Origin of the sequence: Methylobacterium sp. Leaf89 (assembly GCF_001422215.1) — a bacterium.
In the GTDB taxonomy this organism is placed as follows: domain Bacteria; phylum Pseudomonadota; class Alphaproteobacteria; order Rhizobiales; family Beijerinckiaceae; genus Methylobacterium.
In genome coordinates this window covers 62,997-116,331 of sequence record NZ_LMML01000031.1, presented here as the reverse complement: position 1 = coordinate 116,331, position 53,335 = coordinate 62,997, and the positions used below count along the sequence as shown (strand labels likewise).

General features: G+C 71.4%; 49 protein-coding genes. 22 read left to right on the top strand and 27 right to left on the bottom strand.

Going from position 1 to position 53,335, the window contains the following annotated elements:
* Positions 1 to 689: 689 nt before the first annotated feature.
* The 7 genes from ASF18_RS22265 to ASF18_RS22235 all read right to left on the bottom strand — a co-directional run bounded on the left by ASF18_RS22265 (position 690) and on the right by ASF18_RS22235 (position 9,427).
* Positions 690 to 2,243, bottom strand: a complete 1,554-nt coding sequence (locus tag ASF18_RS22265) for an FAD-dependent oxidoreductase (protein WP_056355462.1) — start codon at positions 2,241 to 2,243, stop codon at positions 690 to 692.
* A 286-nt stretch (positions 2,244 to 2,529) separates the two neighbouring features.
* Positions 2,530 to 3,213, bottom strand: coding sequence for a class I SAM-dependent methyltransferase (locus ASF18_RS22260; RefSeq protein ID WP_056277067.1), 684 nt, complete (start codon positions 3,211 to 3,213; stop codon positions 2,530 to 2,532).
* Between the two features lie 57 nt (positions 3,214 to 3,270).
* Positions 3,271 to 4,335, bottom strand: coding sequence for a glycosyltransferase (locus ASF18_RS22255; RefSeq protein WP_056277065.1), 1,065 nt, complete (start codon positions 4,333 to 4,335; stop codon positions 3,271 to 3,273).
* Positions 4,332 to 5,252, bottom strand: a complete 921-nt coding sequence (locus ASF18_RS22250; RefSeq protein WP_056355459.1) for a galactosyltransferase-related protein — start codon at positions 5,250 to 5,252, stop codon at positions 4,332 to 4,334. The genes ASF18_RS22255 and ASF18_RS22250 overlap by 4 nt, the downstream gene beginning before the upstream one ends.
* 46 nt (positions 5,253 to 5,298) lie before the next feature.
* Positions 5,299 to 6,450 (bottom strand): glycosyltransferase, encoded by a 1,152-nt coding sequence (locus ASF18_RS22245; RefSeq protein WP_056277059.1) that lies wholly within the window; start codon positions 6,448 to 6,450, stop codon positions 5,299 to 5,301.
* Positions 6,451 to 6,471: 21 nt separating this feature from the next.
* Positions 6,472 to 7,383 carry a galactosyltransferase-related protein gene (locus ASF18_RS22240; RefSeq protein ID WP_056355457.1) on the bottom strand — a complete coding sequence of 304 codons (912 nt, stop codon included), beginning with the start codon at positions 7,381 to 7,383 and terminating at the stop codon, positions 6,472 to 6,474.
* Positions 7,373 to 9,427 carry an HAD-IIB family hydrolase gene (locus ASF18_RS22235; protein WP_056355454.1) on the bottom strand — a complete coding sequence of 685 codons (2,055 nt, stop codon included), beginning with the start codon at positions 9,425 to 9,427 and terminating at the stop codon, positions 7,373 to 7,375. The genes ASF18_RS22240 and ASF18_RS22235 overlap by 11 nt, the downstream gene beginning before the upstream one ends.
* A gap of 75 nt (positions 9,428 to 9,502) precedes the next feature.
* On the opposite strand from ASF18_RS22235, the gene ASF18_RS22230 reads away from it, so the two are divergent.
* Positions 9,503 to 10,543, top strand: coding sequence for a glycosyltransferase family 4 protein (locus tag ASF18_RS22230; protein ID WP_056277051.1), 1,041 nt, complete (start codon positions 9,503 to 9,505; stop codon positions 10,541 to 10,543).
* Complete coding sequence (locus tag ASF18_RS22225; RefSeq protein ID WP_056355451.1) at positions 10,543 to 11,760, top strand: glycosyltransferase family 4 protein; 1,218 nt, start codon at positions 10,543 to 10,545, stop codon at positions 11,758 to 11,760. The genes ASF18_RS22230 and ASF18_RS22225 overlap by 1 nt, the downstream gene beginning before the upstream one ends.
* Here ASF18_RS22225 and ASF18_RS22220 read toward each other — a convergent pair.
* Positions 11,748 to 12,755 (bottom strand): hypothetical protein, encoded by a 1,008-nt coding sequence (locus ASF18_RS22220; protein ID WP_056355488.1) that lies wholly within the window; start codon positions 12,753 to 12,755, stop codon positions 11,748 to 11,750. The genes ASF18_RS22225 and ASF18_RS22220 overlap by 13 nt on opposite strands.
* 150 nt (positions 12,756 to 12,905) lie before the next feature.
* On the opposite strand from ASF18_RS22220, the gene ASF18_RS22215 reads away from it, so the two are divergent.
* Positions 12,906 to 13,556 (top strand): hypothetical protein, encoded by a 651-nt coding sequence (locus ASF18_RS22215; protein ID WP_156650095.1) that lies wholly within the window; start codon positions 12,906 to 12,908, stop codon positions 13,554 to 13,556.
* Between the two features lie 28 nt (positions 13,557 to 13,584).
* The gene (locus ASF18_RS22210) at positions 13,585 to 14,256 is read left to right on the top strand and encodes a hypothetical protein (RefSeq protein ID WP_056355448.1); all 672 of its coding nucleotides are present in this window, start codon (positions 13,585 to 13,587) and stop codon (positions 14,254 to 14,256) included.
* Between the two features lie 120 nt (positions 14,257 to 14,376).
* Here ASF18_RS22210 and ASF18_RS22205 read toward each other — a convergent pair whose 3' ends face one another.
* The 3 genes from ASF18_RS22205 to ASF18_RS22195 are packed head-to-tail and all read right to left on the bottom strand — an operon-like array spanning position 14,377 to position 17,070.
* Positions 14,377 to 15,270 carry an NAD(+)/NADH kinase gene (locus ASF18_RS22205; protein ID WP_056277043.1) on the bottom strand — a complete coding sequence of 298 codons (894 nt, stop codon included), beginning with the start codon at positions 15,268 to 15,270 and terminating at the stop codon, positions 14,377 to 14,379.
* 9 nt (positions 15,271 to 15,279) lie between these two features.
* The gene (locus ASF18_RS22200; protein ID WP_056277039.1) at positions 15,280 to 16,275 is read right to left on the bottom strand and encodes an SPFH domain-containing protein; all 996 of its coding nucleotides are present in this window, start codon (positions 16,273 to 16,275) and stop codon (positions 15,280 to 15,282) included.
* Between the two features lie 30 nt (positions 16,276 to 16,305).
* A complete protein-coding gene (locus tag ASF18_RS22195; protein ID WP_056355445.1) occupies positions 16,306 to 17,070 on the bottom strand; it encodes an NUDIX domain-containing protein in 765 nt (254 codons plus the stop codon).
* A 426-nt stretch (positions 17,071 to 17,496) separates the two neighbouring features.
* Here ASF18_RS22195 and ASF18_RS22190 point away from each other — a divergent pair, with 426 nt between their 5' ends.
* Positions 17,497 to 18,513 (top strand): NAD(P)H-binding protein, encoded by a 1,017-nt coding sequence (locus tag ASF18_RS22190; protein ID WP_056355443.1) that lies wholly within the window; start codon positions 17,497 to 17,499, stop codon positions 18,511 to 18,513.
* Between the two features lie 368 nt (positions 18,514 to 18,881).
* Complete coding sequence (locus ASF18_RS24360; RefSeq protein ID WP_200917676.1) at positions 18,882 to 19,049, top strand: hypothetical protein; 168 nt, start codon at positions 18,882 to 18,884, stop codon at positions 19,047 to 19,049.
* A 100-nt stretch (positions 19,050 to 19,149) separates the two neighbouring features.
* On the opposite strand, the gene ASF18_RS22185 is transcribed toward ASF18_RS24360, so the two are convergent.
* The 4 genes from ASF18_RS22185 to ASF18_RS22170 all read right to left on the bottom strand — a co-directional run bounded on the left by ASF18_RS22185 (position 19,150) and on the right by ASF18_RS22170 (position 23,240).
* On the bottom strand, positions 19,150 to 19,902 hold the full coding sequence (locus ASF18_RS22185) for a TerC family protein (protein WP_056216287.1): 753 nt from the start codon (positions 19,900 to 19,902) through the stop codon (positions 19,150 to 19,152).
* Positions 19,903 to 20,016: 114 nt separating this feature from the next.
* Positions 20,017 to 20,988 carry a tripartite tricarboxylate transporter substrate-binding protein gene (locus ASF18_RS22180; protein ID WP_082487884.1) on the bottom strand — a complete coding sequence of 324 codons (972 nt, stop codon included), beginning with the start codon at positions 20,986 to 20,988 and terminating at the stop codon, positions 20,017 to 20,019.
* 66 nt (positions 20,989 to 21,054) lie between these two features.
* Positions 21,055 to 22,560 (bottom strand): tripartite tricarboxylate transporter permease, encoded by a 1,506-nt coding sequence (locus tag ASF18_RS22175; RefSeq protein ID WP_056277031.1) that lies wholly within the window; start codon positions 22,558 to 22,560, stop codon positions 21,055 to 21,057.
* Positions 22,561 to 22,574: 14 nt separating this feature from the next.
* A complete protein-coding gene (locus ASF18_RS22170; protein WP_056355437.1) occupies positions 22,575 to 23,240 on the bottom strand; it encodes a tripartite tricarboxylate transporter TctB family protein in 666 nt (221 codons plus the stop codon).
* 655 nt (positions 23,241 to 23,895) lie between these two features.
* Between ASF18_RS22170 and ASF18_RS22165 the strand changes: the two genes are divergently transcribed.
* Positions 23,896 to 24,690: an ABC transporter ATP-binding protein gene (locus ASF18_RS22165; RefSeq protein ID WP_056216294.1), complete on the top strand. Its 795-nt coding sequence runs from the start codon at positions 23,896 to 23,898 to the stop codon at positions 24,688 to 24,690.
* Positions 24,683 to 25,582, top strand: coding sequence for an ABC transporter permease (locus ASF18_RS22160; protein WP_056216296.1), 900 nt, complete (start codon positions 24,683 to 24,685; stop codon positions 25,580 to 25,582). The genes ASF18_RS22165 and ASF18_RS22160 overlap by 8 nt, the downstream gene beginning before the upstream one ends.
* A gap of 30 nt (positions 25,583 to 25,612) precedes the next feature.
* On the opposite strand, the gene ASF18_RS24045 is transcribed toward ASF18_RS22160, so the two are convergent.
* The gene (locus tag ASF18_RS24045; RefSeq protein WP_056277025.1) at positions 25,613 to 26,461 is read right to left on the bottom strand and encodes a GntR family transcriptional regulator; all 849 of its coding nucleotides are present in this window, start codon (positions 26,459 to 26,461) and stop codon (positions 25,613 to 25,615) included.
* Positions 26,462 to 26,567: 106 nt separating this feature from the next.
* Here ASF18_RS24045 and ASF18_RS22150 point away from each other — a divergent pair, with 106 nt between their 5' ends.
* Genes ASF18_RS22150 through ASF18_RS22110 form a run of 9 tightly spaced genes read left to right on the top strand, consistent with a single transcriptional unit; the run spans position 26,568 to position 35,122 of the window.
* A complete protein-coding gene (locus ASF18_RS22150; RefSeq protein WP_082487893.1) occupies positions 26,568 to 27,605 on the top strand; it encodes an ABC transporter substrate-binding protein in 1,038 nt (345 codons plus the stop codon).
* A 3-nt stretch (positions 27,606 to 27,608) separates the two neighbouring features.
* Complete coding sequence (locus ASF18_RS22145; protein WP_156650089.1) at positions 27,609 to 28,394, top strand: succinate dehydrogenase/fumarate reductase iron-sulfur subunit; 786 nt, start codon at positions 27,609 to 27,611, stop codon at positions 28,392 to 28,394.
* On the top strand, positions 28,391 to 28,720 hold the full coding sequence (locus ASF18_RS22140) for a succinate dehydrogenase (protein WP_056216303.1): 330 nt from the start codon (positions 28,391 to 28,393) through the stop codon (positions 28,718 to 28,720). Before ASF18_RS22145 ends, ASF18_RS22140 begins: the two co-directional genes overlap by 4 nt.
* Positions 28,717 to 29,097: a succinate dehydrogenase, cytochrome b556 subunit gene (sdhC, locus tag ASF18_RS22135; RefSeq protein WP_056216305.1), complete on the top strand. Its 381-nt coding sequence runs from the start codon at positions 28,717 to 28,719 to the stop codon at positions 29,095 to 29,097. The genes ASF18_RS22140 and sdhC overlap by 4 nt, the downstream gene beginning before the upstream one ends.
* Before the next feature lie 24 nt (positions 29,098 to 29,121).
* Positions 29,122 to 29,994, top strand: a complete 873-nt coding sequence (locus tag ASF18_RS22130; RefSeq protein WP_056355434.1) for a fumarate hydratase — start codon at positions 29,122 to 29,124, stop codon at positions 29,992 to 29,994.
* A 28-nt stretch (positions 29,995 to 30,022) separates the two neighbouring features.
* Complete coding sequence (locus tag ASF18_RS22125; protein ID WP_056355431.1) at positions 30,023 to 30,628, top strand: fumarate hydratase C-terminal domain-containing protein; 606 nt, start codon at positions 30,023 to 30,025, stop codon at positions 30,626 to 30,628.
* Positions 30,628 to 32,358, top strand: a complete 1,731-nt coding sequence (locus ASF18_RS22120) for an FAD-binding protein (RefSeq protein WP_056355428.1) — start codon at positions 30,628 to 30,630, stop codon at positions 32,356 to 32,358. Before ASF18_RS22125 ends, ASF18_RS22120 begins: the two co-directional genes overlap by 1 nt.
* Positions 32,359 to 32,397: 39 nt before the next feature.
* Positions 32,398 to 34,056 carry a thiamine pyrophosphate-binding protein gene (locus ASF18_RS22115; RefSeq protein WP_056355426.1) on the top strand — a complete coding sequence of 553 codons (1,659 nt, stop codon included), beginning with the start codon at positions 32,398 to 32,400 and terminating at the stop codon, positions 34,054 to 34,056.
* Positions 34,057 to 34,105: 49 nt separating this feature from the next.
* Complete coding sequence (locus ASF18_RS22110; RefSeq protein ID WP_056355423.1) at positions 34,106 to 35,122, top strand: ABC transporter substrate-binding protein; 1,017 nt, start codon at positions 34,106 to 34,108, stop codon at positions 35,120 to 35,122.
* A 116-nt stretch (positions 35,123 to 35,238) separates the two neighbouring features.
* Here ASF18_RS22110 and ASF18_RS23370 read toward each other — a convergent pair whose 3' ends face one another.
* The 4 genes from ASF18_RS23370 to soxC all read right to left on the bottom strand — a co-directional run bounded on the left by ASF18_RS23370 (position 35,239) and on the right by soxC (position 38,937).
* On the bottom strand, positions 35,239 to 35,472 hold the full coding sequence (locus tag ASF18_RS23370; protein WP_082487882.1) for a helix-turn-helix transcriptional regulator: 234 nt from the start codon (positions 35,470 to 35,472) through the stop codon (positions 35,239 to 35,241).
* Positions 35,473 to 35,739: 267 nt separating this feature from the next.
* Entirely contained in the window at positions 35,740 to 36,303 is a 564-nt protein-coding gene (gene dcd, locus ASF18_RS23365; RefSeq protein ID WP_082487881.1) for a dCTP deaminase, read from the bottom strand.
* Between the two features lie 725 nt (positions 36,304 to 37,028).
* On the bottom strand, positions 37,029 to 37,652 hold the full coding sequence (locus ASF18_RS22105) for a cytochrome c (protein WP_244472811.1): 624 nt from the start codon (positions 37,650 to 37,652) through the stop codon (positions 37,029 to 37,031).
* Complete coding sequence (gene soxC, locus ASF18_RS22100) at positions 37,633 to 38,937, bottom strand: sulfite dehydrogenase (protein WP_056355420.1); 1,305 nt, start codon at positions 38,935 to 38,937, stop codon at positions 37,633 to 37,635. Before soxC ends, ASF18_RS22105 begins: the two co-directional genes overlap by 20 nt.
* A 380-nt stretch (positions 38,938 to 39,317) precedes the next feature.
* On the opposite strand from soxC, the gene ASF18_RS25125 reads away from it, so the two are divergent.
* Positions 39,318 to 39,440, top strand: a complete 123-nt coding sequence (locus ASF18_RS25125; RefSeq protein ID WP_280138951.1) for a hypothetical protein — start codon at positions 39,318 to 39,320, stop codon at positions 39,438 to 39,440.
* Positions 39,441 to 39,482: 42 nt separating this feature from the next.
* Here ASF18_RS25125 and ASF18_RS22090 read toward each other — a convergent pair whose 3' ends face one another.
* Entirely contained in the window at positions 39,483 to 40,859 is a 1,377-nt protein-coding gene (locus tag ASF18_RS22090) for a PAS domain-containing protein (RefSeq protein ID WP_244472810.1), read from the bottom strand.
* Between the two features lie 213 nt (positions 40,860 to 41,072).
* Between ASF18_RS22090 and ASF18_RS22085 the strand changes: the two genes are divergently transcribed.
* The 4 genes from ASF18_RS22085 to ASF18_RS22070 all read left to right on the top strand — a co-directional run bounded on the left by ASF18_RS22085 (position 41,073) and on the right by ASF18_RS22070 (position 46,883).
* Positions 41,073 to 41,597, top strand: coding sequence for a methyl-accepting chemotaxis protein (locus ASF18_RS22085; RefSeq protein ID WP_056355411.1), 525 nt, complete (start codon positions 41,073 to 41,075; stop codon positions 41,595 to 41,597).
* Positions 41,597 to 44,104 carry an EAL domain-containing protein gene (locus ASF18_RS22080; protein ID WP_082487878.1) on the top strand — a complete coding sequence of 836 codons (2,508 nt, stop codon included), beginning with the start codon at positions 41,597 to 41,599 and terminating at the stop codon, positions 44,102 to 44,104. The genes ASF18_RS22085 and ASF18_RS22080 overlap by 1 nt, the downstream gene beginning before the upstream one ends.
* A gap of 591 nt (positions 44,105 to 44,695) precedes the next feature.
* Positions 44,696 to 46,570, top strand: coding sequence for a PAS domain-containing methyl-accepting chemotaxis protein (locus ASF18_RS22075; protein ID WP_244472809.1), 1,875 nt, complete (start codon positions 44,696 to 44,698; stop codon positions 46,568 to 46,570).
* Positions 46,571 to 46,577: 7 nt separating this feature from the next.
* On the top strand, positions 46,578 to 46,883 hold the full coding sequence (locus tag ASF18_RS22070) for a hypothetical protein (RefSeq protein WP_056355408.1): 306 nt from the start codon (positions 46,578 to 46,580) through the stop codon (positions 46,881 to 46,883).
* A gap of 196 nt (positions 46,884 to 47,079) precedes the next feature.
* Here ASF18_RS22070 and mnhG read toward each other — a convergent pair whose 3' ends face one another.
* The 6 genes from mnhG to ASF18_RS22040 form a co-directional block, all read right to left on the bottom strand.
* Positions 47,080 to 47,421, bottom strand: a complete 342-nt coding sequence (mnhG, locus tag ASF18_RS22065) for a monovalent cation/H(+) antiporter subunit G (protein ID WP_056355404.1) — start codon at positions 47,419 to 47,421, stop codon at positions 47,080 to 47,082.
* Entirely contained in the window at positions 47,418 to 47,702 is a 285-nt protein-coding gene (locus ASF18_RS22060) for a K+/H+ antiporter subunit F (protein ID WP_056216335.1), read from the bottom strand. The genes mnhG and ASF18_RS22060 overlap by 4 nt, the downstream gene beginning before the upstream one ends.
* Complete coding sequence (locus ASF18_RS22055) at positions 47,699 to 48,187, bottom strand: Na+/H+ antiporter subunit E (RefSeq protein ID WP_056216337.1); 489 nt, start codon at positions 48,185 to 48,187, stop codon at positions 47,699 to 47,701. Before ASF18_RS22055 ends, ASF18_RS22060 begins: the two co-directional genes overlap by 4 nt.
* Positions 48,184 to 49,791, bottom strand: coding sequence for a monovalent cation/H+ antiporter subunit D (locus ASF18_RS22050; protein WP_056355402.1), 1,608 nt, complete (start codon positions 49,789 to 49,791; stop codon positions 48,184 to 48,186). Before ASF18_RS22050 ends, ASF18_RS22055 begins: the two co-directional genes overlap by 4 nt.
* A gap of 82 nt (positions 49,792 to 49,873) precedes the next feature.
* Complete coding sequence (locus ASF18_RS22045) at positions 49,874 to 50,242, bottom strand: Na+/H+ antiporter subunit C (protein ID WP_056276994.1); 369 nt, start codon at positions 50,240 to 50,242, stop codon at positions 49,874 to 49,876.
* Positions 50,242 to 53,175, bottom strand: coding sequence for a monovalent cation/H+ antiporter subunit A (locus ASF18_RS22040; protein ID WP_056355399.1), 2,934 nt, complete (start codon positions 53,173 to 53,175; stop codon positions 50,242 to 50,244). Before ASF18_RS22040 ends, ASF18_RS22045 begins: the two co-directional genes overlap by 1 nt.
* Between the last annotated feature and the right edge of the window lie 160 nt (positions 53,176 to 53,335).

Sequence of the window (53,335 nt, the reverse complement as noted above, 5' to 3'; positions counted from 1 at the left end):
CGATCATCTGGCCGCTTTCGTCGTCACGCGCCTCGAGGAGAGATCCTCGGGGCGCTTTCGTTTGGCTGCATCGCGAGCCTTGGCACGTGGACGAAGTGCCGGACGTGTCGACTCCCTGCCGACGGATCACCGTGACCGCGGCGCGGCCCAGCGCGTCGTCCAGAAGCTGAGCGCCGAGCCGCCGCTGCTCGCCCCTGACCGGAGCGGCCCGGATGGCACGAGCCCCCATCCGCCCGCCACCGTCGCCACCAAGCGCGGCGGCCTCTTGGCCGATGCCCCACCGCCTGTGGGATCGCACACCTGCAGCCGGGGATCGAAAACGAACAGGTCCGGGTCGCGACGACCAAGCTGCGCGTCGGCGGCTTTCCGCTCTTCCGCACGGCCAGGCGGACCATCGCGGGCTTCGAGCCCAGATGCGGCTGCGCAAGAGTTCCGGGTGTGCGAGAGTTCCGGGTGTGCGAGAGTTCCGGGTGTGCGAGAGTTCCGGGTGTGCGAGAGTTCCGGCTGTGCAAGAGCTTCGGCTGAGCAAGAGCTTCGGTCTCGCCGGCGCCCCGTCGCGCGTCGGACCCGCCGTTCGCCGTCTGCGATCTCCCGCATGAAGTGCGACACGCCCCTTCGCGGTCCTGACGCCCCTTCACGGTCCTGGAGAACGGCGCAGACCCGCCATTCTCGCGGACGGAGCCCCGCGCCTAGGGGCTCGATGTCGCGAGGGCGGGCAGGTCCGCCCCGGCCTCGATCTCGGCCGCCGAGGGCAGGCGCCCGAGGCCGAGCAGATGCAGGAAGGCGGTGAAGGCCTTGTTGCGGCCGATGCTGCAGGCGGCGGTCACCCGATCGCCCTTGACGTAGTAGGCAATGAAATCGAGGGCGGCGGGGTCGCCCTGCAGGACGATCCGGTCGAAACCCTTGGCATAGCCGCCGTAATCGAGCCGCTTGTCGCCCTGGTTGCTCCAGAAGAACGGCACGCCCGTGAACGCGCCACCCCGGCCGAGGATGGCATGGGCCACATGCGTGCCGTGTTGCTGCGCGAGGCGCCAATGCTCGATCCGCGCGGTCTCGCCGCTCGCCGTCTCCGGGAATGCGGCGATGTCGCCCGCGATCCAGACGCCCTCCGCGAGCTTGAGGTCGCCGCCGACCGCGAGGCCGCCATCCTCGTCGGGGGTGACGCCCCCGATCAGGCCGGTCTCCGGCCTGGCGCCCGCGCCGACGAGGACGATGTCGGCCGGAAGGCGTCGTCCGTCCTCCGTCTCGACCGCTTCGACGCGGTCGGTGCCGGCGATCCTGGCGACGGAGCCGGTCTCGAAGGTGACGCCGTTGCCGGCATGGTACCGCTTCAGCGCCGCGCCCACCGCCTCGCCGAAGCGCTTGGCGAAGGGGATGTCCTCGCGCGCCAGCACGGTGACGGACAGCCCGCGCTTGGTGAGAAACGCGGCGGCCTCCAGGCCGATGAACCCGGCGCCCACGACGACGACGGATTTGGCCTCGCCTGCCGCCTCGCTCACCCGGACCGCGTCGTCGAGGCTGCGCAGGGTGAAGACCCCGCCGAGGTCCTTGCCGGGGAAGTCCGGCATCACCGCCCGGCTCCCGGTGGCGACCAGGATCGCGTCGGCCTCCAAGGTCCGGCCGTCCGCCAGGGTGACGGCGCGCCGGGCGGGATCGACCCGGGTGACGTCCCCGGTGACACGCTCGACCCTGTTGGCCTGCGCGAAGTCGGGCTCGATCAGCACCTTCTCCGGCGGGGTCGGCTTGGCCAGGAACTGCTTCGAGAGCTTGGTCCGGTCGTAGGGCGGGTGGGCCTCGCGGCCGACCAGGGTGATGTGGCCGTCATAGCCTTCGCGGCGCAGGGTCTTCACGCAGGCGACGGCCGCCGCGCCCGCGCCCACGATGAGCACGCGCGCCACGGGCGTGTGCGCCGTCTGCATCGGCGCCGGCTCCGGCGTCAGGGTCGCGACGGCGTCGGACCCCTCGATGCGGACGGGGTAGCGCGTCAGGGACTCGAGGGCCGGCGGCTCCTCCAGGCTCCCGTCGGCCAGCGCGAAGGCGGCCTTGTGCCAGGGGCAGTAGAGGCGTCCGCCGCAGATCTCGCCCTTGGCGAGCGGCGCCCCGAGATGCGGGCACTTGGCCTGGAACGCCCGCACGCCGGAGGCGTCGCGCACGAACAGCACCTTCTCGTCCCCGGCCGCGCCCTCCGTCATGCCTCCCATCGGGATCGCGTCGAGGGCGAGGCGGATCTCGGTTCCGGGCATGGCTGGCGTCTCTCCTGGCAGGCGTCGTCGCGCCCGGCCGGACAAGTCGCCGAACCCGTTCCGGTTGCAGCGTGCGACATCGCGGGCTTGGGCTGCGTCGGCCGGCGCGCCGCCCGTCACGCCGCGCGGGGCCGGACCGGGCGTGGACCCCGCGAAGAGATCGCGGCCAGGGAATCGCGGCCAGGGGATCGCGGCCATCGGGGCGAACGCGATCCGGCTGATCTGTCCGGGTCTCCGACCGGCGCGTCCCGCCGAGCGGCGCTTCCGGACGCCGCTCGGCGGCGCCTCAGATCGGCTTGAGAAACTTGCACTTCCCCCCTTGGGCCCAGGGACCCTGCACCCGTGCCTCGGCGCAGAACGCGTCGACCGCGCGGGTCACACCGGGGAAGCGGCCTCCCAGGCTGTCGTAATCGTCGGCGATGAGGAGGCCGCCCGGGCGCAGGACCGGCCACCAGGCCCGGAGATCCGCCGCCACGGAGGCCTCCTCGTGACCCGCGTCGAGATGGATGACATCCGCGGTCACGCCGCGCAGGCGCAACAGTTCGGCGGCGTTCACCGAGTCCAGCGGAAGGGGCAGGACCCGGTCCGCGAGCCCCTCGCGCAGCACGTTGGCCAGGAAGGTGCGGTACAGGCTCGGGTAGCCGTGCTCGGTGGCGAGTTCGGCGAACAGGTCCGCGTCGGCCCAATGGTCGACGGCACCGAGCCAGGTATCGACCGCGATGACGGTCCCGTCGACGCCGTGCGCCGCCAGGGATCGGGCCAGGTGCAGGGTGCTGGCGCCCTTCCAGGCGCCGATCTCCACGACCACCTCGGGGCGGAACGCCCTGACGGCGTCGTCGAGATAGGGGTGGACGCTGCGCCAGCCCTGGAGGTCCAGGGGACGCAGGGTGGCCGGCGGGTTCGCGAAGGGATCGCGGCCGTGCCAGAGGGCCTCGAGGAGGGCGCGGCGGGTCGTCGGGGGACGGCTCATGGTGTCGGCTCGCGCTGCGGGTCGCGCCCGCCCGGGGATCGGATGCGTCTGGGGACGTCAGTCATGGGCGGCGCGGTGCGCATGCGCGTAGAGCTCCTCGCAGCGCGTCAGCCAGCGATCGCGGGTGAACAGGCGCAGCACCCGCGCGTGCGGGACCGTGCGCGGAATCGCGAGGGCCTCGCCGATCGCCCGGGCGAGGGCCGGCCCGTCGTCCGGCGGCGCGAGATGTCCGGCCTCGCCGACCACCTCCGCGGCCGCCCCCCTGGCAAGGCCCGCCACCGGCACGCCGCAGGCCATCGCCTCGATGGCCACGAGGCCGAAGGGCTCGTCCCAGCAGGGCGTGAACAGGAAGACGGAGGCGCGGCCGATCTCGTCCGCCAGGGCCTCGCCGGAGAGATGGCCGCCGTAGCGGATCGCCCCGCCGAGCTGCGGGGCAATCTGCGCCTCCCAGTAGGCCCGGTCCTCGATCGGGCCGAAGAGGGTGAGGGGAAGACCGGCCTGCCGGGCTGCCGCGACGGCGCAATGCGTGCCCTTGATGGGTGCGATGCGCCCGGACCAGACGGCGCCGCCGTCGCCCCGGTCCCGAAAGGGCCAGGCCGCGGGATCGACGCCGTTGTGGAGCACGGACACCTCCGGCGGCGCGCCCTCGGGCCACCAGGTTCCGCGCTGGGCCTCCGAGGTCACGGTGATCCGGTGCCCGGGCACCAGGCTGTCCGCCACGAACCAGCGCAGGGCGTCGTAGGGCGGCACGTGCAGCGACGTGACGGTGGGCACCTCCGCGAGACGCCGGCGCTCCAGGGGCAGGCGGCTCAGGGAATTGTTGTGCAGCACGTCGAAGCCCCCGGCCGCGATCCGGTCGCAGGCGGCGGCGTATCCGCCATCCACGTGGGCCTTGAGCCCGGCATCGCCCCGATGTTCCAGGCCCGGGAAGCTGCGCTCGTGGTGGACCGGGATCACCGGATCGACGGGGAAGCGCGGGTCGCTGTCCCCGGCGGCGAAGAGGACGACCTCGTGTCCCCGCGCCGTCAACCCGTCGGCCAGCGCCCAGCACTGGGCCTCCATGCCGCCCGCGAAGGGCCGCGCCACCGGATGGCGCAGATGGGCGAGGAGCGCGATCCTCACGCCGTCGCCGCCGCGGCGGCCGCCTGGGCCTCGAAGTAGCGGATGACGGAGGCCGAATTGCTGTAGGGCTGGTGACTCTGCTGGCCGGTGAGCGCGAAGTCGCCGGCCTCCGGGCGACGCAGGATGCGGATCGGCCGGTCGGGGGTGTCGTCGATCAGCCCCATCACCTTGAAGGCGTAGAGCCAGTGGCCCATCGTGCGGTAGCCCCACTTGGCCTCGAACAGCTCGGCGTTGCGCACCACGCTGTCGAGGTGGTGGACCGGCGGCATGTGATGGGGGTGGTACTGGTGATAGGCCAGCCCGCCCTTCATCCAGGCGATGGGGATGCCGGCCTGGTCGAGGACCTTGCCGAAATCCGTGTCCTCGCCGCCATAGCCGGTGTAGCGCTCATCGAAGCCGCCCGTGGCCAGGAAGGTGGCGCGCCGGATGGCGAAGTTCAGGGACCAGAAGCAGCGGTAATCCGGGCAAATCTCGAGACCGGAGGCCGGGGGACCGCGGCGGTCGGAATGGCGCTCGGCGACCTTCGCGAAGTCCTCGCAGGTCCAGTCCCCCGCGGTGGCGCGCTCGGGCAGGTGGAGGACCTCGCCCATCAGCAGGCCGTCGAGTGCGTCGAGGCCACGCGCGTAGTCGGCCACGAGGTCGGGGGCCGGGATGCAGTCGACGTCGAGGAAGACGACGGCGTCGCCGCCGGCCGCCGCCACCCCGCGGTTCCGCGCTGCCGCCAGCGGCAAGTCGGTGCCCGGCACCCGGATCTGGCGGACTGGGAAGGCGACCTCGGGCAGGTCGTAGGGCGCGTCCTGCATCACCGCCACGATGAACTCGGCGGGGACCTGCGTCTGGCGCTCCAGGCCGATGAGCACGTTGCGCAGGTGCGCCGGCCGTCCCTTGGCCAGGGTCACGACGGAAACGGTGGACATGGGGCGGTCTGGCTCCGGGAGGTTCGAGCGTGGGAGAAGCGGGCGGTCAGCCGGCGGCGGCGACCGTGCGGGCGGCGGGCGTGAGGGGGACGGGCTCCGCCGCGCCGTGCCAGAGTTCGTCGGTCAGGCCCTCGAGCCAGCCCGCGGCGCGGGCGGCGGCGTCCGGCGCGTAGAGGCTGCGCAGGGGGGCGGTGTCGAGGGCGCGGGCCCGGGCGAGGAGGTCGCGCCAGCCCTGGAGATCGCCGGGCCAGACGGGGGCCTGGACGGCGGCGCCGAGGCGGACCAGGGCCTCGGCCTTGCGGGTCTGCTCGCCGAAATAGCGCCATTCGGGCATCACGATCAGGCGTCCGCCCACGCGGGCGACCTCGTGGACGGTGTTGTCGCCGGCGGAGGCCACCACGATGTCGGCGGCGGCGAGGTAGTCGGTCACCGAGGGCACCCAGCCGAGTTCGCGCAGGTTGGAAAAATCGGTCTCGTGGCCCTCGCGATGGGTCGGCCCCAGGGTCAGCCACAGGGCCTCGGGGGCGGCCCGGGCGGCCACCGTCAGGGGCGCGTAGGGCGTGCCGCTGCCCCCGCCCCCGGTCACCGCGACGACGATCTCGCGGTCCGGGTCGAGGCCGAGCCGCTCACGGGCCTCGGCCCGATCCGGCACCCGGTCGACGCTGGTGCAGAGGCCGCCGCTGTAGAAGGTCTTGGCCCGCAGGGCGGCCGGGTAGTCGTCCTGCTCCAGGCGGGCGTCGAAGGGGGCCAGCATGCCGACGCAGGCCTCGTAGGCGCCCACATGGCCGATGTCGGCGCGGTCGCCATGCATCCGGATCTGCACCGCCGGCACGCTGGCGATGCGCGCCAGCAGCGCGATCTCCGCCGAGACGTCGACCACGAACAGGCCGACGTCGCGCTCGTCGAGATGGTCGAGGATGCGCCGCATGGTCCGGCGCATCGGGGTGAGGCCCAGCGGCACGCAGTGCATGACCTGGGGCGTCGGCTCCGCGTAGAGGCGCGGCGTCGGCACCTCGGCGCCGATCATGTCGGGCAGCGGCACGATCTCGATGTCGCGGGAGAACCCGTCGAAGAGTTGCGGGCCCGCGGTGAGCACGGAGACGGGCCGGTCCCGGGCGAACGCGGCGGCCACCGCCATCGTGCGGTTGGCGTGGCCCCGTCCCTGGTGATGGACGAAGAACGCAATGGGTTTCGTCATGGCTGTCGGGTTCGCGATCCGTCAGGAGAACAGGGCGTCGGGCTTCAGGGCGGCGGCGATCTCGGGAACCCCCGGCCGGCGCAGGACCCGGATCGCGGGGGCGTCGTCGGCCCAGTCGATCAGCCCGGCGTCCCGGAACTGGCCGAGCCAGTAGGTCATGCACCAGCGCCCGTGCGTGTTCCGGAAGCGGGCGGCGTTGGCCAGGATGGCGTCGAAGTGCTGCAGCGGCGGCACGTGGACGGGATGATGCTGGTGGTAGGCCCGGGCGCCCCCGACCCAGTAGGTCGGCAACCCGGAGGCGGCCAGGCGCGCGGCGAGGTCCGTCTCCTCGCCGCCATAGCCGCGATAGGCCTCGTCCATGCCGCCGACGGCGCGCCAGGACCGGGCCGGGAGCGCGAAGGACAGCCCCCAGAGCTGGCCGGGATCGGCCTCTCGGCGCAAGGCGTCCGGCGGGATCGCGGGGCGGGCCGGATGGGCCCGGCCGAGCCGGGCGAGGGCCGCTTCGTCGGCGGCCGCCTCCGGGCTCAGCCCCGTGGGCAGGTACAGGACCTCGCCGAGGAACAGGCCGTCGGTTTCCCGGGCCGCATGCCGGTAGGCCTCCACGACGGTGGGGGAGGGGATGCAGTCCACGTCGAGGAAGATCAGGAGATCGCCCGTGGCGGCCTCGGCCGCGCAGTTGCGGGCGGCGGCGAGGGGCATCGGTTCCCCCGCCACGTGGCGGTGGCGCACGGGACAGCCCGGATCCGGCAGGTCGGGCGCGCGGTCCGGCTGCATCCAGGCGATCACCAGTTCGCGCGGGCGCACGGACTGGCGCGCCAGCCCGGCCATGAGGTTGCGCAGGCGGTCGGCCCGGCCGCGCACCAGGGTGAGGACGCTGGCGCCAGGATCTGCGGAGGGTCCGGCGGAGGACCCGGCGGACGGATCAGCCGGCATCGGCCAGCATCCGGCGGAAATGGCCGACGCCCTCGATGATGCCGCGGGCGTGCGAGGCCCGGGCCACGTAGGAGTGCTGCAGGGCGGCGTTGCTGGCGAGATCATCGGAGTAGTTGGCCACGATGATCGCCTGCGCCTGAGCGCGCAGCATCTCGACGTCGTTGCCCGAATCGCCGGCCACGAACACGGCCCGCTCCGGCAGGCCGTAGAGGGCCCGGACATGGCCCACCGCCGTGCCCTTCGAGGCCGCCTCCGGCAGGACGTCGAGGTAGAGGCCGTGGCTGTGGATCACGTTCGCGGCGAGTCCCGCACGCACGAGGGCCGCGCGGACCCTCTGGGCGGTCGCCGCATCCCCGAAATAGCTGAGCTTGTGCCCGCGCTGCTCCAGGGGCCCCTGGGGCACCAGGCCGTCGAGATCGGAGAGCGCCGCGTGCACGCCCGCCCGGTCCCAGCCCGCCGACACGGTGGCGCGCCAGGCGGCATCGGCCGTGTAGGTCACGCCGTTGGGGTCGAGGTGGTAGATTTCCGATCCCACCGAGGTGATCATCACCTGCGGGCGCGGGCTGGCCTGCTGCTCCAGGATCGCCATGGCGCTGTGGAACGAGCGGCCGGTGGCGACTCCGAAGGCGAGACCCGCCTGCCGGCTGCGCCAGCGCCGGAAGATGCCGAGGGCCGCCTCGCAGCCCACCAGCGTGTTGTCGATGTCGCAGACGAGGAGTTGCCGCGCATCCGCCAGCGGCGGGGTCGGGACGCACAGCGCCCGCAGCAGGTCGTGGTAGCGCGCGGCGTGCCGGTCCCAGTCATAGGCGGCGGCCGCGCGGGCGCCCCCCGCCACGCAGCGGGCATAGAGGGTGGGATCGTCCAGGATGCGCAGGCACGCCGCCGCGATGGCGTCGGGGGTGCGCGGATCGACGAGGAGCCCGTTGCCGCAGGTCTCCACGATGTCGTTGGGGCCGCCGCTGTCGGTGGCCACCAGCGGCAGGCCCGCGGCCGAAGCCTCCAGGAGGGTCAGGCCGAAGGGCTCGTTGAGGGCGGGATTGACGAAGAGGCCGCCCCGCGTGCGGGCATAGGCGTAGAGGGCCGGAACGTCCTCCGGCCCGTGGGTCTTGGGATAGGCCACCCGCCCGTAGAGGTCGTAGCGGTCGATCAGCACCAGGATCTCCCGCATGGTGCCGGCCATGTCGCCGTCGAGGGCGTCGATGTCCTCGCGGGTCCCGGCCATCAGGACGAGGTTGGCCCGCGCCTGCAGGGCGGGGCTCTCGCCGTAGGCCCGCACCAGGGCGCCGAGGTTCTTGCGCGCCACCGGGCGGGCGAGGGCCAGCAGCGCCGGCTTGCCCGGCTCGTGCAGGAAGCGGTCGATGGTGGCATCCACGCGCGGCAGGGGTTCGGCCGCCGCGAACCGGGCCAGGTCGCTGCCCGGCGGCAGGACGCGGATGCGTCCCGGATCGTAGGCCGCATACCCGGCATACTGCACCTCCGCCTCGTCGCGGGACGAGGCGACGACGAGACGCGCGCGCGCGAGTGCGCCCTCCTCGGCGGCGATGCGGCGCGCGAGATCAGGGCAGGCTTCGGCGCCGTGGCCGAGCATCGCGGCCTTGACCCGCCCGAGGGAATGGGCCGTGAACACGAAGGGAATGCCGAGGGCATCCTCGATGAGCGTCGCCACCGAAGCGGCATCGGCGTAGTGGGCGTGGATGAGGTCGGGCGGCTGAGGCTGCGCCGCGATCCAGTCCATGAGGTTGCGCGCGAAGCTGTCGACCTCCGCGTGCATCGCCTCCTTCACGCGGTAATCCGGTGACGCGCTCGGGAGCCGCACGAGCGTGACCTTGTCGGAGATGCGCTCTTCGGGCACGGCGTAATCCGGGCCGAGCGCGCCATGAAACAGGCGCGTCGCGATCACGATCCGCGCGATCCCGGCATCCTGGGACGAGGCAGCCACCAGATCGAGCAGGTAGCGGATGTGGCCACCCGTATCGGCGGTGAGCCCGAACACGACCCCGCCGCCGCGCAGGCAGCCTTGCAGGGCGACATGCAAGACAAACATCAGGCCGCTTGCAGCTCAAGCGTCTTCCGACAAACAGAATTCAGGCAAAGAAACGTTACCAGGGAGGTACATACCGTGATTCGTGTTGCCCAAATCGCCCCCAACATATTCCCCGTTCCCCCTGAGCACCACGGCGGTACGGAGAGGGTCATACATGACCTCAGCACGGCACTGGTTAACCTAGGTGTGGAGGTAACGCTCTTCGCGCCTTCGGACAGTGCGACAGACTTGCCGCGCATCGGCGACCAGCCGAGCCTCGCGGCCCTGGAGCGGCGCCACGGGCGGGTCGCGCCGGGGGTCCCGGCAGCCCTGGACGCCCTTCAGCTGGAAGCGCTGCGCTGCCGGCTGGACCAGTTCGACATCGTGCATGGCCACGGGGAGTTCGCCCATGCGGCGCTCCTCGGCGCGCGCCGGCGCCACAGCCTCACGACGGTGCACTGGCGGGTGGACGAACTCGACCGGGCGCTGTTCTTCGCGGGCTTCCCCGACCTGCCGGTGGCGGCGATCTCGGCGGCGCAGGCGGCCGGCATCCCGCCGGCGAACCGGGCCGGGATCGTGCATCACGGCCTCGCGCGGGACCGCTACGCCCTGAGCCCGCAGCCCGGCCCGCACGTCGCCTTCGTGGGCCGGATGACCGACCAGAAGCGGCCGGACACCGCGATCCGGGTCGCGCGCGCCGCCGGCCTGCCGATCCGCCTCGGCGGCACGATCGATGTCGGCAATCCCGATTATTTCGAGCACCGGGTGCGCCCGCTCCTGGGGGCGGACGCCGTCTATCTCGGCCCCGTGGACGATGCCCGCAAGGCCGAGCTCCTGGGGAGCGCGCGGGCGCTCCTCTTCCCCATCGACTGGCCGGAGCCCTTCGGCCTGGTGATGATCGAGGCGATGGCCTGCGGCACGCCCGTGGTGGCCTGGAACCGCGGCTCCGTGCCGGAGATCGTCGAGGAGGGCGTGACCGGCTTCATCGTCGCCTCCGAGGCCGACGCGGTGGCGGCCCTGGCACGGATCGATCAGCTCGACCGGGCCCTGATCCGCCGGCGCTTCGAGGCGCGCTTCACCGCCGCGCGCATGGCGGCCGACTACCTCGCCCTCTACCAGCGCCTGCTGGCCGCCTGATGCGCGTCGCCCTCCTCGCCTGGGACTACCCGCCGGCCCCGAGCGGCCTCTCGACGGCGGCCCGCGAGATCGCCGAGAGCCTCGCCGAGGGCGGCGCCGACGTCACGGTCTTCAGCCTCGACCGGACGGGGCGCGAGCGCCGCGGCGGCGTCACGGTGGCGGGCTTCGCCCTGCCGCCCGGCGGCGGGCTCGCGCGCCTGCGCCGCTGGGCGGCGGCGGGGCACCTCGCCGCGCCGCTCGCCTTCCGGCGCGCCGTCCTGGCGGCCCATGCCCGCCAGCCCTTCGACGTCGCGGAAGCCACGAACTGGTACGCCCCCGGCGCCCTGCTGGCCGGGCGCCGGGATCTCCCGCTGGTCACGCGCAGCTCGACGCCCGCGGCCTTCACCCGGGACGCCCCCGAAACCCTGCGCGACCGCCTCGACGGGTGGGCCGCCGACGCCCTGGAGCGCGCCCAGGCCCGGGGCAGCGCCGGGCTCATCGCCAACACCGCCGCGCACGGGGCGGTGATCGCCCGGGCCTACGGCCTGTCCGGCCGGCAGCCGGAGGCGGTGATCGGCCTCAGCCTTCCGCCGGAGATCACGGCGGCGGCCCGCGGCGCCGCCTACCCGGACGCGGCCGGGCCGGTGCGCCTGCTCTTCGTGGGCCGGGCGGAGGCGCGCAAGGGCTTCGACGCGCTCCTCGGCGCGGTCGCGATCCTGGCCGACGCGGCGGAGCGGGGCGCCGGTCCCGCCTTCCGCCTGGACCTGATCGGCGTGCCCCCGGAGGACCTGCCGGGGGACCTGCCCGAGGCGGCCCGCGCCCGCATCCACGCCCGCGGCCGGGTGCCGGCCGAGGCCCTGGCGCAGGCCTACGGGTCGTCCCACGCGGTGCTCGCCCCCTCGCGCTACGAGAGCTTCGGGCTCGTCTACCAGGAGGCCCTCGCCTATGGCCGGCCGGTGGTGGCCTGCGCCGAGGACGCCAGCGCCCGCGCCTTCGTGGGGGCGCCGGATGCGGGGCCCCTGGCGCGGGAGGCCACCGGCGCGGCCCTGGCGGAGGCCCTGCGCCCGCTGCTGGCCGATCCGGCGCTGCGCGGAGCCTACCGGAGCCGGGCGCTGGCGGCGTCCGGCCGCTTCACCCGGGCGGTCCTGGGGCGCGAGACGCTCGCCCTCTACGCCCGGGCCATCGCGGCGGCCCGGACCCGTCCGAAGCGGCGCGCGTCCGCGCCTCAGTCCCGGTAGGGGCGCAGCAAAGCGGCCTCTTCCTCGGGGCGCCCGTGCCCGGGCGCGAGGCGCTCGTAGTGCCGGGAGCGCGCCAGGACGTGGGCGCGGTCGAGATGGTGCTCGATCGCCCCGTGCAGGGCGATGAGGCTGCGCGGCCAGCCGCCGTCGAGCACCGGCCGCTCGTGCACGCGGCCGGCATAGCGCACGGACCGGCGGTTCAGGCGGTACTGGATGTCCGGGTAGACGTCCGAGCGGATGCCGTCGACGTGGTTCCGGCGCGCCAATCCGATCGAGACGACGTCCCCCGCTTCCGCCAGGGCCGCCAGGGCCGGCAGCCGCCGGCCGGCGTCCACGGCCAGGGTCTCGTCGGCGTCGAGCTGCAGCATCCAGGGATGGCGGGCGAGGTCCTGGAGGGCGTTGCGCTGGGCGGCGAAGTCCTGTCCCAGATCCCGCTCGCGATCCTGCCCCAGGGGCCGGGCCCCCACCCGCAGGGTCCCGCGCGGAAAGCCGGCGGCCGGCACCGCAGCGGCCGGTCGTGTCTCGGCATCGAGGAGGATCACGACGTCGTCGGTCCAGTCCGCATGGACCGCGAGCCCCGCCAGGACCGCCTCCAGCGCGGCGGGGCGGCAGAGCAGGCCGAGGGAGACGGGCCGCCCCGCCGCCCCGTCGAGCGCGTAGAGTTCCCCGCGCGCGGCGTGCCGGTCGTGGGGTCGGCGCAGGGCCGTATGCCCGGCGGCGTCGCAGGGCCGGACGCCGAGGGCGTGGCCGGTGGCGGCGCTGCGCAGGGTGTAGAGGTCGAGGCCGTAGGGCGCGTCCGGGTCGGGGTCGAAGACCGGGCCGGCGAGCTGTTCGGCCAGGTGCGCCCGGCAGGCCGCCGGATCGGCCCCCGCCTCCAGCAGGAGGCCGCAGGCGCCGCAGGCGATCGGAAACGCCCTGACCCGCCCGTTCGGATAGGCGAGGTGACGGCGGCTCGGCCCAAGCATGTCGGCGTCGCAGACGAAGCATCGGCGCATCATCGGTCCCGGCCCTCGTTTCCCCTCGCCGCAGAAATCCCCCCGGCACCGCAAGGATCCGAACGGACCTTGCCGCGCCGGGCCGGCGCCATACCTCCGCTGCTCCGCGAACCCCTGCCGCAGTTGGACATCGAGGTCGACTCCCCGCGCATGCTCGACCTGTTCCCCTCCGCATCGGGACCCCTCGCCCTCGTCGGCAACGCCCCGGGGCTCGATGCCGCCGCCGCGATCGATGCGGCGCCCTGCGTCGTGCGCTTCAACAACGCGCCGGGCTTCGGCGGCCGCGCCGGCGCGCGGGTCACCCATCTCGCCCTGGTCAATCGGGGCGGGCAGATGCGCGAATGGCTCGCCGACCCCCGCTTCCTCGAGCGCCCGGTGATCCGGTTCGCGCAGGCCTTCATCCTGCCGTTCCCGATGCTGCCGGCGGAGCAGAACCGGCCCGAACCGGTGTGCTGGACCCGCGAGGCGATGGATTTGCTGGCCCCCCTGGGCAAGCCCGTCCACATCCTGCCCGAGGACCTCCACCGGGCGGCGCGGCTCCGTCTCGCCGCCGTCATGGCCGACACCGTCATGTCCGACGCCGGCACGGACGAACCCGACCCGATCGGGCGGCCGAACCCGAGCACCGGCTTCCTCGTGACGCTGGCCTTCCTCCTGGGCCGTCCCCTCGGGCGCGGCCCGGTCGAGGCGCACGGCTTCGGCTTCGACGGCTGGCCCGGGCATCCCTGGGCGGCGGAGCGGGCCTGGTTCCGGCAGGCCGAGGCGGCCGGGCAGCTCCGCCTCCATCCGTGCCGCCCGTGACCCTTTCGACCGGAATCAGGCCCCGCCAATGACGACTCTCATCACCGTCCTGAAGAGCGGCGGGCGCTACGACGCGGCCTGGGTCGAGCGCCTCGCCCGGGGCGTGCGCCGCCACGCTCCGGCCTTCGACCGGATCCTCTGCCTCACGGACCTTCCCCTCGCGGTGGCGGGCGTCGAGCGCGTGCCGCTCCGGCACGACTGGCCGGCCTGGTGGTCGAAGATGGAGGCCTTCCGCCCCGGGCTCACCGAGGGACCGACGCTGCTCTGCGACCTCGACACCGTCCTGACCGGGCCGGCGGACGCCCTGGCCGAGCCGGGCCTCGCCGCCATGGAGGATTACTTCCACAAGGGCCGCCTCTCCAGCGCCCTGCTGCGCTGGCAGGGCGGCGAACTGGATGCCCTCTACGCCGCCTTCGCGGCCGAGCCGGAGCGCTGGATGGCGCCCGGCTCCTGCGGGCCCGTGCCGAACGCCGTGCACGGGGACCAGGTCGTCATCGACCACCTGCTGCGCCGGGAGGGCCTAGCTCCGGATGTCCTCCAGCACCGCTATCCCGCCCTGCTCGATTTCTACGACCCCCGGCGGGCCGAGCATGGCCCGGTGGTCGTCTTCATCGGCGCGTCGAAGCCCGACACCGCCACCGGTCCGGTCCGGACGGCGTGGGACGGGGCGTGGCCGCAGAGGGACGACGATGGCGCGTAGGGACGCGACCGCCGCTGACGGGGGGGCACCGCGCGTCCGCGCGACGGTGCCGGAACCGGGCCGCCGGCCGCGGCCGCGGCGTCGGTCCCGGCCGGCCTCGCCCCCGCCCGGGCCGCAGCCCTAGCCGACCACCAGGGTCAGGGTCCGGTCCGCGGGCCCGAGGTCCACCCGGCGGCCCCAGTCGAAGGCGATGAAGTCCTGCTCGATCCCGTCGGCGAAGACCACGCCGCCCTCGTTCATCCGTGACGTGACCGCGAGGGCGGCCCCGGCGAGCCGGCCCGCCCGAAGGGTCGTGCCGGTGGCCACGCTCGGAAACGGCTCGCGCACCCAGTAGCCCACCGCCGCTTCCTCCGCGCCGATCCCGACGGTGAGATGCGTCGCCTCGCCGATCGAGCGGGCCCAGCCGGTCAGGCCGGTGCCCGAGGCGACGATGAGGCCGCTCGACGACTGGTCCTCGGCGGTGCCGTCGACCGCGATGCGGTAGCGTGCGGATTGATGGCTGCGGTGGCCGACGAAGATCTCGTTCAGGGCCACGAGCCGCTGGCCGCCGTCGAGGGCGGCCTGCACCATGGTGCGCCGCTCCACGGGAGCCGCTCCCGCGGCGCTGGCCGGGAGCAGGGCGCGCAGGCCCGCCACCGCGACCCGCGCGAGGGCGCCGTCGTAGAGGTCGGGGGCCGGATTGACGCCGATCACCGGCTGCGCGCGCAGGTACTTCGCCACGTTGGCGACGAGGCCGTCCGGGCCCACCGTGACGACGACGTCCTCGGGGGCGAACAGGAAGCGGTCGAGGTCGACGCGCCGGGCCAGCGCCTGCCGCCAGTCCCCCGGCACCGCGGCCCGCGCCTGGCCGAGCACGGCGTGGAAGCGGGCGTGCCGGTCCTCGACCTCCGCGAGGCTCTGGCCGCGGCTCTCCAGGAAGAACCGGGCCTGGCCGCGGGTGGCGTGCCGGGCGAGCAGGGCCTCGTAATCGGTCTCTCGGACGACGAACACGGCGCGCGGGGTGATGACCGCCATGGCCCGTCCTCAGCGCAGCGGGCCGGGGGGAGCGACCGGCGGGGCCGCCCCGCGGAACGCGCCGAGGGCACTCGCCAGCAGGTCCGGCGTGACGTTGACGTGCTCGATGGTCTCGAGCTTGCCCGCGAGCTCGCGGGCGGCGAGACCCAGGAGCACGGCCGGCGGAAGGTCGCGGTAGATGGCGGCGCGGCGCTGCTCGGCCTCGGCCTGGGCGCCCTCCACGAGGCGGATGCGCTCGGCCTCCGCCGCCGCCTCCAGCCCGCTCGCCGCGGCGAGGCCCACCGCGCGGTCGCGGGCGTTCTCCGCCTCCCGCGCGATGAGCAGCGCCTCCTGGCGGGCCAGCTCCGTCCGCGTCTCCAGCTCGTTCTCCGCGATGGCCCGCTCCTTCTCCACCGCCAGGGCGCGCCGGGCGAAGGTCGCCGCATCCGCCTTCTGCTGCAGGGCCTCGAAGGTGGGCGTCTGCAGGGCGCGCTCCAGCTCGCTCGACGGCGCGAGGTTGGTGAGTCGCACCGAGACCACCGCGAGGCCGATCTCCGCCAGGGCCGGGGCCGCCCCCAGCGCGGCGTCGAGGCTCAGGCGCAGGGGCTCGGGCCCGGCATCGAGGAGCGCGCCCACCGGGCTGGCGCCGATCACCTCCAGGACGGCCTGGCCGGCGATGCCGCCGAGACGCGCCTCGATCCGCTCGATCGGTTCGCCCTGCGGCCGGCCGGTGCGAAGCCCGAGCGAGAAGTCGACGCGGCTGGCCAGCAGCTCCGGGTCGACGACGCGCCAGCCGATCGTCCCCTGCACCACCACGGTCTGGAAGTCCCGGCTGCGGCCGCGCACGAACAGGGTCATCTCCCGGTCGTCCATCGGCACCTCGCTGATGCTGGCGGTTTCCGGCCGGAACCAGAAGACGAGGCCCCGTCCGCTCTGCCGGATGCGACCGTTGCGGTAGCGGATGACGTGGCTGCTCGCCTCGCTCCTGAGCTGGGCGAGCGGACCGAGGTTGCGGATCGTAGCCATGGGACCCTCCTGTTGGGGGCGCGCTGGGATTCAGAGCGGCTTCTGGAAACGGTAGAGCTCGGCGGGACGGAACGACGTGCCGGCCTCGCGCGCGCCCGTGGGGGCGAGCCAGCCGCGGTCGAGCATCCGGCGGCGGAAGGCGGGCTTGTTGAGGGACGTGCCCAGGATCGCCTCGTGCACGTCCTGCAGCTGGCGCAGGGTGAAGGCCTCGGGCAGCAGCGCGAAGGCGACGTCGGAATAGTCGAGCTTTCCCCGCAGCCGCTGCACCGCAAGGGCGAGGATCGCGGCGTGGTCGAAGGCGAGGCGCAGCGGCGTCCTCCGGTCGGGGTCGCCCGGCGCGAAGGCCGCGACCGGCCCCCCCGCCTCGCCGGACCAGGGCACGTCGAGGAGCGCGGCCGACGGCCCCGCCGCCACCGCCGCCGCGCGCGCAAGCGCCGCCGCGAAGGCGGCCTCCGGCATCAGCGCGAGGTAGGCCACGGTGACGATGCGCATGCGCGGGTCCCGGTCGAGGGCGCCGAAGGTGTAGAGCTGCTCCCGATGGGTCTCCGCCACCTCCGCCGGGGCGAAGCCCGCCTTGTCGCGCAGCACGCGCTCGGCCGCGCCGTCCAGGGTTTCGTCGAGGCGCACGAAGCTGCCGGGCAGCGCCCAGCGGCCGGCATGGGGATGCTGGGTCCGCTGCACCAAGAGCACGGCCGGACGGCCCGCGCGCAGCCCCATCAGGACGAGATCGACGGTGAGCGCCGGCCGCGCGAAGGCGGCGGGGTCGTAGGCGCGGCGAAAGTCGTCCTCGGTCACGGCGTAGCCTTATATCCAACTTGCATCTAACTAAGGCGCGAGATGGATATAAGTCAAGCGCCTGATGCCGGGGCCGGGCGTGGCCGGCCGCACCGGGTTGCAACGTCGCCCCCGTGGTCGTCGGTCCCCTGGATCGGTTGGTCCCGGGCTGCCCGCGTCCGCTCGTGCCGGCGATCCGTCCGGAGGATCTTGTCTGCGCCCGCACCTTCGGCGGCCGCAGGTCTTGCCGGTTCGTGCTCCTGCCGGGCCCGTACTCCTGCCGACCCGTACTCTTGCCAGCCCGCACGGATTTGTGCGGATCTTGGCGGAGACGAGGAACGAGCCCCCGATCGCGCACGGGGCCAAGCAGCCCCCAGGCTCCCTGTGACGGGACGGCGCCGGCCGCGCCGTCGTCCGAGGAGGTCCGCGCGTCGGGAGGGAACGATCATGAGCCTGGATCGACCGGACGGCGCGGGACCGCGCCGCGTGCTCCTCCTGGGGGCGACCGGCACGATCGGGCGGGCCACCGCGCGGGCACTCGCGGCCCGCGGGCACGCGGTCGTCTGCCTCGTCCGGCGCCCGGCCGGCGCCGCGCCCCCGGCCGGTGCGGGGGACCCGCCCGGAGCGCCCCCGGGCGTCACCGAACGGATCGTGGACTTCACGGATCCCGCGTCGCTGGCGCGCGACGGGATCCGCGGCGAACCGTTCGACGTCCTAGTCTCGTGCCTCGCCTCGCGGACCGGACTGCCCGACGACGCCTGGGCGATCGATTACGGCGTGTCGGTGCGCGCCCTGCAGGCGAGCCGGGCGGCCGGCGTGACCCATGTGGTCCTGCTCTCGGCGATCTGTGTCCAGAAGCCGATCCTCGCCTTCCAGCAGGCCAAGCTGGCCTTCGAAGCGGTCCTGACCGCCTCGGGGCTCGACTACACGATCGTTCGGCCGACGGCCTTCTTCAAATCCCTCTCGGGCCAGGTGGAGCGCCTGAAGCGCGGCAAGCCGTTCCTGGTCTTCGGCGACGGAACCTTGACGGCCTGCAAGCCGATCAGCGACGGGGACCTGGGCCACTACCTCGCCGCATGCCTCGATGACCCGGCGCGGCGCAATCGCGTGCTGCCGATCGGCGGACCGGGCGAGGCCATCACGCCCCTGGCGCAGGGCGAGCGCCTCTTCGCGCTGCTCGGGCGCGAGCCGCGTTTCCGGCACGTCCCGGTCGTCCTGCTCGACGGGATCGTCGCCGTCCTGGCGACCCTCGGGCGGTGGGTGCCGGGGCTGGCGGCCAAGGCCGAGCTCGCACGGATCGGCCGCTACTACGCCACCGAGTCGATGCTCGTGCGCGACCCCGCGACCGGCCGATACGAGGCCGCCATGACCCCCTCGACGGGGTCGGAGACGCTGTTCGACTATTACGCCCAGCTGATCCGCGGCGAGGCGGTCGCCGAGCGCGGCGACCACGCGGTGTTCTGAGGCGTCGCGAATCCGCGGGGCGGGCCAACGCGCAGCGCCATCTCCCGCGGGGCAGCCGTCCGTGGAGCGTCGGTGAGACGCGCCCGGATGGCCTCCGTGCGCCCGCGAACGACAGGGCACTGCGGGGTCGTCCGGCGTTGCGGGCGCGCGGCCCGGAACCAGCACAGGCCGGCCCGTTCTGTTGAAGAATAGTACCTTATCGTGGCATCGGCGTCGCGCAGCATAATGCAGGGACGCGTGGCGTCAGTCTCGCCGAGGCGGTCATCCATGCAAGACTGGTATATCTGGCATATCGTATCTGGCATACCAAAGGGCGGCGGGACGGGTCATATGCGTTGCAACGCAACAATCACTCGGGACCGCCCCACATGACCGTTCTGCTTCTCGTCGCTCTCGCCGGTGCCGCCAACGTGGCGCTCGTGGCCTTCATGGCCGACCGGCTGACCCCGCAGGACGCGGCCCCCGTCATCTCGGCGGGCGAGCTCGCCATCGTGAACGACAACGCCCCGGCTTCGGCGGTGAAGCTGGCCGCCTGACGGCCCCTCAGCCCCTTCGGACGTCCGAACCCATCGGCCCCGCCTCATCGAGGCGGGGCTTTTCCATGTCCGGGTCCGGCGCTGCCGCGGGCGCCGCGGATCAGCCGCCGAGGACGTCCACCTCCGCCCGGCCCACGGCGGCGGCCTGCTGCTGCGCGATCGCCCGGTCGGACCGGCGCTTGAGCGCGAAGCCCAGGCCGACGACGAGGGCGGCGCCGAGGGCGCCCATCGCGTGCGGGACGGCGCCCTGCAGGGTCGCGGGCAGCACCTCGACCATCTGCTGGTGAACCAGCCGGTCCGTGGCGATCATCTCGCCGGCCACCCAGCCCAGCAGCCCGCCGCCGAACCAGATCAGGATCGGGAACCGGTCGATCAGCCGGGTGATCAGGCTGGCGCCGACCACGAGGAGCGGCACCGACAGGGCGAGGCCGATGATGAAGAGTTCGTCGTGTCCCTTGGCGGCCCCCGCCACCGCCACGACGTTGTCGAAGCTCATGACGGCATCCGCCACCACGATGGTCCAGATCGCCTTGGGCAGGCTGGAATGCTCCTTGATGGCGCTCTCGTCCTCCTCCTCGCCGCAGACGAGCTTGACGGCGATGTGCAGCAGGATGAGGCCGCCGGCGACCTTCAGGAGCGGCACCGCCAGCAGTTGCGAGACGATGACGGCGAAGAGGATCCGCAGCAGGGCCGCCGCGAGGGCGCCCGCGAAGACGCCGATCCGCCGCTGCCGCTCGGGCAGGCCCCGGCAGGCCATGGCGATGACCACCGCGTTGTCGCCCGACAGGATGATGTCGATCCAGACGATCTGGAGGAGCGACAGCAGGAAGGAGGAGGTGAGGTAGGAATCCACGCGGAAGACGCCTCTGCTGCTCCGACACAGCGAAGCGATGGAGTACCCGGCAACGGGTCGGGATGGGGAAGGGCCCGGCCCGCCCTCGCGGGACGGGCCGTCCCCGGACAGGACCTAGGGATTGGCTTCGACGGCGGAGCGGAGCACGGGCGTCCACCGTGCGACCTCGCGCTCGACGAGGGCCTGCAGGGCGGCCGGACCGGCTTCGGCCTCCTTGGGCACTGTACCACCCAATTCCAGGATGCGCTTGGTCGTGCCCGGATCCTTGAGCGCCGCGTCGAGGGCGGCCACGAGCCGGGCCCGGACCTCCGCCGGCAGGCCCTTGGGCGCGAACACCGCATTCCAGGCGCTGACCTCGTAGCCGGGCAGGCCGGCCTCCTTCGTGGTCGGCACGTCGGGCAGGCTCGGGGAGCGCTCGGGCGTCGCGATGGCGTAGGCCTTGATCGTGCCGCCGGCGATCTGCGGCGCCACGTTGACGATCTGGTCCGTCATGAAGTCGACCTGGTCGGCCATCAGGTCGTTCAGCGCAGGCCCCGTGCCGCGATAGACGACGAGCGTCGGCTTGGCGCCGGTCAGCGCATCGAAGAGCACGCCGGTGGAATGCGAGACGGAGCCGACGCCCGCATGGGCCTGGTTGATCGCCGGTCCGCGCGCCTTCAGGACCTCGACGAACCCCTTGAGGTCCTGGGCCGGGAAGCCCTTCTTGGCGACGATGACGATCGGCGTGCCGGCGGCGAGGCCGATCGGATCGAAGCTCTTGGCCGGATCGTATTTCAGGCCCTTGAACAGGGCCGGCGCGGCGCCGTGCGTGCCCATGTGGCCCATCATGATGGTGTAGCCGTCGGGCGCGGCCTGGGACGCGCGCGTGATGCCGGTGGTGCCGCCGGCGCCGGTGACGTTCTCGATGACGACCTGCTGGCCGAGCGCCCGCGACATCGGCTCGGCGACGATCCGCGCCACCACGTCGGTGGGTCCGCCGGCCGCGAAGGGCACCACCAGGGTGATCGGGCGCTGGGGGTAGGTGTCGGCCGCGGCGCCGAAGGCGGCGAGCGCCGACAGGAGGCCGATGGCGAGTGCCGTTCTCATGGTCCGCATCCTTCTCGTTGTGGGTTGTCGTGTCCGTCCCCGGAGGGCGCCCGGGCGCCCCCGTCGTCAGGCTTCCGTGAACACCGCGTCGCGGCCGCGCCGCAGCGACGGCAGCAGCGCCGCCGCCAGGATGGTGACGGCGACGAGGAACAGCACCGCGCAGACCGGGCGCTCGAGGAACACCAGGACGTCGCCCCGCGACAGGGTCAGGGCGCGGCGCAGGTATTCCTCCATCAGCTTGCCCAGCACGAAGCCGAGCAGCAGCGGCGCGGGCTCGAAGCCGAACTTGATCAGCCCGTATCCGAACACCCCGAAGGCCGCGATCAGCATGACGTCGGTGGGCAGCGCATTGATGGAGTAGATGCCGATCGCGCAGAACATCAGGATCGCGGGGAACATCAGCCGGTAGGGCACCTGCAGGAGGCGCACCCAGAGGCCCACGAGCGGCAGGTTGATGACGAGCAGCATCAGGTTGCCGATCCACATCGACGCGATCATGCCCCAGAACAGGTTGGGGTTCTTGGTCATCACGCCGGGGCCCGGAACGATGCCGTGGATCGTCATGGCGCCGACCATCAGCGCCATCACGGCGTTCGGCGGGATGCCGAGGGTGAGGAGCGGGATGAAGGCCGTCTGCGCGCCGGCATTGTTGGCGCTCTCCGGGCCGGCGACCCCCTCGATGGCCCCGCGGCCGAAGCGGCTCGGATCGCGCGCCAGGCGCTTCTCCACCGTGTAGGCGGCGAAGGGGCCGAGCACGGCGCCGTTGCCGGGCAGGATGCCGAGGATCGCCCCGATCGCGGTCCCGCGGAGCGTCGCGGGCGCCGCCTGGCGCAGATCCGCGAGGCTGGGCAGGAGGCGGCCGATCCGGGCCCGGGCGATCTCGCGGGTCTCGGTCTGGTCGAGGTTGCGCAGGATCTCGGCCACCCCGAACAGGCCCATCGCCAGGACGGAGAAGTCGACGCCGTCGGTGAGGAACGCGAGGCCGAAGGTCATCCGCTCCTGGCCGGTCTCGAGGTCCGTGCCCACCGCGGCGAGCAGGACGCCCACGAGGATCATCGCCACGGCCTTGAGCACCGAGCCGTGCGCGAGGACGACCGCGAAGGCGAGCCCCATCACCATCAGGGCGAAGTACTCCGCCGGTCCGAAGATCAGCGCGAGGCGGGTCAGCGGCGCGCCGAGGGCCGCGATCAGCAGGGTGGCGACGGTGCCGGCGAAGAAGGAGCCGATGGCGGCGATGCCGAGCGCGACCCCGGCCCGGCCCTGGCGCGCCATCTGGTGGCCGTCGAGGGTGGTGACGACCGAGGTCGCCTCGCCGGGGATGTTCACCAGGATGGCGGTGGTGGAGCCGCCGTACTGCGCCCCGTAATAGATCCCCGCGAGCATGATGAGGGCGCCCACGGGATCGAGCCCGAAGGTGATCGGCAGGAGCATGGCGATGGTGGCGATCGGCCCGACGCCGGGCAGCACGCCGATCAGGGTGCCGACGAGGCAGCCCAGGAAGCAGAGCGTCACGTTCTGCAGGCTCAGGGCGACGGCGAAGCCGAGGCCGAGATTGGCGAGGAGATCCGTCACGTGCGCGCTCCCGATCAGGTCGTCATGGCGTGCGAGGCGACGTCGGTCCGGGTCCGGCGGGTGGCGCGGCGTTCCAGGGCGAGCAGGCCGAGGCCCGCCAGGGCGAGGGCGCCGGCCGCGAGCCGCAGCAGCACCCGCGACGGAATCCGGCCGCTCGCCGCCTCGATGACGGCGGTGGGGAAGATGGGGATGGGCAGGTTCAGGAGGTCCCCGAACAGCAGCATGCAGCCGGCGGTGAGGAGCAGGGCCAGGATCAGGAGTTCGCGGAAGCGCGCCTCCGGTGTGGCGTAGCCCCCGACGATCACCGCCAGCGGGCCCGCGACGATGAGGCCGAGGCCCGGGCCGGCGATGGGGCCGAGGGCGAAGGGCCGGATCGTGACCGCGAAGGCGAGGATGGCCAGCACGACGACGAGGGGGCCGCGCAGGCCGAAGGTCTGGAGGCCCGCCCCCGTGCGGACCAGGCCCGTCGCGGCGAGCACGCCGCCGCAGAGGGCGACGCCAATCGCCACCCAGTGCGGCAGCATGCCCGGTCCCATGGCGCCGAGGGTGCCCCGCGGCAGGTCGCTCGCGGCCCAGACGCCGAACATCCCGAGCAGGACCAGCACGAGGCCGGCCACGAAGCTCTGCGGCGCGCGGACCACGGACCCCGCCCGCCGCGCACCGTCGGATGCGTCGCTCATCGTTTCTCCCCTACGAGCCCCGCCTTCGTGTCTCGGGCGGGTGGCACGGCGATCGTCGGATGTCCGTTCGCCCCCCGGGCCGTGGCCGGGAGGACGCCCGCGGCGGTCGGCGCGTCCCCTGACGCTGGACGCTGCGCCCTGAAGGAGCGGGGTCGCCCGAGATGGTTCTGATAAGAACCTATGCCGTAAATCCAAGTCTCCACAAGAGCCCGTAACGGCGTCATCAACCGATTCGAAGGTCTCGTCGCATGAGACCTGATTACGTTGCCGGCCTCTTTTTAATCCTTCGCCGATGACGGATCCTGTCCGGGCGGGCTGTGCTGCGGGGCGCCCGCGTTCCAGCATGAGGATCGGGCCGGTGACGCGCCGCCCGCGGAGAGCGCCCCGATGGGGCGGGCCGGGACCGAGGCCACCCCCGGGCCGCCCCCGGCCCAAGCCGAAAAGGCCCGCCAAACAAGAATAAAAACCTGTCTTATAATAGATAGCTATTATATTTACAGGAAGGATCGTGCTTGGTATCCAGGGGTCGGACGAACGATTGTGCCAGGGCCGACGGATCGGGGCTCGGGCGACCGGTCGTCCGAAGGCAAAGCGGCTCCAGACCGCCCCTGAAAACCAGCAGTGCCGCCATGCGCGTGGCCAAAGGGAGGATGCGATGAGCTTGGCGACAGGCTTGCCCTCGAACGTCACGGGGCCGCTGCTCGAAGTCGACGGCGTCACGCTGCAGTACAAGACCCCCGACCACCTCGTCACGGCGACCTACCGGGTCGGCTTCCAGGTCTTCCCGAGCGACCGGTTCGTCCTGCTCGGACCCTCGGGCTGCGGGAAATCCACCCTCCTGAAGTCGGTGGGCGGCTACATGGCGCCGACGGAGGGCCAGATCCGCCTGAAGGGCCAGGCCATCACCGAGCCCGGCCCGGACCGGATGATGGTGTTCCAAGAATTCGACCAGCTGCTGCCCTGGAAGACCGTCCGCCAGAACGTCGCCTTCGCCCTCGAGGCCTCGGGGCGCCTGTCGGGGCGGGCCGCCGACGAACGGGCCATGCACTATATCGACAAGGTCAACCTCTCGGCCTTCGCCGACAGCTATCCGCACATGCTGTCGGGCGGCATGAAGCAGCGGGTGGCCATCGCCCGCGGCATGGCGATGGAGCCCGACATCCTGCTCATGGACGAGCCCTTCGCGGCCCTGGACGCGCTCACCCGCCGGCGGATGCAGGACGAACTCCTGGCCCTGTGGGAGGAGACGCGCTTCACGGTGCTGTTCGTCACGCACTCGATTCCGGAGGCGATCAAGATCGGCTCGCGCATCCTGCTGCTCTCGCCGCATCCCGGCGAGGTCAAGGCCGAGCTCAACACGGCCGGCTCGCCGCAGGAGACCCTGCTCCTGGAGCAGCGCATCCATCGGATGCTGTTTTCCGAAGAGATCAAGGAGGCGGAGAATGTCTAGGACCGCGAAGGCGCTCGTGTCACCCGTCCTCCTCCGGCCCGCCCGTCCCGAGATCGTCCGCGAGACCGGCGGCGCCTATGGGGGCGCCGTCGTCGAGAAGCCGCTCTCGGCCGTCGAGCGCCTCTACAACCAGGGCTGGCTGCGCAAGCTCGTGATCCTGGCGGTGCTGGCCCTGATCTGGGAGGCCTACGGGCGCTACCTCGACAACGACCTCCTGTTCCCGACCTTCTCCGCCACCGTGACGGCCTTCGCCCGGGGCGTGGCGGACGGCACCCTGGTGCTGCGGGCCTGGGGCTCGATCAAGGTCCTGCTGATCGGCTACGGCCTCGGGATCCTGCTGGCGACCCTGCTCACCGGCATCGCGATCAGCTCGCGCATCGGCACCGACTTCCTCGAGACGATGACGTCGATGTTCAATCCCCTGCCGGCCATCGCGCTTCTGCCCCTGGCGCTGATCTGGTTCGGGCTGGGCAACGGCAGCCTGATCTTCGTGCTGGTCCATTCGGTGACCTGGGCGATCGCCCTCAACACCCATTCGGGCTTCCTCTCGGTCAGCCGGACCCTGAAGATGGTCGGGCGCAACTACGGCCTGCGCGGCAGCCGGCTGATCACCAAGATCCTGATCCCGGCGGCCTTCCCCAGCATCCTCACCGGCCTCAAGGTCGGCTGGGCCTTCGCCTGGCGCACCCTGATCGCGGCGGAGCTCGTCTTCGGCGTCAGCTCGGGCTCGGGGGGGCTGGGCTGGTTCATTTTCGAGAACAAGAACATGCTCGACATCCCCAACGTCTTCGCGGGGCTCTTGACGGTGATCCTCATCGGCCTCTGCGTCGAGAACCTGATCTTCCAGACCATCGAGCGCCACACCCTGCAGCGCTGGGGCATGCAGGCCTGAGGCGGGTCAGCCCGAAGGACCTCCGCTCCGTCAGTCGAGGTCGGAGCGGTAGTGGAGCATGGCCGTCCAGCTCTGGCGATACTCGATGGGATCGCCCGTGAGGGCGACGGCGACCCGGCGCACCAGCAGCAGGGGCGCCCCCGGCGCACAGCCGAGGGCGTCCGCCATGGCCGGGCTCGCCCGGTCGGTGGCGATCGTGTCCCGGGCCCGCGCCACGGTCTGGCCGCAGCGCGCCTGGTAGAGCACGTAGATCTCCTCCAGCATCTCGGCGCCGGGCTCCGGCTTCAGCGCGGCGAAGGGCTCGGCCGGCAGCGCGATGCGCTCGTAGATCAGCGGCACGCCGTCCTCGCTGCGGGTCCGCAGCAGGACCAGCACCTTGGCGCCCGCCCCCAGCCCGAGGGCGGCCCGGTCCTGCGCGTCGGCCCGCGCGGTCCCGGCGGCGAGGACGCGGGCCACCGGGCGGAACGGCCGCCCGTCGCCGTGGACGAAGCGCAGGAAGCGGAAGCGCGACCGGTCGCTCGAATGGGGCACCACCTGCGTGCCGCGCCCGTGCTGGCGCTCCAGCAGGCCCTGCCCGACGAGGTCCTCCATGGCCTTGCGGATCGTCCCGATCGAGACGCCGAGGTCGAGGGCCAGCTGCGGCTCGCTCGGCAGGTAGCCGCCCGGCTTCCAGGTGCCGTCCACGATCCGGCGCAGCAGCAGGTCGCGGGCCTGCAGGTAGAGCGGACGGCTCGCCAAAGGCCCGGTCATGGGGGCGGTCGTGGACGCGGTCGTGGGCGCGTTCATGGGTCCGGTCACGGGCGCGATCTCGGGCGCGGCCGGCGACGGGACTTCGGGATGCGCCTGGGGGGTGGGGGCGCCGCGCATGCGGTTCGACATCGGCAACTCATGTATATGACATATGACCGTTGACAGCGGTCGGCACGAGGCTATCGTGGCCCTCGGCACCGGACCAGAGAATTCGGGCTCGACGCAGGAGGAACACATGGCACGTGGCCGTCTCGTGGCTTTTGGCCGTCTCATCCGGCTCTGCGGCACCGCGGCCCTGGTCTCGGTGGGTCTGTCGGCCGGCGCGGGGTCCGCCCGGGCGGAGGCCTCCGTGGTGCGCCTCGCCAAGCAGTTCGGCATCTCCTACCTGCCCCTCACGGTGATGGAGGAGGAGCACCTCCTCGAGAAGCAGGCCCGTCAGCAGGGCCTGGAGCTCAAGACGGAGTGGCTGCGCTTCACCGGCGGCTCGGGCATGAACGAGGCCCTGCTCTCGGGGAACCTCGACTTCGCCGCCGGCGGCGTCGGGCCGATGCTGACGATCTGGGGCCGCACCCGCGGCAACCTGATGATCAAGGGTGTGGCGGCCCTCAACGCGATGCCGCTCTGGCTGGTGACCGTGAACCCGGCCGTTTCCTCGATCAAGGACTTCACCGAGAAGGACAAGATCGCCCTGCCCACGGTGAAGAGCTCGATCCAGGCGATCACCCTGCAGATGGCCGCCGAGAAGGCCTTCGGGCCGGGCCAGCAGGGCAAGCTCGATCCCCTCACGGTCTCGATGGGCCATCCCGACGCCCAGACGGCGATGCTCGGCGGCCGCTCCGAGATCACGGCGCATTTCGGCGCCCCGCCGTTCCAGGAGGTGGAGCTGAAGGACCCCAAGGCCCGCAAGGTGCTGGACAGCTACGACGTCCTCGGCGGGCCGCACACCTTCAACCTCGTCTGGGCGAGCAGCCGCTTCGTCACCACCAACCCGAAGATCGTGGCCGCCTTCCGGGCCGCCCTGGAGGAGAGCCTGGCGCTCATCAAGGCCGAGCCCGCCCGGGTCGCCGCGCTCTGGATCAAGGCCGAGAACGCCCGGCTCACCGAGGCGGAGGCGGTGGAGATCATCCGCGCGCCGCAGACCCAGTGGACCAGCGCGCCCCTGAACATGCTGGCCTATCTCGATTACATGAACCGCGCCGGCCTCGTGGCCGCCAAGGCCGCCGACCAGGGCGAGCTGTTCTTTCCCGGCGCCGCCGCCAAGGCGGAGCGCTGAGGCATGACCGTGTCCGTTCCCGTCCCCGCCCCGGCCGATCCCACGGTCGAGGCCGTGCCCGGCGCGACGCTGAGAGTGCGCATCCGGCGGGACGGCGGCTTCCAGGCCTTCACCGTGGCGCGGCGCCCGGCCCAGACCATCCTCGACGTGGTCACCGAGATCCAGCGCGAGCAGGACCCGACGCTTGCCTACCGCTTCGCCTGCCGGGTCGGCATGTGCGGCTCCTGCGCCATGACGGTGAACGGGCGCCCGCGCTGGACCTGCCGCACGCGGGTCGCGGCGGTGGCGGAGGACGACGGCCTGACCCTCGAGCCCCTGCGCAACCTGCCGGTGGTCAAGGACCTGGCCGTCGACATGGAGCCGTTCTTCGAGAAGTGGACGGCCGCCCACGGGGCCTTCGAGCCCGGCGACGCGCCGCCCGCGGACTTCGCCGTGGTGGCGCCGGATTCGCCCGCGCGCCGGGCGGTGGATGCCGGCATCGAGTGCATCAATTGCGGCGTCTGCTACTCCGCCTGCGACGTGGTCGCCTGGAACCCGGACTATCTCGGCCCGGCCGCCCTCAACCGGGCCTGGACCCTGGTGAACGACGTCCGCGACCGGGGCCAGGCGGCGCGGCTGGAGGCCGTGTCCGGGGATGCCGGCTGCCAGTCCTGCCACACCCACATGAGCTGCACCGAGCACTGCCCCAAGGCCCTGGCGCCGACCTTCGCCATCGCGGGGCTGAAGCGCGCCACCGCCCGGTCTGCCCTGAAGCGGCTCAGCGCCCGGCATTTCCGGAGGTCGGCATGAGCCCGCTCCTCTACGTGGCGCAGCGCGGCACCGCCGGGATCCTGGCGGTGGCGGTGGCGGTCCATCTCGGCACGATCCTGTACGCCGTGCGCGGCGGCCTCACCGCCGGGGAGATCCTGGGCCGGACGCAGGGCAACCTGGCCTTCCTCGTGTTCTACGGCGTCTTCGTGGTGGCGGCGGCGATCCACGCGCCCATCGGCCTGCGCAGCATCCTGCGGGAGTGGACGCCCTGGCGCGGACGCTCCCTCGACGGGGCGATGCTCGCCGTCGCGGCGCTCCTCGTCGTCCTCGGCCTGCGCGCGGCGCTCGCGGTCTACGTCGCATGAGCGCCGGGACGCAGACCGCCGCCCCGCGGCCAAGGAGCCTCCGCGCCGCCCGTCCGCGCGCGGGCTTCGCCGCCGCCCTGCTGCACCGCCTCTCGGGGATCGCCCTGGCGCTGTTCCTGCCGATGCACTTCATCGCCCTCGGCACCGCCCTGCAGGGGGCCGACCGCCTCGAGAGCTTCCTCGGGCTGACCCACAACGGCTTCGTGCGCGCGGCCGAATGGGGCCTCGTCAGCGCGCTGGCCCTGCACATGGTCCTGGGCCTGCGCGTGCTGGCCCTCGAGTGGTTCGTCACCCGGGAGCGGACGGCGCTCGTCGTCTCCGCCTGCGTGGCGGCGGGGCTCGCGGTGGGGCTCCTGTTCCTGCTCGGCGGCGCCTGAGCCAACCCTTCGAAGGAGACCGGCATGGATCTCGACCTCACCGAAGTCGAAGCGGTGTGCAAGGACCTCTACGTCCGCGCCCTGAAGCTGCTGCCGCCGGACATCAAGGCGGGCTTCGCGGATCTCGCCCGCGACGAGACCAGCGCCACCGGCCGGGCGATCCTCGGCACCATGGTGGAGAACATCGCGGTGGCCGAGCGCACCAAGAACATCCTCTGCCAGGACACCGGCATCCCGATCTACAACGTGGTGATCGGGCGCGACGTGCGCGTCGAGGGCGCCGACCTCAAGGCCGCGATCCGGCGCGGCTGCGAACGCGCGACCACCGAGCATTCCCTGCGCTCCTCCGTGGTCCACCCGATCACCCGCGTGAACGAGCAGACCTCCTGCGGCATCCGCGTGCCGATCATCCACGTGGATTTCGACGACCGGCCCGAGACCGTCTCGGTGGAGATGATCCCGAAGGGCTCGGGCTCGGAGAATGGCTCGTTCCTGCAGATGCTGCTGCCCTCGGACGGCATCAACGCGGTCAAGCGCTTCGTCATCGACCGCGTGATCGAGCTCGGCGGCCGCGTCTGCCCGCCCACCATCGTGGGCGTCGGCATCGGCGGCACCTCGGACCTGTGCATGCATCTGGCCAAGGTGGCGGCCACCCGCAAGCTGCGGACCGACTGTTCCGATCCCGACGGCGCCCGGATCGAGGCGGAGCTGTCGCGCGCCGTCAACGAGCTCGGCATCGGCCCCCAGGGGCTCGGCGGGCGCTCCACCAGCTTCGCCGTGCATGTGGAAATCGCCGCCACTCACATCACCCAGAACCCGGTGGCGGTGAACATCCAGTGCCACTCGGCCCGCCGGGCGAGGGCGACCTTCACGCCGGGCGGTATCGCCTTCGACTGAAATCGCCGCCTCCGGGAGGGCCTGCGCCATGCACCACGTTCTCGACATGCCGGTCGACGCGGCCCAGGTCCGCGCCCTGAAGGTCGGCGACACCGTCACCCTGCGAAAGATCCTGTTCGGCATCCGGGATGCCACCCTGATCCACATGTTCGACCGGGGGCGCCGGACCCATCTCGATCTCACCGGCCACGCGGTGATCCACACCGCGCCCAACGTCCACCGCGTACCGGTCTCCCCCGAGGCGCCCGTGGGCTACGCGCCGTTCTGCATCGGCACCACCACCTCCATGCGGATGGAGCGCTTCACCGACGCCCTGATGCGGCGCGAGGGCGTGCGCCTCATCGTCGGCAAGGGCGGCATGGGCCCCCAGACCCTCGCGGCCTTCGCCGAACACGGCGGCGCCTACCTCGCCATCGTCGGGGGCGCCGCCGCCCTGGAGACGACCTGGATCGAGCGGATCGACGACATCGACCTCGACGACCTCCACCCCGAGAGCCTGTGGAAGTTCGCGATCCGCGACTTCGGCCCCCTCCTGGTCGGCATGGATTCCCACGGCGGCTCGCTCTTCGCCGACGTCCAGCGCGACGTCGCCAGCCGGCGGGATGCCGTCATCGAGAGCCTGGGAGCCGCCTGATGCGCGCCGTGCCGACCACCGTCGAGACCGACATCCTCATCCTGGGCTCGGGGGGCGCCGGCCTGTTCGCCGCCCTCCACGCCAAGAAGGCCGCCCCCGACCTCCAGGTCACCGTCGCGGTGAAGGGCCTGCTCGGCAAGTGCGGCTGCACCCGCATGGTCCAGGGCGGCTACAACGTCGCCCTCGCCCCGGGCGATTCGGTCGAGCGCCACTTCATGGACACGATCGAGGGCGGCAAGTGGCTGAACAACCAGGAGCTGGCCTGGACCCTGGTCACGGAGGCGCAGGTCCGCATCCGCGAACTGGAGACCGAGCTCGGCTGCTTCTTCGACCGCAACCCCGACGGCAGCGTCCACCAGAAGGCCTTCGCCGGTCAGACCTTCGACCGCACCGTGCACAAGGGCGACCTCACCGGCATCGAGATCATCAACCGCCTGTCCGAACAGGTCTGGCGCCGGGACGTCCGGCGCCTGGAGGATCACCGCGCCCTCGAGCTGATCCCGGCCGCCGACGGCTCCGGCCTCGCCGGCGTGCTGATGCTCGACATGCGGACCGGAATCCCGGTCCTGGTCCGCGCCCGGGCGACCCTGCTCGCCACGGGCGGCGGCCCGACCATGTACAAGTTCCATACGCCCTCCGGCGACAAGACCTGCGACGGCCTCGCCATGGCGCTCCGCGCCGGCCTGCCCTTACGCGACATGGAGATGGTCCAGTTCCATCCCACCGGCCTGCTGGCGGGCGCGGGCACGCGGATGACCGGCACGGTGCTGGAGGAGGGGCTGCGGGGCGCGGGCGGCTACCTGCTCGACGCCTCCCGCGAGCGCTTCATGCAGCACTACGACCCGCGGGCGGAGCGGGCGACCCGCGACGTCGTCAGCCGCTCGATCATGCGGCGGATCCGCGACGGCCACGCCACCCCCCATGGCGGCGTCTACCTCCAGATGAGCCATCTCGGGCCCGCGGACGTGGCCGCCAAGTTCAAGGGCATGGTCGAGCGCTGCGCCGATTGCGGCTTCGACCTCGCCGGGGGCCTGGTCGAGGTCATCCCCACCGCCCATTACATGATGGGCGGGGTCGCCTTCCGCCCCGGCTGCGGCACCGAGCTGCCGCGCCTCTACGCGGCCGGGGAGGATACCGGCGGGGTGCACGGGGCCAACCGCCTCGGCGGCAACGGCGTCGCCAACTCGACGGTGTTCGGGGGCCTGGCCGGCTCCGCCATGGCTCGTGATGTCCGGGGCGTGCGACGCCTCGCCGAGCCCGATCCTCACGCGATCGAGGCGGGGCTCGCCCGCGCCTACGGCCCTCTCGGGCGCCCGGCCGGCAACCTGGAGGCGATCCGGGAGGCCCTCTACGCCACCATGTGGGACGATGTCGGCATCCTGCGCGACGCGGCCGGGCTGGCCCGGGCCGGGGAGCGCCTCGACGCCCTCGCGGCCGCGGTGGCGGAGGCCGGCATCCCCGACGGCGACCGCCGCTACAACCTGACCTGGATGGACCGGCTCAACCTCGAGAACCTCGTCCGCGTCAGCCAGGCGATCCGGGCCGCGGCCCTGGCCCGCACCGACAGCCGCGGGGCGCACTTTCGCGAGGACTTCCCCGACGCCTCCGATCTCGCCACCTCGCACTACACCGTGGTGCGCCAGGCCGGGGAGGGGCTCGACGTCACCCTGGAGCCCGTCGCCTTCACCCATGTGCGCCCGGGCGCCTCCCTCCTCGACGCGGCGGCCTGAGGCCGCGCCCCCACCCGACGGATCGCCGAGAGAGACGCCATGGACCAGTCCCGGGGCCGGCCGCGCGGAGCCGACATCGTCGTCGAGACGCTGGAGCGCCTCGGCGTCCGCCGCATCTTCACCCTGTCGGGCAACCACATCATGCCGATCTTCGATGCCCTGCTGGGCACGGATATCGCGGTGGTGCATGTCCGCCAGGAGGCCGCCTGCGTGCACATGGCCGATGCCTGGGGCCGCCTGACCGGGGAGGTCGGGGTCGCCCTGGTCACCGGCGGCCAGGGGCAGACCAACGGCGCCGCCGCCCTGTTCACGGCGCTGGCGGCGGAGAGCCCCGTCCTCCTGCTCTCGGGCCATGCCGGCCTGTCGGAGCTCGGGCGCGGCGCCTTCCAGGAACTCGCCCAGGCCGACATCGCCCGGCCGATGACCAAGGCCTCTTGGACGGCGGCTGCCGTCGACACCCTGGCCGACGACGTCGCCCGGGCCCTGCGGATCGCCCGCGCGGGCCGGCCGGGGCCCGTGCATCTCAGCCTGCCGGTCGACCTCCTGGAAGCGCAGGCCCCGGTCGCTCTCTCGGCCGCTCCCCCGGCACCCGCCGAGGCCGCGATCCGGGTCGGCGCGCCCGGCGCCGACCTCGTCGCGGCGGTGGCGGCGGAGCTCGGCCGGGCGCAGCGCCCCCTGATCCTGTGCGGCCCGGTCGCCTGCGGCGCCGAGGGGCGCGCCCGGATGGCGGCGCTGGAGGCGGCCTCGGGCGTGCCCGTCCTCGGGATGGAGAGCCCGCGCGGCCTCAACGATCCGAGTCTGGGCGCCTTCGCCGAGGTGCTGGCCCAGGCCGACTGCCTCGTGCTCGTGGGCAAGCCCCTCGACTTCACCCTGAAGTTCGGCGAGGCGCCCGCGGTGGCGCCGGACTGCCGCTTCGTCGTCGTCGACCCCGACCCCGCCCTCGTCGCGCGGGTCGATCCGGCCCGCCTCGCCGTCTCGGGCACGGCCGATGCGCTGCCGACCCTCGCGGCCCTGGCCGGCTCCTGCGCCGGGGGGCGCCCGCGCGCGGGGACGGACTGGCCGGCCACCGTGCGGGCGGCTGTGGCGTACCGGCCCCCGGACTGGGACGACCGGCGCGGCCCCGAGGGCCGCCTCCATCCGGTGGAGCTGTGCCGCGGCGTCGCCGCCTTCCTCGACCGGCATCCCGGCGGCACCCTGATCTGCGACGGGGGCGAGATCGGGCAATGGCCCCAGGCCCTGGTGCAGGCCCCCCGGCGCCTCATCAACGGGGTCTCGGGCACCATCGGCGCGTCGCTGCCCTTCGCCCTGGCGGCCCGCCTCCACGACCCGGCGGGGCCCGTGGTGGCGGTCCTGGGGGACGGCACCTTCGGCTTCCACATGGCCGAGTTCGACACCGCCGTGCGCTACGGCCTGCCCTTCATCGCCGTGGTGGGCAACGATGCCCGCTGGAACGCCGAGTACCAGATCCAACTGCGCCAGTACGGCGCGGCGCGGGCGCGCCACTGCGACCTCCTGAGTTCCCGCTACGACCGCGTCGTGACGGCTCTGGGCGGCCACGGGGCCCTCGTCACTCGGGCCGAGGACCTGCCCGGGGCCCTGGAGGAGGCGCAGGCCAGCGGCCTGCCGGCCTGCCTCAACGTGCTGATCGAGAGCGTGCCCGCCCCGGTGATCCGCAGGCCGAAAATTTCCGTTCCGTAAGGCGGGCCGACCGCATCCCCCATCGCGAGTCCGGTCCAGGGAGGTTCACATGCGCCGACGCGACGTACTGGCCCGGGGACTGCTCGGCGCGGGACTGCCCCTCCTCGGGGGCCTGCGCCCGGCCCGGGCCGAAGTGCAGGCGGTCACCATCGCGCGCCAGCCGAGCCTGGGACACCTGCCGCTGATGCTCATGGAGGAGCAGGGGCTGCTCCAGACCCACGCCGCGGCCCGGGGCCTGTCGGGGCTCGGCGTCCGCTACGTCACCCTGGCGGGCGGGGCCGCGATGAACGACGCGCTCCTGTCCGGCTCGATCCAGTTCGTGGCCGGCGGCGTGCCGCCCCTCGTCCTGCTCTGGTCCAAGACCGAGGGCACCGCCATGGCGGTGAAGGGCGTGGCGGCGATGAACGCCATGCCGCTCCTCATGAACACCAATGCGGAGCGCATCCGCTCGCTCGCCGACTTCACCGACCGGGACAAGATCGCCCTGCCGGCCGTGAAGGTCTCGGTTCAGGCCATGTTCCTGCAGATGGCGGCCGAGAAGGCGCTCGGGGAGGCGCGGCGCAACGACCTCGACCGCCTGACCGTGACCCTGTCGCACCCGGACGGCATGGCCGCCCTCCTGGCCGGCCAGGAGGTGACCGCGCATTTCACCGCCGCGCCGATCCAGGAGCTGGAGCTGCGCAGGCCCGGCATCCGGACGATCCTCAACTCCTTCGACGTGCTCGGCGGACCCTCGACCTTCAACGTGGTCTGGGCCTCCGCCGCCTTCGTGGAGGCCAATCCCACCCTCCACGCCGCGTTCACGGCGGCCCTGGAGGAGGCGGTCGCCTCCATCGCGGGCGACCCCTGGGCCGCCGCCCAGGCCTATGTGCGCCTCGCCCGCGACGGCTCCGACGTCGGCCTCATCGCGTCGATCCTGGCCTCGCCCCAGGTCAGCTTCACCACCACGCCCCAGGCGATCCTGCCCGTCGTCACCTTCATGGCCCGCACGAAAACGATCCGCCGCGGCGCCCGGGACTGGCGGGAGCTGTTCTTCGCCAACGTCCACGCCAAACCCGGCAGCTGAATTCTCGTAGTATTACGCGATAGCCTAGAGGCTTTTATGAAGTCGTGATGCGGAGATTCAAGGTGAATGGGCATGGCCTTTCCACGCAAATCCTACCCGTGTAATGTCTCCGATTGTTAATCAGTGGCGCCGGGGGGGGCGCCAACGGTGATCCCGGCCGGTTTTTCGAGAAATTTCACACCGGCATCCTCAAACGCGCGTCTCATTGCCGACAGGTTATTGGCAATGGGCGTGCGTAGCCCGTTCTCAAATTGTCTGATCGTGCTGAGCCCTATGGTGGCTCTTTGGGCCAGCTCCTGCTGGGACCATTCGAGCCATCCGCGGGCAGCACGGCACTGCTCAGGTGTCATGGTTTGAAGCGGTAACGTCAGCGTTTTTGTGCGTCAAGGATAACTAAAAGAGTTGATCTGAATGTAATAAGCTGGCTCGTCCTCTCAACCCATTCAAGGTCGCTCGCACGTCGGACCATGAGGTTTGATGCATTTTTTAACGATCCGCTTAGAGGCTACCAACAGGGTGCTCCGTTCTGCCCTGCTGCGGCTGCTGCAGCCATTTGTTCAAAGCCTACAGGAAGGCGATGTAAGAGTTTGGCGACTTCATCCATTCGCCTTAACGCTCTATCCCCTGCGCGCAGTGTTCTGGCCCGCAAATCTGCCGTTGTAGCCCCGATCTGGGGTGCCCAATGTCGTCTTGAAAATGAGCTGGCAGATGCGCATGTCCTCGCGTAAGATCACGGGGACTTTACCGTGGTTGATCATCTCCAAACGAATTCGGCCGTCAAATCCAGCGTGAATAATTGGAGCAGTTACATGTACTCCAATACCCAGGCGAGCGAGAGAACTTTTACCCTCTACCCTGGCCGCGATTCTTACGTCGTTCTTTAGATTTACGTATTCTTTTGTCCAAGCAAGAATTAAGTAGCCCGGACGGAAGACGTACCCATCGGTTCCAATTGATACGGAGTCAGTCAGGTCGGCTAGAGTTGCGTCATGATCAAAATCTTTGTGGCTTGGATCAATGAGCCGATCCAGCCCCGCTCTATTGTCCCTAAAAACACTTAAGGTCGGATCGAGAGTTAGGTCAACGCTGGTTGAGCTGAACGCTTTATCTGCAGGAGCAGGGTCAATTATTATTGCCTTGCGCTCCAGCGAAAGCTGAATCTCCCGATCCGTTAAAATCATTGTTATGCGGCCTCTACGGCCTCAAGGATTGTTTGGTCTTCTGCGACCCAAACCCGCCAAGAGCCGGTTGTCGTTTCCCTAGGGAGTTCAACCAAGAATAAGTTTTCTCGCCTGTCAATCGGATACCCAACCTCTATCGAATGATTCTGGGCGATTGAGCGCCGATCAACTACCAAGCGCTCCATGCCTTCCGTCGTGCGAACAGAAACAACAACCTCGCTCGGGTGAAGGCCGTTGCGAACCTCTTCGATCCTGACACGCATCATCCACTCCTCCGACAGCGATCCAGATTTTTCTTACGCAAAGACGATAGCTCAGTTCCAAGGCTTAGCTATTCCTCTGAGGGATGCGCTTTCGCCGAAAAACCTCACAGAACAAGCTAATAACAAGAACATACAGGGAACGAGTGTCCTTTGCCATCAAAAAATGTTTCGAAAATAAGACAGCAATCTCAATAAGATACCGGTAGATATTCGTTAAAGACATTAGCTACGGAGAGCGGGGGTGTGCTCCAGCAGACAGCCCAAGACAGCTTCGAACTAGAGGGCCAAATGATTAACAAGATTTTAACCATAGGTGTCGTCGCCTCAACGCTTTTAATTTACGTTGATGCTTAATGCGGATTTTTTAAATCCTGACAGGAAGGCTTGGTTTGGCACCTTGGCGCCAACGGCCAGGAATCACCTCGGACGCGAACCATCCTAAGCTCCCACCACCTCCTCTCCTCAGGGCACGTCGGGGCGCGGATCCGGCACGAAGCCGTCGCGGTTGGGCATCCGCACGGCGGCGAGGCTCCTCGCCTCCAGGACGGCGTCGTCCGGCAGGAGGCCGTTCAGGTTCAGCAGGTAGCCGACGACGGCGTAGACCTCGTCGTCCGTGAGCGATTGCGGCGCGTCCATCGGCATGGCGCGGCGGACGTAGTCGAACAGCGTCGGGGCATAGGGCCAGAAGCTGCCCACCGTCTTCACCGGCTGGGCCGAGGCGAGGGTGCCCTGGCCGCCCACGAGCCGGTCGCCGAGGCCGCCCTCGCCCTTCGCGCCGTGGCAGGACGCGCAGCGCTCGGCGAAGAGCGCGCCGCCCTGGGCGACGCTGCCGCGGCCGGCGGGAAGCTTCCGGCCGTCCCGGTCGATGTCGATGTTCCAGGCGGCGACCTCCGCCGCGGTGGCGGGGCGCCCGATCCCGTAGCGGGTCTCGGCCGAGGCCGGGCCGGCCGAAGCGATCGCGGCCAAGCCGATCGCGGCCAACCCTGTCGCCGCTAGAGCGATGGCGGCCAGGGCGGTCGCGGCCAAGCCGATCGCGGCCCTGGGGCCCATTCGGAGGGCGGTGCCGTCACGCCTTGGGATAGCCATTCGACACCTCTCCGCTCTCCGCGATGCGCCAGGGGATGACGGCGTTGTTGTGGTAGAACGAGTTCAGGCCCCGGGCCCCGGCCAGTTCGGAGAAGAGCGGCTGCACGTAGCCGGTCTCGTCGGTGGCCCGGCTCTGGATCACGGCGGGCTCTCCGTTCCAGGTCCAGGCCAGGCGGAACCGGGTCAGCGCCTTGTCGAGGACGGGCGCCTGGAGCTGCGCCGCCTGCCAGCTCCGGCCGTCGTCCACCGAGACCTCGACACGGGCGATCGTGCCCCGCCCGCTCCAGGCGATCCCGGTGATCTCGTTGAAGCCGGGCACGATCCGCTGCGTCCCCGACGGCCGCGTGATCACCGACTTCGCCTCCATGGTGAAGGTGAACTGCCGCGCGGTCCCGTCCGGCATCAGGTCGGTGTACTTGGCCGTCTCCTCGCGGGAATAGGCCGGCGCGTCCGTCACGTTGAGCCGGCGCAGCCACTTCACGCTCATGTTGCCCTCGTAGCCGGGCAGGAGCACGCGCAGGGGGTAGCCCTGCTGCGGGCGCAGGCGCTCGCCGTTCTGGCTGTAGACGAGCAGCGCGTCGTCGAGGCACTTCTCGATTGGGAGGCTGCGGGTCAGCGCGGCCGCATCCGCGCCCTCGGCGATCACCCACTTGGCGCCCGGCTGGAGGCCGGCCTCCTCCAGCACCGTCTTCAAGCGCACCCCCGTCCATTCGGCGCAGCTCACCAGCCCCACCAGGTCGGAGGCGGTTCGGCCCGCCCGGATCGCCTTGAAGTCGGGGTTGCCCGAGCACTCGATGAAGTGGATCTGCGACACGCTCGGGAAGCGCCGGACGTCGTCCATGGTCAGGACCAGGGGCCGCTCCACCAGGCCGTGGATCATCAGGCGGTGCTGGGCCGGGTCGATCGCGGGGACGCCGCCATGGTGGCGCTCGTAGAACAGCCCGTTGGGCGTGATGATCCCGTCGAGCTCCTGCAGCGGCGTGCGCACCGATGCTGAGGTGTATTGCTTGAGGGTCTTCGGAATGTTCTTGACGACGGTCTTCTCGAACGGCGACGGCGTCCCGTAGGGCTGCGCCCCGGTCTCCGCGCCGGGGGTCGTCATCCAGGGCGGCACGCCCGGCGGACCGCCGGCCGGGGACGCCGCCGCGGCCGGTTCCGCCGCGCGTGCGGCGACGAGGCCGCCGCCGACGAGGGCAGTGCCCCGCGCGAGGAAGGACCGGCGCGACCTCGACGCGACCTCCGTGGTATTCCGGACGCGGTCTTCGTCGGATTCTGGTCCGCTCACGCTGCGTCTCCTTCACCGGGTCGGGGCTGTCGTCGGCAGCGCGGAGTGTAGGACCGCTCACCCGATTCCGTCATCCCCTTTCGGGTCTCCGCCGGCACAGCGTCGCGACGGGCAGGCCTCGCCGGGAGCGAAAGCGAAATTTTGCATGTCAGATCAAAAGGTATGCATTAAGGTTCTGGACAGGGATCGGGTGCGCGCCGCATGATCTCGCTCCCGGATCTCAGGCGGAGGTGCGCGCCATGGGTGGTTGTTGGCTCTGTGATACGCCTCAGGGAGCATTCCGCATCCAGCGAACGCTCCTGGGGCAGAAGGATTGTTACGTAGTTCTGCTGGACCACGACGTTCTCGGAACCTGCGAGACGGCGGAGCAGGGGCTCCGGATGCTGACCGAGGAGCACGCCTACAAAGCCGCGTGCGGGCTGGACCTGGCGCGCTTGCCGATCCCCCGCTCCCTGAACGGGTGGACCTTCGCGCCGGCCGCGTCGCATCGGACGGCCAACTGAGCGATCCGTCCGGGGCGGCCCGATCCCGTCGCCCCGCGATGCTCACGCCTCGCGGACGCCCGGCTTCTTCCCCGCCTCGAAGATGAACTCGACGCCGACCCCCTCGAGAGCCCGGCGCACGGCCAGGATCGTGTCGTGTCGCGGCTGGATGGCGGAGTTGGAATCCTCCAGGCGGTTCAAGGTCGAGACGGAGACGTTGGCCAGCTTGGCCAGTTCCTCCTTCGACAGGCCGGTCAGGCCGCGGGCGGCCCGCACCTGTCCCGAGGTCAGTCCGGCCTCGGCCGAAGCCGTGGCCGTCGCCTGCGGGGAGGGCGGCGGCGACGCCTCGGTGCCGGAGGCGCCGTATCGATTCCGGCCCGGGACGTTGAGGCAGACGCCGACCCACTCCCGCACCGAGCCGTCGCGGTTCAGGACCGGAGCGCCGCGGGCGTTGAACCAGCGGTAGATGCCGTCCGCACACAGCACCCGGTAGTCGGTGTTGTAGGGCGCCGTGTGCTCGACCGCCGTCATCCAGGCCGCCTGGGTCCGGGCGCGATCATCGGGATGGACGGCGTTCAGCCAGCCCATGCCCTCCATTTCCGCGTGGCTCTGACCGGTCAGGGCCATCCATTGCGGCATCTCGCTGGGTTCGCCGTTCGCCTTGTTGAGCCAGAAGACCGCGGCGGTCGCGGCGATCAGGGCGTTGAGGCGGTCGTGGCGCTGCATGACCGCATTCATGGCATCGTGACGCGCCGTCACGTCGAACACCACGCCCATGCCCTGGTTCGGCTTGCCGTCCTGCCCCAGGATCACCTCGGCATGGTGCAACAGCCAGCGCTGGGTGCGGTCCGGGCGGATGATACGGAACTCGCGGCTGATCGGCTGGCCATTCCGCAGCACCGCGATCTGATCCGCGTGGGCGGCCTTGTCGTCGGGGTGGATCATGTCCAGGCCGAACCCGAAGGTTACGCGGGAGGCCGGGTCCAGGCCGAGAATACGGTAGAGTCCCGGCGACGCGTCGACCTCTTCTCTGCGAAGATCCGCGGACCAGAAGCCCACCTTGCCGGTGTCTTCGATGAGCTTGAGGAAGTGCCGGGAGGAGAACGCCCGCAGGGTTCCGTTGCCATCGGATGCCGTCTGGGGGCGCATGAGAACTCTCGTGGGCACAGGCTTCCCCTTCGGCTCCAGCGATTCGACCTGCCTGCTGTCCTTATAGCTCCGAAGCGACTTGCCAATGGGTGAAAAGACACCTGGCTTGGCATTCGTACCGTGATGCCCCCCGGGATGCGCTGCGGGGAGGGGCGCACGGCTCATTCGACGGCATGCGCGTCTTCGTCTCCGCGTGAACGAAAACAGGCGCGAAAACAAACGATTGAATCGCGCCTCGACGGTGAAGAGCCCGCCTTCCCACCCGAAGACCGGCTTCAACGCCTCGGTCATCAGTTCCGGCTCGTTGGCCGCACTTGAGGATGAGCATGACAGAATTCGTTTCAGCTGGGTGCGGGCCTTGGTTGTTAGACCGCGGATGACAGAAAATGCGACGCAAAAACCCGGAGATACCCCCGAGTTTCGGGGATTTGCCTGTGTTTGCGTTATGTCCGCATGCCTAGTTTTCACCAGTAACGGCAGCCTGTCCGTTGCATGGGGATGGCGATGTTTTGGGGTGGTGATGAACTGAAATCGAAGCTCAGCGCGCTCGATGCTTCCCAAAAGTCGATCGAGTTCGACCTCGACGGCCTCGCTGCCTCCGTCGGCGAGATCGCCCGCCGGACCAGCCGCCTGGCACCGAACGCCACCATCGAGGCGGCGCCGGTCCGGGAGCCGGGGCAGCACTTCGCCATCGGCGCCGCTGAGGTGAAGAGCCTGGCCGCCCAGACGGCGAAGGCGACCCCGAGCGTCGGACGCCAGATCACCGGAACCCAATCCGCCGCCCGGGGGGCCGCCACCGCCATCGCCCGCATCGGGGAGACCATCGGGCCGACGAACGACATCGCGGCCTCCTCGACCGCCGTCGAGCAGCAGGCTGCGGTGGCCCAGGAGATGTCGGCCAGCATGCAGGCGATGACGGTCGCCGTCACCAAGTTCAGCCAGAACGGGGGTCTGATCAAGGTCTCCACCCGCGAGGTCGACGCCTCGACCCGGCAAGGCCGCGCAGCCTCTCGCAGCATGGCCGCCTGATGCCGCCCGTCTCCGCACACCCTGGCCTATCCGGTCGACGGGACGGATCCCCGGACGGATCCCGGGATCGCTTCGCGGTCCTGGACGATGGGCGCACCACCGGTGCGATCGGCGATGCCGGCCCGGAAGAGGTCGAGACCGCTCCGGAGCAGGCCGATACCCCGGCCTCCCCCTCCCAAGACGAAGCACGGCTGGGTGCGGCGGTCCGCGCGGCGATGCTCGGCGAGACGCTGCAACTCGGCCGCTATTCCGCTTTCACTCAGGCGACCGTGGCGCTTTCGCTCGCCGCCATCTTCTGGGACATCGCCGCGAAGACCTACCTCGCCGTGCTGGCCGCGGCGGTGACGACGCTCTGCGGTGCCGCCATCGTCGCCACGCACCGTTACCGGGGTGTCATCGGCGGGGGCGCGTCCTGCCCCTCCACCCGCGGGGCCTTCCGGGTCCTGCACCTGCTCGCGTTCGGGCGCGGCCTCGCCTGGGCGACGATGCCGGCCGTCCTGCTCCCGACCCTCGACAATGCCTATCGGGTCGTCGTCGGCGCCGTCTGCGCCGCCCTGATCTCGCACGCCTACGTCGCCGGCCCCGTCTTCTCCCTCGCCCTTCTGGCGGTGGTCCCGGTGGTCGCCGGCATCTTCATCGGCCTGGCGGGGTGCGAGGGACCGGTCGGCCACTCCGTTGCCCTACTGCTGACCCTCTACGCGACCTTCGTCTTCGTCAGCGCGCGTCGCTTGTGCGGGCACGCCTACCAGCGCATCCGGGACCGCGTCGTGGTGCAGGCCCAGAGCGAGACGATCGAGCTCCTGCTCAAGGACTTCGCCGAGGGGACGAGCGACTGGCTGTGGGAGATCGACACCGTCGGCCGCCTGAGGCCCTCCCTTGAGCCGATCGCCGGCCTGCTGGGCGTCGATCCGGTTGCCCTTCGCCACCGCACGCTCCAGGCTGTCCTGAGGGACTTCGCCGACGAGGCCGGGGGCGCGACCGGGATCGATGCCGTCCTGACCGCCATCGCGGCGCGGAGTCCGTTCCGCGATCACACCGTGCGGCTCCGGACGCGGGACGGCAGGCGCTGGCTGACCCTCAACGGCCGGCCCGTTTTCGATGCCCTCGGGACCTTCGTCGGATATCGCGGCGTGGGATCGGACGTGACGGCCAGCCGGGAGGCGCAGGCGCGCATCGCCTTTCTCGCCGGCCACGACAATCTGACCGGCTTGCCCAACCGGGCGGCGCTCCAGGCGGCCCTTCAGGATCTCTGCGGCGAGGCGTCCTCGAGAGCGGGCCGGGGCGTACTGCTCTACCTCGATCTCGACGGGTTCAAGGCGGTGAACGACGGCCGCGGGCATCTCATCGGCGACCGTCTTCTCGGGCAGGTCGCCCAGCGCCTGACGGACCTCTGCGGGTCGGAGGCCACGGCGTACCGCCTCGGCGGCGACGAGTTCGCCGTGGTCGCCCCACAGGCCGGCAAGGCTGCGGCCGAGATTCTGGCCAAAGGCATCGTATCCACCCTTCGACAGTCCTTCCGGATCGATGAGGCGCATGTGGAGATCGGGGTGAGCGTCGGCATCGCCTGCGTGCCGGACGACGCCATCGATCCGTCGAGCCTCCTGTCCCGCGCAGACCTCGCGCTCTACAGCGCCAAATCGGCCGGGAAGGGGCGCTGGCACAGCTTCGACCCGTCCCTCGAGGAGCGCGCTCATCGTCAGCGTCAGCTGGACACGGACATGCGCGAAGCGCTCGCCGCCGACGCGATGGAACTGCACTACCAGCCGCTGGTCGACATGCGCAGCGGGCGGGTCACGGGCTTCGAGGCGCTCCTGCGCTGGAACAAGCCCGGGCACGGCTGGGTCTCGCCGGGCGAGATCATCCCCATCGCGGAAGCCACCGGCTTCATCGTCGAGATCGGCGGCTGGGCCCTGCGCCGCGCCTGCACCGACGCGCGCCGATGGCCGGACCTGTGCGTCGCGGTGAATATCTCCTCCATCCACATGCGCATGCCGAGCTTCCACGAGGAGGTCGCCGCCATCCTGCAGGAGACGGGGCTGGCGCCCGAACGCCTGGAGATCGAGATCACCGAATCGGTCCTGCTCGACCACGGCGACGAGGTCCTGGAGAACCTGAAGCGGCTGCGTGCCCAGGGGGTGCGTATCGCCCTCGACGATTTCGGCACGGGCTATTCCAGCCTGAGCTACCTCACGGAATTTCCCTTCGACAAGGTGAAGGTCGACCGCTCCTTCGTGCGCGACCTTCAGGGGCGGCCCGAGAAGGTCGCCGTCGTCGAGGCGATCGCCCGGATGGCGCGCGCCCTCTCGATGAACGTGACGGTGGAGGGCGTGGAGACCCAGGCGCAGCTCGACGTCCTCCGCGCCAAGCGCTGCGACGTCGCACAGGGCTTCCTCTACAGCCCCGCGCGGCCCGCTTCCGAGGTGATGGCCTTGATCGATCGCATCGAGGCGACGTCCTCGCCGGTGCCGGATCAGGCACGGATGCGGACCGCGCTGGCAATCGTCTGAGGCTCGCGGCGGATCACCGCGGTCGCCCCGTGGGCCGCCCATGATGCGTGGGCGCCGACCGACCCGGAACGCGGCCGCTGCGCGCCCTGAGCGACCTGACCTGGTGCGGATGAGGGATGCTTCGGTCCCGAACCTCCTTCGGTCGTCCCGCCGGACCCAGCCAGGCCGGGCCGGAGCGGGTCGGACCGCCCTTCTGCCGGGGTGACGGCGGCTCGCAGACGCCCTTCGCACAGGCCTGATCCAAGAGCCAAGAAGGCGCAAGAATGGCAGAAAATCCGTCACGATCGTCGGTCTCGCGACGAAAGAATGGTTTTTTTAGCCATCCGGGCTGCGGAAAGACAATTTTCCAGTGCCGGGCTGAATATCTGATTCAGATATCGTCAAGTGGTGTGGTCTCACAATGATGTGATGTTCTGGAGCGGTCATCGCGAAGATTTGAACAGCAAGTCAGCATAAGGGGAGAAATATCCGATGTTCGATTTCATGGGAGCGTCACGTAAGTCGAGGTCCGGCGCCGCAGTGTTTGGCGGCTTGCGTATGCCGGTTCTTGGGATCGACGCATTGTCGGTCGTCACGACGATGAATCCTGCCATGGAAGACTTGCTCGGGCCGGGCGGAGCCGACCATAAGGGTCGCCGCCTCGACGACCTCTGCCGCGACCTGTCCGGCCAGTCCATCGTCGCCGTCGGGCTGCGCCATCGGCACGACGCCCTGGTCCGCCTGGGCGGCAGACCCTTCGACGTCGCCGTCACGCCGCTGATGGAGAGCCACAGGATCTCGGGCTACGTCCTGGAATGGACCGACGCCACCCCCCGCCTGGAGCGGGAGGACCAGGCGCGCCGCCTCGCCGCGATCGAGGCGTCCCAGGCCGTCATCGAGTTCACCCCGGATGGCACCATCGTGTCGGCCAACGCGGCCTTCCTCGCGGTCATGGGCTACACCCTCGACGAGGTTCGGGGACGCCATCACAGCCTGTTCGTGGAGGCGGCCTACCGGGACAGCCGCGCCTACGCCGCCTTCTGGGACGGCCTCCGGGCGGGCCACGCGGAGGTCGCCGAATTCAAGCGGGTCGCCAAGGACGGCAAGGCCGTCTGGATCAAGGGCTCGTACAATCCGATCCGCGACGGCGCCGGCCAGGTCGCGCGGGTGGTGAAGTACGCCACCGACATCACGGCGCAGACCGTCGAGACCAACGCGCTTCGCGGGCAGGTCGACGCCATCCGCAGGTCGCAGGCCGTGATCAGCTTCGACCTCGACGGCCGCGTCCTCGAGGCGAATGCCAACTTCCTCGCCGCCGTCGGCTATACGGCGGCCGAGGTCGTCGGCCAGCATCACGGCCTGTTCGTCGACGCTGCCCACCGCGCGAGTGCCGAGTACGCCCGGTTCTGGGAAGCTCTGCGCCGCGGCGAGTCCCAGGCCGGGCAGTTCCGCCGCATCGGCAAGGCGGGGCGCGAGGTCTGGATCGAGGCCAGCTACAACCCGGTGCTCGACGCCGACGGACGACCCATACAGATCACCAAGTTCGCCATCGACGTGACGGCCCAGGTCGAGCAGCGGGAACAGGTCCGGCGCCTCGAGGAGGCCTCCGCGCGCGAGCGGGTCGAGGCTGAGGCCCGCCACCGGGCCGAGCGCGTGCAACTGGCCGACGCCTTCGAGCAGACGGTGGGAGCCGTCCTGGCCTCCGTCGCCTCCGCGGCGACCGAGCTGCAGGCGACCGCCTCCGGCATGTCGGGCATCGCGGCGGAGACCGCACAGCAATCGACCGCCGTAGCTGCCGCCGCGAGCCAGGCGGCCGCCAATGTCGGCACCGTCGCGGCGGCCGCGGAGGAGCTCGGGGCCTCGGTCGACGAGATCAGCCGGCAGGTCGCGGGCTCGGAGGACCTGGCGGGCCAGGCGGTCGCCGAGGCGGAACAGACGGCGACCCTGGTCCAGGAACTCAGCGAGGCCGTGCGCAGGATCGGCGACGTCGTCGCCATGATCTCGGCCATCGCGAGCCAGACCAACCTCCTGGCCCTGAACGCGACCATCGAGGCGGCCCGGGCCGGCGAGGCCGGACGCGGCTTCGCGGTGGTCGCGGCCGAGGTCAAGGAACTCGCCAACCAGACGGCCCGGGCGACCGATGAGATCACCGGGCAGATCGGGCGGATCCAGGGGGCGACGGGAGGCGCCGTGAGCGCCATCGATGGCATCCGTCGGCGCATCAAGGAGATCGACGCGGTCGCGGGGTCCATCGCGGCCGCCGTGCAGCAGCAGGGGGCGGCGACCCAGGAGATCGTGCGCAACGTGACCGAGGCCGCCACCGGGACCGGCGAGGTCACCAGCAACATGTCCGGTGTCGCCCGGGCGGCCGAGGAGACCGGAAGCGCGGCGACCCAGGTCCTCACCGCCGCCTCGGACCTCTCGCGCCAGTCCGAGCATCTCGACGGCGAGGTCTCCCGCTTCCTCGCCAAGATCCGGACGGCGTGAGGCGGCCATGCGCGAAACCTCCGGCCTTCCGTTCGACCGGTCCGCCCACCGCTTCGGCCCGGCGGAGAACCGCGCCGGCCTGGCGGGTCTCGAGGCAGGCGGGTGCCGCCATCGGCTCGCCGGCACCTCCGCGTCGATCACGCGCTCGCTGCAGGGCCTTCAGGACGCACTCGTCCTGCTGGTCGCCGCGCTACCGGCCGACGATCCGATGGTCCCCCGGCTCAACGCGGCCGCGCAGAACATGACGCGCCTCGCACGGGCCGTCCTGACCTACGGGGCGGTCCTCGACCCTCACGCCGTGCCGGAGCTCTGAGCCGGGGCCGCCGATCCTCGTCGACGCGCCCCGCCCCTGGGCGGCAGGATTGTCGCCCGAACCCGGGACGCATCCTCGGGAACACCGATCCGCTGGGCGGTGCGACCCGCATTCCGGCGGGGCGCGTGAGCCTGTCGAGCCAAGTCCGTCCGGGCCGGTTCGGTTCGTCCCGGCCGGGCGCTGGCCGGCGCGAGCGTCAGATCTCCGGCGGCGCTTCGGGCGTGCCCTCGTGGCGGTCGCGATGTGCCGCGGCCCGCGCGAGGAGCAGGAGCGTGACGGGCGTCGACACGGTAAGGAACACGCCGATCAGGGCGTCGCGCAGGACGAGCCGGCCCTCGAGCAGCGAAAGGAGCAGCATGGAACTGATGAGGATCAGGGCCATGCCCAGCGTCGCCCCGAGGGTCGGCGCGTGGACGCGCTCGTAGAAGGTCCGCAGGCGGATGAGGCCGAGGGCTCCGGTCAGCGAGAAGGCGGCTCCGACGACCGCCAGCGCGACCACCAGCCAGGCGGCCCAGAGCGGCAGCTCCGCGCCGCTCATTGGATCACCTCGCCCTGCATCAGGAACTTGGCCAGCGCCACGGTGGCGGTGAAGCCGATCATGCCGAGGATCAGCGCCGCCTCGAAGTAGAGGCCGCTGCCGGTGCGCATGCCGTGGACCACGATCGCCAGCATGCCGTTGAGGTAGAGGGTGTCGAGGCCGAGGATGCGGTCCTGCGCGCGCGGACCGCGCAACATCCGCCACGCGGCGAGCGCCATCGCCAGCACGAGCATGCCCTGGGCCAGGCCGAGCCCCCAGTCGAGAACGGCGGTGGCGCTCATGCGAAGACCTCCATCAGGGGGCGCTCGTAGCGGTCCTTCACCCGCCGCACCCATTCGTCCCCGCCCGTATAGTCGAGCACGTGCAGGAGCAGGCAGCCGGTCTGCGAATCGTACTGCACCCAGAGCGTGCCGGGGGTGCCGGTGAGGATGATCGACAGGACCGTGATGCCGAAGGGCTCGCGCAGGTCGAGGGGGATCGTCACGAACCCGGTGCGCCGCTCCCCGCGGCGCAGGCCCAGGATGATCCGGGCGACGTCGACGTTCGACCGGACCATGTCGTAGAGCACGACGACGGCGAGGCGCGCGAGGGTGCCCGGCGCGCGCACGAGGACGGCGCGGGGCTGCAGCGCCCGCATCACGGCGGGAACCGACACCCCGACGAGGAGCGCCAGCGCGGCGCTTCCCGGTGTGATCGGGGCGTTCAGCAGGAGCCAGGTCAGGGCGAGGGCGACCGTCAGCAGCGGGTAGGGCAGGAACCGGCTCATGCGCCCGCCCCTCCATGGGCGGCGCCGAGGACGGCCCGGACGTAATCCTGCGGTTGCGCCAGCCACTGGACAGTGGCGTCCGCGTAGGCGAGGGCCGGGCCGCCCCAGAGGGCGAGGGCCAGGCATGCCGCGAGCAATCCGGCCAGAGCCAAGAACTCGGGCGGGCGAAGCACCGGGGGCGGGTCGTCGCTCGGAACCCAGAGGTTCTGGATGCCGAGACGGACCAGCGGCGCCAGGGTGCCGAAGCTGGAGAGCGTCAGGGCGGCGATCAGCCACCAGGCCGAGGCCGTGATCGGGCCCGTGGCCAATGCGGTGAACATCGCGAGCTTGCCGACGAACCCGGCCAGCGGCGGAATGCCGGCGAGCATCAGCGTGCAGAGGAGAAAGCCGCTTCCCAGGAGCGCGACCGCCGCCGGAAACGTCCGGCCGATCTCGATCGCGTCGGCGTCGTCGAAGGGGTCGCGGTACTCGTCGGCGAAGACCGCCTGCTGGGCCTGCCCCGGAGCGCGGCCCCGCTGCAGGATCTCGGCGAGGAGGAACAGGGCGCCGGCCGCCAGCGTCGATCCCACGAGGTAGTACAGGGCGCCCGCGAGCGCTGCGGCGCTGCCGGTGCCCAGGACCGCCAGCATCGTGCCGGACGAGATCATCACGGCGTAGCCCGCCGCCCGGGTGAGCTCGCGCGCGGCCAGGATCCCGATGGTGCCGTAGGCCATGGTCGCGAGCCCGGCCGCGAGGATCCAGGTCTGGCCGAAGCCGGCGGACAGGCCCGAACCGAACAGGAGCTGACTGAGGCGGATCACCACGTAGATGCCGACCTTGCTCAGGATGGCGAGGATCGCCGCCGCGGGCGCGCTCGCCGCCGCGTAGGTCGTCGGCAGCCAGAAGCCGAGGGGCCAGGCACTGCACTTGATCAGGAAGGCGATGCCGAGCACGGCGCAGCCAATCTCGAACAGGGCCGGTTCGGCGGCCGCCGGCGCCGCGAGCCGCCGCGCGAGGTCCGCCATGTTGAGCGTCCCCATGGTTCCGTAGATCAGGCTGACGCCGACGAGGAAGAACAGCGAGGCGACCAGGTTCACGGCGATGTAGCCGAGGCCGGCCCGGATCCGCATCTCGCCCGAGCCGTGCAGGACGAGGCCGTAGGAGGCGGCCAGCATCACCTCGAAGAAGACGAACAGGTTGAACAGGTCGCCGGTGAGGAAGGCCCCGTTCACGCCCATCAGGAGCAGTAGGAACAGGCCGTGGAAGCGGGGTCCCGCCCGGCCCCAGCGGGCGAAGGAGAAGACGAGGGCGCACAGGCCGAGCACGCTCGCCAGCACCAGCATCAGCGCCGAGAGCCGGTCGGCCACCAGGACGATGCCGTAGGGCGCGTCCCAATTGCCGAGGCGATAGACCTGGGCCGCTGCCTCGGCGCGCAGGGCCAGCACCAGGGCGATGCCGAGAAGGAGAAGCACGGTGACGAGGCTGAGCCCCGATTTCAGCCGGCGCCGCCGCTCGTCCAACAGGAACATCACCCCGGCCACGGCGATCGGCAGCACGATCGGCAGCACCACGAGGTGGTCCGACCAGGTGGTCTCGGCGGTGGCAGTCAGGACGGATGGGGTCATCGGCAACGGGTCATCGCGGAGGAACGCCTCATGCTGGGGGAGCGCGTCCGGCCGGGGAAGGGCGTCACGCTGAGGAAGCGTCTCATGGCTGCGGATTCCCGGGTTGCGGTTCGCCCTGGCCAGGCTCGCGGCCATCCACGTGATCGCTGCCGGTGATGCCGCGGGCGGCCAGCAGGACGACGAGGAAGAGCGCCGTCAGCGCGAAGCCGATCACCAGGGCGGTGAGGACCAGGGCCTGCGGGACCGGATCGTCGACGGAGACCACCTCGGCGCCGGCCCCGAGCACCGGCGGCGCCCCGACCGTCAGACGGCCCATGGCGAAGATGAAGAGGTTCACGGCGTAGCTCAGCAGCGAGATGCCGAGGGCGACCTGGAAGGTGCGCGGGCGCAGCATCAGCCAGATGCCCGAGGCGGCGAAGACGCCGATGCCGAGCGACAGGACGAGTTCCATCAGGCCGGCTCCCTCTCGGCGGCGCGCTCCGCCTCGGCTTCGGCCGCCCGCGTCCGGCGCGCGGACTGGTGCGCCAGGGCGACGAGCATCAGCGCGCTCGCGCCCACCACCAGGACCATGATCCCGAGATCGAACACCAGTGCGCTCGCGACCGGCACCTTTCCGAGCAGCGGCGGCTCCCAGTAGGCGAAGGAGGCGGTGAGGAACGGGCGCCCGAACAGCCAGGATCCCGCGCCCGCCAGGACGGCGACCAGCAGGCCGACGCCGATCCAGGCGATCGGCCGGATGCGCAGGCGCTCCTCCACCCACTCGGCCCCCTGGGCCATGTATTGCAGCACGAAGGCGATGGTCAGCGCGATGCCGCCCGCGAAGCCCCCGCCGGGCAGGTCGTGTCCCCGCAGGAACAGGTGCAGGGCGAGCAGGACGATGAAGGGGAACAGCCACGTCATCACCACGCGGGGAACCAGCAGGGCATCGGCGGCGGTGTCGCCGGGGCTGCGGCCGGCCCGTGCCGCGTCGTAGGCATCGTGGCTGACCTGCTGCTTGGGACGTCCGAGGCTGTCCGAGGCCGGGCGGAAGCGGCGCAGCAGCGCGAACACCGTGAGCCCGACGATGCCGAGCACGCAGATCTCGCCCAGGGTGTCGAACGCACGGAAATCGACCAGCAGGACGTTGACCACGTTGCGCCCGCCCGCCTGCGGGTAGGCCTCCTCGACGAACCAGCGCGCGATGCCGTCGACCGCCGGCCGGGTCATCACCGCGTAGGCCAGGCCGGCGAGGCCGAGGCCCGCGAAGGCCGCGATGCAGAGGTCGACGATGCGCCGCCGCCGGGCCCGCGCCGCCTCGGAGGCCGGAGCCGGAATCGCGGCGTCGCGCTTGGGCAGCCAGCGCAAGCCCAGCAGCAGCATCACCGTGGTGACGATCTCCACGAGGATCTGCGTGACCGCGAGGTCGGGCGCCGAGAGCCAGAGGAAGGTCAGGCTGCTGACGAGTCCGGCTCCGCCGACGAAGATGGCGGCCGAGAGGCGATGATACTTCGCCCGTTCGGCCGCCCCCACGGCGCAGGCCGCACCGACCAGCCACATCAGGGCGAAGGCGGGGTCGAACGTCGTGGCGCGTCCCGGTGCGAAGAGGTCGAGCCCCCGCACGGCTCCGGCCAGCATGGCGGCCAGGAGCACGGTCAGGAAGAGGATGCGCAACTGCACCTGGAGGCGCTCGCTGCCCAGGTGCCCCTCCAACCGGCGGGCACCGGTCACGAGCCCGGTCATCGCCCGTTCGAACAGCCGGCCGCCGTCGAGCCGGTCCATCAGCCAGGGGCCGCCGCGGGGATTGGCGTTGATCCGCCGCCCGAACACGCCGTAGAGCGCGACGCCCCCTACCAGCGCCACGACGCTCAGGGCCAGCGGCGCGTTGAAGCCGTGCCAGATCGCGAGGTCGTAGTCCGGCGTCCGTGCCCCGAGGACCGACCGGACCGCGCCCGCGAGGGCGGGCCCGATGGTGAGATTCGGCACGAGGCCGATGGCGATGCAGACCAGGACGAGCAGTTCGATCGGGATGCGCATCCAGCGGACCGGCTCATGGGGTACCTGCGGCAGGTCGTGGGGGGCGGGCCCGAAGAAGGTCTGGCGGATGAAGCGCACCGAGTAGAGCATGGTGAAGGCGCTCGCGAGCGTCGCCAGGATCGGCAGGGCGAGGTTCAGCCCGTGCTCGCCCGCATTGTCGACCGCCTCGGCCAGGAACATCTCCTTCGAGAGGAAGCCGTTGAGGAGGGGCACGCCCGCCATCGCGGCGGCGGCCACCATCGCCAGCGTCGCCGTGTAGGGCATCGCCCGCCACAGCCCGCTGAGGCGGCGCATGTCCCGCGTGCCCGTCTCGTGGTCGATGATCCCGGCCGCCATGAAGAGCGAGGCCTTGAAGGTCGCGTGGTTCACGGTGTGGAAGATCGCCGCCACGACGGCGAGGGGCGAGTCGAGACCGAGCAGGAGGGTGATCAGCCCGAGATGGCTGATCGTGGAGTAGGCGAGCAGGCCCTTGAGGTCGTGCTGGAAGATCGCGCTCCAGGCGCCCACCAGCATCGTCGCCATGCCGGCGGTGCCGACGATCCAGTACCAGGTCTCGGTGCCGGCCAGCACGGGCCAGAACCGGATCATCAGGAAGATGCCGGCCTTCACCATGGTGGCGGAATGCAGGTACGCGCTGATCGGCGTCGGGGCCGCCATCGCGCGCGGCAGCCAGATATGGAAGGGGAACTGCGCCGACTTGGTGAGGGCACCCGCGAGCACGAGCACCAGGGCCGGGAGGTAGAGCGGGCTGGAGCGGATCGTGTCACCCGAGGCCAGGACCACCGCCAGGTCGTAGCTCCCGACGATCTGCCCGATCAGCACCATGCCGACGAACAGGCAGAGACCGCCGCCCGCCGTGATGGTGAGGGCCATCCGGGCCCCGTCGCGGGCGGACGCATTGTCGGTCCAGTAGCCGATCAGCAGGAAGGACACGATGCTCGTCAGTTCCCAGAATACGACCAGCTGGATCAGGTTGCCCGAGAGCACGATCCCCAGCATCGCGCCGACGAAAGCAAGGAGATAGCTGAACAGGCGCGGGACCGGATCTTCGGCGGCCATGTAGTAGCGCGCGTACAGGACGACGAGCGCGCCGATCCCGAGCACGAGGACTGCGAACAGCCAGGCCAGGCCATCGAGCCGCAGGACGAACTGGACGCCGAGCGTCGGAAGCCAGTCCACCGCCCAGACCAGGCTGCCGCCGGGCGCGGACACCATTGGGTAGAGAAGCCCGATGCAGGCGAGGCACGCCACCAGGGTCGACCCGGCCAGGATCGCGGCGGCATTGCGCGCATATCCGGGCAGGCTGATCACGGCCGCGCTGCCGAGAAAAGGAAGGATCGCCGCGATGGCAAGGAGAAGTTGAGGCGGCATCAGCTCGGGCGATGAGAGGAACGGGCGGACACGGGCAGCCTCGCGATCGGCCGGAGGCGCCCCTCCGCGAGCGGGGACGCGCCGACGCACGCCACACGGCTATAGCCTCCGGGAGACCGGGTGGCGAGCGCCGCCCGGCGGGAGCTTCCCGAACCCACGA

Coding starts and splice junctions, on each gene's coding strand:
- ASF18_RS22115 (WP_056355426.1), top strand. CDS start 32,398: ATGGACCAGTCCCGGGGCCGGCCGCGCGGAGCCGACATCGTCGTCGAG.
- ASF18_RS22110 (WP_056355423.1), top strand. CDS start 34,106: ATGCGCCGACGCGACGTACTGGCCCGGGGACTGCTCGGCGCGGGACTG.
- ASF18_RS23370 (WP_082487882.1), bottom strand. CDS start 35,472: ATGACACCTGAGCAGTGCCGTGCTGCCCGCGGATGGCTCGAATGGTCC.
- ASF18_RS22050 (WP_056355402.1), bottom strand. CDS start 49,791: ATGACCCCATCCGTCCTGACTGCCACCGCCGAGACCACCTGGTCGGAC.
- ASF18_RS22045 (WP_056276994.1), bottom strand. CDS start 50,242: ATGGAACTCGTCCTGTCGCTCGGCATCGGCGTCTTCGCCGCCTCGGGC.
- ASF18_RS22075 (WP_244472809.1), top strand. CDS start 44,696: ATGGAAGACTTGCTCGGGCCGGGCGGAGCCGACCATAAGGGTCGCCGC.
- ASF18_RS24360 (WP_200917676.1), top strand. CDS start 18,882: ATGACCGTTCTGCTTCTCGTCGCTCTCGCCGGTGCCGCCAACGTGGCG.
- ASF18_RS22055 (WP_056216337.1), bottom strand. CDS start 48,187: ATGAGCCGGTTCCTGCCCTACCCGCTGCTGACGGTCGCCCTCGCCCTG.
- ASF18_RS22200 (WP_056277039.1), bottom strand. CDS start 16,275: ATGGCTACGATCCGCAACCTCGGTCCGCTCGCCCAGCTCAGGAGCGAG.
- ASF18_RS22245 (WP_056277059.1), bottom strand. CDS start 6,450: ATGACGAAACCCATTGCGTTCTTCGTCCATCACCAGGGACGGGGCCAC.
- ASF18_RS22235 (WP_056355454.1), bottom strand. CDS start 9,427: ATGTTTGTCTTGCATGTCGCCCTGCAAGGCTGCCTGCGCGGCGGCGGG.
- ASF18_RS22170 (WP_056355437.1), bottom strand. CDS start 23,240: ATGAGCGACGCATCCGACGGTGCGCGGCGGGCGGGGTCCGTGGTCCGC.
- ASF18_RS22085 (WP_056355411.1), top strand. CDS start 41,073: ATGTTTTGGGGTGGTGATGAACTGAAATCGAAGCTCAGCGCGCTCGAT.
- ASF18_RS22080 (WP_082487878.1), top strand. CDS start 41,597: ATGCCGCCCGTCTCCGCACACCCTGGCCTATCCGGTCGACGGGACGGA.
- ASF18_RS22265 (WP_056355462.1), bottom strand. CDS start 2,243: ATGCCCGGAACCGAGATCCGCCTCGCCCTCGACGCGATCCCGATGGGA.
- ASF18_RS22070 (WP_056355408.1), top strand. CDS start 46,578: ATGCGCGAAACCTCCGGCCTTCCGTTCGACCGGTCCGCCCACCGCTTC.
- ASF18_RS22250 (WP_056355459.1), bottom strand. CDS start 5,252: ATGTCCACCGTTTCCGTCGTGACCCTGGCCAAGGGACGGCCGGCGCAC.
- ASF18_RS22190 (WP_056355443.1), top strand. CDS start 17,497: ATGAGCCTGGATCGACCGGACGGCGCGGGACCGCGCCGCGTGCTCCTC.
- ASF18_RS22205 (WP_056277043.1), bottom strand. CDS start 15,270: ATGGCGGTCATCACCCCGCGCGCCGTGTTCGTCGTCCGAGAGACCGAT.
- ASF18_RS22215 (WP_156650095.1), top strand. CDS start 12,906: ATGCTCGACCTGTTCCCCTCCGCATCGGGACCCCTCGCCCTCGTCGGC.
- mnhG (WP_056355404.1), bottom strand. CDS start 47,421: ATGAGCGGCGCGGAGCTGCCGCTCTGGGCCGCCTGGCTGGTGGTCGCG.
- ASF18_RS24045 (WP_056277025.1), bottom strand. CDS start 26,461: ATGTCGAACCGCATGCGCGGCGCCCCCACCCCCCAGGCGCATCCCGAA.
- dcd (WP_082487881.1), bottom strand. CDS start 36,303: ATGATTTTAACGGATCGGGAGATTCAGCTTTCGCTGGAGCGCAAGGCA.
- ASF18_RS22105 (WP_244472811.1), bottom strand. CDS start 37,652: ATGGCTATCCCAAGGCGTGACGGCACCGCCCTCCGAATGGGCCCCAGG.
- ASF18_RS22090 (WP_244472810.1), bottom strand. CDS start 40,859: ATGACCGAGGCGTTGAAGCCGGTCTTCGGGTGGGAAGGCGGGCTCTTC.
- ASF18_RS22240 (WP_056355457.1), bottom strand. CDS start 7,383: ATGCCGGCTGATCCGTCCGCCGGGTCCTCCGCCGGACCCTCCGCAGAT.
- sdhC (WP_056216305.1), top strand. CDS start 28,717: ATGAGCGCCGGGACGCAGACCGCCGCCCCGCGGCCAAGGAGCCTCCGC.
- ASF18_RS25125 (WP_280138951.1), top strand. CDS start 39,318: ATGCTGACCGAGGAGCACGCCTACAAAGCCGCGTGCGGGCTGGACCTG.
- ASF18_RS22125 (WP_056355431.1), top strand. CDS start 30,023: ATGCACCACGTTCTCGACATGCCGGTCGACGCGGCCCAGGTCCGCGCC.
- ASF18_RS22150 (WP_082487893.1), top strand. CDS start 26,568: ATGGCACGTGGCCGTCTCGTGGCTTTTGGCCGTCTCATCCGGCTCTGC.
- ASF18_RS22120 (WP_056355428.1), top strand. CDS start 30,628: ATGCGCGCCGTGCCGACCACCGTCGAGACCGACATCCTCATCCTGGGC.
- ASF18_RS22180 (WP_082487884.1), bottom strand. CDS start 20,988: ATGAGAACGGCACTCGCCATCGGCCTCCTGTCGGCGCTCGCCGCCTTC.
- ASF18_RS22210 (WP_056355448.1), top strand. CDS start 13,585: ATGACGACTCTCATCACCGTCCTGAAGAGCGGCGGGCGCTACGACGCG.
- ASF18_RS22130 (WP_056355434.1), top strand. CDS start 29,122: ATGGATCTCGACCTCACCGAAGTCGAAGCGGTGTGCAAGGACCTCTAC.
- ASF18_RS22225 (WP_056355451.1), top strand. CDS start 10,543: ATGCGCGTCGCCCTCCTCGCCTGGGACTACCCGCCGGCCCCGAGCGGC.
- ASF18_RS22260 (WP_056277067.1), bottom strand. CDS start 3,213: ATGAGCCGTCCCCCGACGACCCGCCGCGCCCTCCTCGAGGCCCTCTGG.
- ASF18_RS22040 (WP_056355399.1), bottom strand. CDS start 53,175: ATGCCGCCTCAACTTCTCCTTGCCATCGCGGCGATCCTTCCTTTTCTC.
- ASF18_RS22140 (WP_056216303.1), top strand. CDS start 28,391: ATGAGCCCGCTCCTCTACGTGGCGCAGCGCGGCACCGCCGGGATCCTG.
- ASF18_RS22160 (WP_056216296.1), top strand. CDS start 24,683: ATGTCTAGGACCGCGAAGGCGCTCGTGTCACCCGTCCTCCTCCGGCCC.
- ASF18_RS22145 (WP_156650089.1), top strand. CDS start 27,609: ATGACCGTGTCCGTTCCCGTCCCCGCCCCGGCCGATCCCACGGTCGAG.
- ASF18_RS22060 (WP_056216335.1), bottom strand. CDS start 47,702: ATGAGCGCCACCGCCGTTCTCGACTGGGGGCTCGGCCTGGCCCAGGGC.
- ASF18_RS22220 (WP_056355488.1), bottom strand. CDS start 12,755: ATGCGCCGATGCTTCGTCTGCGACGCCGACATGCTTGGGCCGAGCCGC.
- ASF18_RS22165 (WP_056216294.1), top strand. CDS start 23,896: ATGAGCTTGGCGACAGGCTTGCCCTCGAACGTCACGGGGCCGCTGCTC.